Annotated in this window: 59 protein-coding genes and 2 pseudogenes (1 of these 61 cut by a window edge); 28 read left to right on the plus strand and 33 right to left on the minus strand. The window is 39.1% G+C overall.

All coding sequences use genetic code 11. The features are described from left to right. Positions 1-701 (plus strand): hypothetical protein (locus LEP1GSC199_RS06680; RefSeq protein WP_002979560.1); only part of this gene is annotated, 701 nt, incomplete at its 5' end. A gap of 17 nt (positions 702-718) precedes the next feature. On the opposite strand, the gene msrB is transcribed toward LEP1GSC199_RS06680, so the two are convergent. Beyond that, on the minus strand, positions 719-1264 hold the full coding sequence (gene msrB, locus LEP1GSC199_RS06685) for a peptide-methionine (R)-S-oxide reductase MsrB (protein ID WP_002979493.1): 546 nt from the start codon (positions 1262-1264) through the stop codon (positions 719-721). A gap of 72 nt (positions 1265-1336) precedes the next feature. Between msrB and LEP1GSC199_RS06690 the strand changes: the two are divergent. Together LEP1GSC199_RS06690 and LEP1GSC199_RS06695 are read left to right on the plus strand one after the other, a co-directional pair. After that, a pseudogene (locus tag LEP1GSC199_RS06690) lies at positions 1337-3003 on the plus strand (hybrid sensor histidine kinase/response regulator). Positions 3004-3062: 59 nt separating this feature from the next. Next, positions 3063-4640 carry a DEAD/DEAH box helicase gene (locus LEP1GSC199_RS06695; RefSeq protein WP_002979534.1) on the plus strand — a complete coding sequence of 526 codons (1578 nt, stop codon included), beginning with the start codon at positions 3063-3065 and terminating at the stop codon, positions 4638-4640. On the opposite strand, the gene LEP1GSC199_RS06700 is transcribed toward LEP1GSC199_RS06695, so the two are convergent. From LEP1GSC199_RS06700 to LEP1GSC199_RS06710, 3 genes are read right to left on the minus strand one after another with little or no spacing between them, the layout of a single operon-like run. Continuing rightward, positions 4619-5689, minus strand: coding sequence for an SAM-dependent methyltransferase (locus LEP1GSC199_RS06700; RefSeq protein ID WP_002979503.1), 1071 nt, complete (start codon positions 5687-5689; stop codon positions 4619-4621). The genes LEP1GSC199_RS06695 and LEP1GSC199_RS06700 overlap by 22 nt on opposite strands. Before the next feature lie 13 nt (positions 5690-5702). Next, positions 5703-6524, minus strand: a complete 822-nt coding sequence (locus LEP1GSC199_RS06705; RefSeq protein ID WP_002979581.1) for a DUF1295 domain-containing protein — start codon at positions 6522-6524, stop codon at positions 5703-5705. 39 nt (positions 6525-6563) lie between these two features. Next, positions 6564-7373 carry an SDR family NAD(P)-dependent oxidoreductase gene (locus tag LEP1GSC199_RS06710; protein ID WP_002979475.1) on the minus strand — a complete coding sequence of 270 codons (810 nt, stop codon included), beginning with the start codon at positions 7371-7373 and terminating at the stop codon, positions 6564-6566. A 91-nt stretch (positions 7374-7464) separates the two neighbouring features. Between LEP1GSC199_RS06710 and LEP1GSC199_RS06715 the strand changes: the two genes are divergently transcribed. From LEP1GSC199_RS06715 to LEP1GSC199_RS06730, 4 genes are all read left to right on the plus strand, one after another. Continuing rightward, positions 7465-8487, plus strand: a complete 1023-nt coding sequence (locus tag LEP1GSC199_RS06715) for a zinc-dependent alcohol dehydrogenase family protein (RefSeq protein WP_002979562.1) — start codon at positions 7465-7467, stop codon at positions 8485-8487. A 150-nt stretch (positions 8488-8637) separates the two neighbouring features. Beyond that, positions 8638-8886, plus strand: coding sequence for a hypothetical protein (locus tag LEP1GSC199_RS06720; RefSeq protein ID WP_002979515.1), 249 nt, complete (start codon positions 8638-8640; stop codon positions 8884-8886). Then, positions 8873-9214, plus strand: a complete 342-nt coding sequence (locus LEP1GSC199_RS06725; RefSeq protein ID WP_002979484.1) for a type II toxin-antitoxin system PemK/MazF family toxin — start codon at positions 8873-8875, stop codon at positions 9212-9214. The genes LEP1GSC199_RS06720 and LEP1GSC199_RS06725 overlap by 14 nt, the downstream gene beginning before the upstream one ends. A 390-nt stretch (positions 9215-9604) precedes the next feature. Beyond that, positions 9605-11356, plus strand: coding sequence for an alginate export family protein (locus LEP1GSC199_RS06730; RefSeq protein ID WP_002979455.1), 1752 nt, complete (start codon positions 9605-9607; stop codon positions 11354-11356). A gap of 83 nt (positions 11357-11439) precedes the next feature. Here the strand turns inward: LEP1GSC199_RS06730 and LEP1GSC199_RS06735 are convergent, their stop codons facing one another. Continuing rightward, positions 11440-12171: a TetR/AcrR family transcriptional regulator gene (locus LEP1GSC199_RS06735; protein WP_198288762.1), complete on the minus strand. Its 732-nt coding sequence runs from the start codon at positions 12169-12171 to the stop codon at positions 11440-11442. Between the two features lie 221 nt (positions 12172-12392). On the opposite strand from LEP1GSC199_RS06735, the gene LEP1GSC199_RS06740 reads away from it, so the two are divergent. Next, on the plus strand, positions 12393-13217 hold the full coding sequence (locus tag LEP1GSC199_RS06740; RefSeq protein WP_002979482.1) for an SDR family NAD(P)-dependent oxidoreductase: 825 nt from the start codon (positions 12393-12395) through the stop codon (positions 13215-13217). 88 nt (positions 13218-13305) lie between these two features. On the opposite strand, the gene LEP1GSC199_RS06745 is transcribed toward LEP1GSC199_RS06740, so the two are convergent. The 6 genes from LEP1GSC199_RS06745 to LEP1GSC199_RS06770 form a co-directional block, all read right to left on the minus strand. Next, entirely contained in the window at positions 13306-14295 is a 990-nt protein-coding gene (locus LEP1GSC199_RS06745; protein ID WP_002979575.1) for a BtrH N-terminal domain-containing protein, read from the minus strand. A gap of 128 nt (positions 14296-14423) precedes the next feature. After that, on the minus strand, positions 14424-14816 hold the full coding sequence (locus tag LEP1GSC199_RS06750; protein ID WP_002979591.1) for a hypothetical protein: 393 nt from the start codon (positions 14814-14816) through the stop codon (positions 14424-14426). Further along, on the minus strand, positions 14813-15202 hold the full coding sequence (locus LEP1GSC199_RS06755) for a hypothetical protein (RefSeq protein ID WP_039926284.1): 390 nt from the start codon (positions 15200-15202) through the stop codon (positions 14813-14815). The genes LEP1GSC199_RS06750 and LEP1GSC199_RS06755 overlap by 4 nt, the downstream gene beginning before the upstream one ends. 26 nt (positions 15203-15228) lie before the next feature. After that, positions 15229-15543: a hypothetical protein gene (locus LEP1GSC199_RS06760; protein ID WP_002979568.1), complete on the minus strand. Its 315-nt coding sequence runs from the start codon at positions 15541-15543 to the stop codon at positions 15229-15231. A gap of 12 nt (positions 15544-15555) precedes the next feature. Then, positions 15556-16368: a ZIP family metal transporter gene (locus LEP1GSC199_RS06765; protein WP_039926287.1), complete on the minus strand. Its 813-nt coding sequence runs from the start codon at positions 16366-16368 to the stop codon at positions 15556-15558. Beyond that, positions 16369-16989 carry a DUF6935 domain-containing protein gene (locus LEP1GSC199_RS06770; protein WP_002979547.1) on the minus strand — a complete coding sequence of 207 codons (621 nt, stop codon included), beginning with the start codon at positions 16987-16989 and terminating at the stop codon, positions 16369-16371. It abuts the gene before it with no gap. Positions 16990-17044: 55 nt separating this feature from the next. On the opposite strand from LEP1GSC199_RS06770, the gene LEP1GSC199_RS06775 reads away from it, so the two are divergent. Further along, the gene (locus tag LEP1GSC199_RS06775) at positions 17045-17434 is read left to right on the plus strand and encodes an LA_2478/LA_2722/LA_4182 family protein (protein ID WP_002979557.1); all 390 of its coding nucleotides are present in this window, start codon (positions 17045-17047) and stop codon (positions 17432-17434) included. A 7-nt stretch (positions 17435-17441) separates the two neighbouring features. Here LEP1GSC199_RS06775 and LEP1GSC199_RS06780 read toward each other — a convergent pair whose 3' ends face one another. Beyond that, complete coding sequence (locus LEP1GSC199_RS06780; RefSeq protein WP_002979527.1) at positions 17442-18413, minus strand: amino acid--tRNA ligase-related protein; 972 nt, start codon at positions 18411-18413, stop codon at positions 17442-17444. Positions 18414-18425: 12 nt separating this feature from the next. Between LEP1GSC199_RS06780 and LEP1GSC199_RS06785 the strand changes: the two genes are divergently transcribed. Continuing rightward, the gene (locus LEP1GSC199_RS06785; RefSeq protein WP_002979517.1) at positions 18426-18785 is read left to right on the plus strand and encodes a hypothetical protein; all 360 of its coding nucleotides are present in this window, start codon (positions 18426-18428) and stop codon (positions 18783-18785) included. Here LEP1GSC199_RS06785 and LEP1GSC199_RS06790 read toward each other — a convergent pair. Beyond that, on the minus strand, positions 18754-19170 hold the full coding sequence (locus LEP1GSC199_RS06790) for a DUF4279 domain-containing protein (protein WP_002979510.1): 417 nt from the start codon (positions 19168-19170) through the stop codon (positions 18754-18756). The two genes, LEP1GSC199_RS06785 and LEP1GSC199_RS06790, sit on opposite strands and share 32 nt — an antisense overlap. 58 nt (positions 19171-19228) lie before the next feature. Between LEP1GSC199_RS06790 and LEP1GSC199_RS06795 the strand changes: the two genes are divergently transcribed. From LEP1GSC199_RS06795 to LEP1GSC199_RS06845, 10 genes are all read left to right on the plus strand, one after another. Next, positions 19229-19954: a response regulator transcription factor gene (locus LEP1GSC199_RS06795; RefSeq protein WP_002975764.1), complete on the plus strand. Its 726-nt coding sequence runs from the start codon at positions 19229-19231 to the stop codon at positions 19952-19954. Between the two features lie 9 nt (positions 19955-19963). Then, the gene (locus LEP1GSC199_RS06800; protein WP_002979579.1) at positions 19964-20248 is read left to right on the plus strand and encodes a DUF883 family protein; all 285 of its coding nucleotides are present in this window, start codon (positions 19964-19966) and stop codon (positions 20246-20248) included. Further along, complete coding sequence (locus LEP1GSC199_RS06805) at positions 20249-20584, plus strand: LBF_4227 family protein (protein ID WP_002979491.1); 336 nt, start codon at positions 20249-20251, stop codon at positions 20582-20584. A gap of 4 nt (positions 20585-20588) precedes the next feature. Beyond that, positions 20589-20834, plus strand: coding sequence for a hypothetical protein (locus LEP1GSC199_RS06810; RefSeq protein ID WP_002979499.1), 246 nt, complete (start codon positions 20589-20591; stop codon positions 20832-20834). A gap of 50 nt (positions 20835-20884) precedes the next feature. Continuing rightward, positions 20885-21214: a divalent-cation tolerance protein CutA gene (gene cutA, locus LEP1GSC199_RS06815; RefSeq protein ID WP_002979549.1), complete on the plus strand. Its 330-nt coding sequence runs from the start codon at positions 20885-20887 to the stop codon at positions 21212-21214. Between the two features lie 365 nt (positions 21215-21579). Then, positions 21580-22107, plus strand: coding sequence for a Uma2 family endonuclease (locus LEP1GSC199_RS06820; protein ID WP_002979511.1), 528 nt, complete (start codon positions 21580-21582; stop codon positions 22105-22107). Positions 22108-22575: 468 nt separating this feature from the next. Continuing rightward, positions 22576-22899: an ArsR/SmtB family transcription factor gene (locus LEP1GSC199_RS06830; RefSeq protein WP_002979569.1), complete on the plus strand. Its 324-nt coding sequence runs from the start codon at positions 22576-22578 to the stop codon at positions 22897-22899. Positions 22900-22905: 6 nt separating this feature from the next. After that, positions 22906-23373: an SRPBCC family protein gene (locus LEP1GSC199_RS06835; protein WP_002979460.1), complete on the plus strand. Its 468-nt coding sequence runs from the start codon at positions 22906-22908 to the stop codon at positions 23371-23373. Between the two features lie 24 nt (positions 23374-23397). Continuing rightward, complete coding sequence (locus tag LEP1GSC199_RS06840) at positions 23398-24000, plus strand: YdeI/OmpD-associated family protein (protein WP_002979572.1); 603 nt, start codon at positions 23398-23400, stop codon at positions 23998-24000. 84 nt (positions 24001-24084) lie between these two features. Next, the gene (locus tag LEP1GSC199_RS06845; RefSeq protein ID WP_002979606.1) at positions 24085-24456 is read left to right on the plus strand and encodes a DoxX family protein; all 372 of its coding nucleotides are present in this window, start codon (positions 24085-24087) and stop codon (positions 24454-24456) included. A gap of 98 nt (positions 24457-24554) precedes the next feature. Here LEP1GSC199_RS06845 and LEP1GSC199_RS06850 read toward each other — a convergent pair whose 3' ends face one another. From LEP1GSC199_RS06850 to queA, 9 genes are all read right to left on the minus strand, one after another. Beyond that, positions 24555-25733 carry a hypothetical protein gene (locus LEP1GSC199_RS06850; RefSeq protein ID WP_157356605.1) on the minus strand — a complete coding sequence of 393 codons (1179 nt, stop codon included), beginning with the start codon at positions 25731-25733 and terminating at the stop codon, positions 24555-24557. A 65-nt stretch (positions 25734-25798) separates the two neighbouring features. Next, positions 25799-26152 (minus strand): hypothetical protein, encoded by a 354-nt coding sequence (locus LEP1GSC199_RS06855; RefSeq protein WP_039926294.1) that lies wholly within the window; start codon positions 26150-26152, stop codon positions 25799-25801. Positions 26153-26451: 299 nt separating this feature from the next. Continuing rightward, the gene (gene pnuC, locus LEP1GSC199_RS06860; protein WP_002979501.1) at positions 26452-27105 is read right to left on the minus strand and encodes a nicotinamide riboside transporter PnuC; all 654 of its coding nucleotides are present in this window, start codon (positions 27103-27105) and stop codon (positions 26452-26454) included. 70 nt (positions 27106-27175) lie between these two features. Then, positions 27176-27853, minus strand: coding sequence for a class I SAM-dependent methyltransferase (locus LEP1GSC199_RS06865; RefSeq protein WP_002979585.1), 678 nt, complete (start codon positions 27851-27853; stop codon positions 27176-27178). After that, positions 27853-29004 carry a hypothetical protein gene (locus tag LEP1GSC199_RS06870; RefSeq protein ID WP_002979489.1) on the minus strand — a complete coding sequence of 384 codons (1152 nt, stop codon included), beginning with the start codon at positions 29002-29004 and terminating at the stop codon, positions 27853-27855. The genes LEP1GSC199_RS06865 and LEP1GSC199_RS06870 overlap by 1 nt, the downstream gene beginning before the upstream one ends. Positions 29005-29072: 68 nt before the next feature. Beyond that, positions 29073-31328 (minus strand): aconitate hydratase, encoded by a 2256-nt coding sequence (locus tag LEP1GSC199_RS06875; protein ID WP_002979587.1) that lies wholly within the window; start codon positions 31326-31328, stop codon positions 29073-29075. 110 nt (positions 31329-31438) lie between these two features. Further along, positions 31439-31966 carry a FlgO family outer membrane protein gene (locus LEP1GSC199_RS06880; protein ID WP_002979543.1) on the minus strand — a complete coding sequence of 176 codons (528 nt, stop codon included), beginning with the start codon at positions 31964-31966 and terminating at the stop codon, positions 31439-31441. Beyond that, positions 31926-32642: a hypothetical protein gene (locus tag LEP1GSC199_RS06885; protein ID WP_002979564.1), complete on the minus strand. Its 717-nt coding sequence runs from the start codon at positions 32640-32642 to the stop codon at positions 31926-31928. The genes LEP1GSC199_RS06880 and LEP1GSC199_RS06885 overlap by 41 nt, the downstream gene beginning before the upstream one ends. Positions 32643-32990: 348 nt before the next feature. Then, the gene (gene queA, locus LEP1GSC199_RS06890; protein ID WP_002979583.1) at positions 32991-34037 is read right to left on the minus strand and encodes a tRNA preQ1(34) S-adenosylmethionine ribosyltransferase-isomerase QueA; all 1047 of its coding nucleotides are present in this window, start codon (positions 34035-34037) and stop codon (positions 32991-32993) included. Between the two features lie 63 nt (positions 34038-34100). On the opposite strand from queA, the gene LEP1GSC199_RS06895 reads away from it, so the two are divergent. Genes LEP1GSC199_RS06895 through LEP1GSC199_RS06925 form a run of 7 tightly spaced genes read left to right on the plus strand, consistent with a single transcriptional unit; the run spans position 34101 to position 41326 of the window. Then, on the plus strand, positions 34101-35393 hold the full coding sequence (locus LEP1GSC199_RS06895) for a glycosyltransferase family 87 protein (RefSeq protein WP_002979539.1): 1293 nt from the start codon (positions 34101-34103) through the stop codon (positions 35391-35393). Positions 35394-35415: 22 nt separating this feature from the next. Further along, a complete protein-coding gene (locus LEP1GSC199_RS06900; RefSeq protein WP_002979523.1) occupies positions 35416-36459 on the plus strand; it encodes a glycosyltransferase family 4 protein in 1044 nt (347 codons plus the stop codon). Beyond that, the gene (locus LEP1GSC199_RS06905) at positions 36456-37043 is read left to right on the plus strand and encodes an LIMLP_18675 family protein (RefSeq protein WP_002979505.1); all 588 of its coding nucleotides are present in this window, start codon (positions 36456-36458) and stop codon (positions 37041-37043) included. The genes LEP1GSC199_RS06900 and LEP1GSC199_RS06905 overlap by 4 nt, the downstream gene beginning before the upstream one ends. A 15-nt stretch (positions 37044-37058) precedes the next feature. Next, positions 37059-38345, plus strand: a complete 1287-nt coding sequence (locus LEP1GSC199_RS06910; RefSeq protein WP_002979596.1) for a hypothetical protein — start codon at positions 37059-37061, stop codon at positions 38343-38345. Between the two features lie 11 nt (positions 38346-38356). Beyond that, positions 38357-39853, plus strand: a complete 1497-nt coding sequence (locus tag LEP1GSC199_RS06915) for an MBOAT family O-acyltransferase (RefSeq protein WP_002979458.1) — start codon at positions 38357-38359, stop codon at positions 39851-39853. A 2-nt stretch (positions 39854-39855) separates the two neighbouring features. Beyond that, positions 39856-41001 (plus strand): hypothetical protein, encoded by a 1146-nt coding sequence (locus LEP1GSC199_RS06920; RefSeq protein WP_002979541.1) that lies wholly within the window; start codon positions 39856-39858, stop codon positions 40999-41001. Then, positions 40988-41326, plus strand: a complete 339-nt coding sequence (locus LEP1GSC199_RS06925; RefSeq protein ID WP_002979473.1) for a nucleotide pyrophosphohydrolase — start codon at positions 40988-40990, stop codon at positions 41324-41326. Before LEP1GSC199_RS06920 ends, LEP1GSC199_RS06925 begins: the two co-directional genes overlap by 14 nt. A 5-nt stretch (positions 41327-41331) precedes the next feature. Here LEP1GSC199_RS06925 and LEP1GSC199_RS06930 read toward each other — a convergent pair whose 3' ends face one another. From LEP1GSC199_RS06930 to LEP1GSC199_RS06955, 6 genes are read right to left on the minus strand one after another with little or no spacing between them, the layout of a single operon-like run. Beyond that, positions 41332-42039, minus strand: coding sequence for a hypothetical protein (locus LEP1GSC199_RS06930; RefSeq protein ID WP_002979545.1), 708 nt, complete (start codon positions 42037-42039; stop codon positions 41332-41334). Positions 42040-42046: 7 nt separating this feature from the next. Next, positions 42047-43807 (minus strand): Kelch repeat-containing protein, encoded by a 1761-nt coding sequence (locus LEP1GSC199_RS06935; protein ID WP_002979532.1) that lies wholly within the window; start codon positions 43805-43807, stop codon positions 42047-42049. Next, positions 43800-45650, minus strand: a complete 1851-nt coding sequence (locus tag LEP1GSC199_RS06940) for a Kelch repeat-containing protein (RefSeq protein ID WP_002979598.1) — start codon at positions 45648-45650, stop codon at positions 43800-43802. The genes LEP1GSC199_RS06935 and LEP1GSC199_RS06940 overlap by 8 nt, the downstream gene beginning before the upstream one ends. After that, the gene (locus LEP1GSC199_RS06945) at positions 45637-47151 is read right to left on the minus strand and encodes a Kelch repeat-containing protein (RefSeq protein WP_002979566.1); all 1515 of its coding nucleotides are present in this window, start codon (positions 47149-47151) and stop codon (positions 45637-45639) included. The genes LEP1GSC199_RS06940 and LEP1GSC199_RS06945 overlap by 14 nt, the downstream gene beginning before the upstream one ends. Further along, entirely contained in the window at positions 47135-48436 is a 1302-nt protein-coding gene (locus LEP1GSC199_RS06950; RefSeq protein WP_002979600.1) for a caspase family protein, read from the minus strand. The genes LEP1GSC199_RS06945 and LEP1GSC199_RS06950 overlap by 17 nt, the downstream gene beginning before the upstream one ends. Before the next feature lie 5 nt (positions 48437-48441). Next, positions 48442-50025, minus strand: a complete 1584-nt coding sequence (locus tag LEP1GSC199_RS06955; protein ID WP_002979530.1) for a methyl-accepting chemotaxis protein — start codon at positions 50023-50025, stop codon at positions 48442-48444. A gap of 108 nt (positions 50026-50133) precedes the next feature. Between LEP1GSC199_RS06955 and LEP1GSC199_RS06960 the strand changes: the two genes are divergently transcribed. Then, the gene (locus tag LEP1GSC199_RS06960) at positions 50134-50871 is read left to right on the plus strand and encodes a pirin family protein (protein ID WP_002979521.1); all 738 of its coding nucleotides are present in this window, start codon (positions 50134-50136) and stop codon (positions 50869-50871) included. A 112-nt stretch (positions 50872-50983) separates the two neighbouring features. On the opposite strand, the pseudogene omp85 reads toward LEP1GSC199_RS06960, so the two are convergent. The 5 genes and pseudogenes from omp85 to LEP1GSC199_RS06985 form a co-directional block, all read right to left on the minus strand. Next, a pseudogene (omp85, locus tag LEP1GSC199_RS06965) lies at positions 50984-52405 on the minus strand (Omp85 family outer membrane protein). A gap of 5 nt (positions 52406-52410) precedes the next feature. Continuing rightward, entirely contained in the window at positions 52411-53844 is a 1434-nt protein-coding gene (gene pyk, locus LEP1GSC199_RS06970; RefSeq protein ID WP_002979477.1) for a pyruvate kinase, read from the minus strand. A gap of 4 nt (positions 53845-53848) precedes the next feature. Beyond that, on the minus strand, positions 53849-55852 hold the full coding sequence (locus LEP1GSC199_RS06975; RefSeq protein ID WP_002979508.1) for a hypothetical protein: 2004 nt from the start codon (positions 55850-55852) through the stop codon (positions 53849-53851). 14 nt (positions 55853-55866) lie between these two features. Continuing rightward, a complete protein-coding gene (asd, locus tag LEP1GSC199_RS06980; protein WP_002979467.1) occupies positions 55867-56916 on the minus strand; it encodes an aspartate-semialdehyde dehydrogenase in 1050 nt (349 codons plus the stop codon). 36 nt (positions 56917-56952) lie between these two features. Continuing rightward, positions 56953-57496, minus strand: partial view of a hypothetical protein gene (locus tag LEP1GSC199_RS06985; RefSeq protein WP_002979464.1) — the final stretch only. Its footprint extends 977 nt past the window's final position; 544 of the gene's 1521 nt are visible here — the last part of the coding sequence; its start codon lies beyond the right edge, outside the window; its stop codon occupies positions 56953-56955.

Consider the following 57496-nt stretch of genomic DNA (forward strand, 5'->3'; position numbering starts at 1 on the left):
ACGCCACGTATGGATCTAGGGAACGTGGTGACTTTCATTCAGAATCCGATCTCAATTTTTATTTGGTGGCGCATTCCACAGACCAAATGAAATCCCAGTTCATTGATTCCATTTCTCGGGCTTTACAGAAGTTGGAAGATGTGGCTCCGGTCAATATGATTGCAGGGGATGCAGATTCTCTTCGCCATAGATTAAAAATTTCAGAACCGGGCAGCCTACAACTCATGGAAGCCTCTTCTGTTTTTTTCGGCGAAGGACTTTTTGAAGATCTTAAAACCGATTGGGACAAATGGAAACAAAAAGAAATTCCAAAATCTGACCTCATCCAATATTTAGAAAAACGAATTCGTTTTTTCAAACAACAAGTTACAAGAAATACAAAAGATGAAATCTCTCAACTAGAAAGAATCACCACTCTCACTCTACATATCTGGGCCCTACAAAACATCCATGACCTAACCCACGTGGAACTTTTAAAAATGGACACCCCCGACCAAGTGGCACCACTTTTTACCAATCTTTATAGAAAAGAAATGGAAGATTCAGTTTGGGAACTTTTAGAACTACAAACCCGAGTTCGCAAACTAAAAGTGGACATTCGTTGGAAACGCGAAGTTTCTCGTGAAGACATTCACGAAACAAAATACAAACTCATTACGTTACGTAACGATGAAGAGTTTATGATGAATCTTTGGGCATAACCAAAGGCCCAAAAGAGTTATTTGTTTTTCTCTGATTCGGAAAATTCTGAAAGGAAATTTCCATATCCTTTTTCTTTCAACTTGGATTTGGGGATAAATTCCATAGAAGCGGAATTCATACAATAGCGTTTGTTTGCCGGTTTTGGGCCATCATCAAAAACATGACCTAAATGAGAATTTGCTTTTTTGGAACGCACTTCTGTTCGAATCATACCGTACGAATTGTCCACAATTTCTACCACATTGGTTTCTACGATCGGTTTTGTAAAACTAGGCCACCCCGTTCCCGATTCAAATTTGTCCTTCGAACTAAACAAAGGTTCTTTTGAGACGATATCTACATAGATTCCATCTTCATGATTGTCCCAATATTCATTTTGGAAAGGTGGCTCAGTTTCATCTTCTTGGGTGACTCGGTATTGTAAATCAGTGAGTTTTTTTCGTAACTCAAGATTCTCGGGTTTTTTCGGAGAGGGGGAAGAGGATTCAAAACAAGAAGTAATCAGAAACAAACATAATAATGGAAGGAGGGGGAAAAAAAGCAATTTGGCAACTCTGTTCATAGATCTTAGACTCGTAGGAAAAAGCGAAATTATGCTTTCCTTTATGCAAAATTGACTTCGTCTAAACCTCGTATGATCATCGCCCCTTTACCGAAAAATGAGACCGCACGTCTTTCGGCCTTAAAAGGGCTCGAAATCCTCGACACACCTGAAGAGGAAATGTTCGATGAAATCACAAAACTTGCTTCTATGATTTGTGATACACCGATCTCTCTTGTGAGTCTTATTGATGAAACAAGACAATGGTTCAAATCCCACCATGGGCTTACTGCACGCGAAACACCTAGGTCCTTTGCCTTTTGTTCTCATGCCATTTTAGGCAATGAAGTTTTTGTGGTTCCCAATGCCAAAGAAGATGATCGTTTTAAAAACAATCCCTTAGTGGATGAAGCACCGAATGTTATTTTTTATGCCGGTATCCCCTTGGCTCTTGATGACCAAATCAAACTGGGAACTCTTTGTGTGATTGATAATAAACCAAGAGAACTAAACGAAAACCAAATTCAAATGCTGCGGTTACTTGGAAAACAAACGGTACGTTTGTTACAAATGAGAAAAGCTACAGAACGAATGGAGGTTGAAAAATTAGCGGCAGAAAAGGCCTCTGCAGCGAAAAGAGATTTTATCGCTGCGATTAGCCACGACATTCGAAATCCATTAAACTCTCTCCTCGGAATGTCTGAGATGATTCGGGAAACTGATTTAAATCCAACTGTTCTTGGTTATGTGGATCATATACGAAACGCCGGCGAAGTGATTCTACATTTAGTCAATGATACTATAGAAATATCTCGATTGGAAGAAAAAGCAAGCATACTAAAAAATGAATGGTTTGAGTTTTACCAATGTTTACATATCTTAGATTCTTTTTTTAAAACCGAAACCAAACGAAAACAAATAGAATTCAAACTGAATAATGAAGTGAATCAAAATATATTCCTACTTTCTGACAAAAGAAAGATCGAAAAGATTTTTTGGAACTTAATTGCTAATGCCGTAAAATTCACAAACAAAGGAGCTGTCACTTGTTCGGTTCAGTTGGAAACGAAAACAAAAGAGGAAGGAATTTTACAGTTTGAAGTAAAAGATACGGGCCCAGGAATTTCTCCTGAAGTGAAGGACAGACTCTTTCAGAAGTACAATCAATTTGTCCCCGAAGGTTGCGGGATTTCTGGGTCTGGCCTCGGTCTTTCGATTGTGAAACTTTCATTAGAAGAAATGGGTGGTGAAGTGGAGGTTGAATCTAAGTTAGGTGAAGGTTCCACATTTAAAGTAAAAATACCCACCCTTTGGAAATTGGAGGAACGTAAGGTGCAACCAAGCCATTTGGATGTTAAAGTCCAATCTCACTTACCAATATTTTCCAGGCCACAAAGGGTTCTTATCGCCGATGACAATGATTTAAACAGAAAGGTCCTGTCCTAAGAAGTTATTTGAAACCCTTACAATTTGAAATAAAAGAAACAAATAACGGAATCGACGCAGAAAGGGAACTCAACGAATCTTTCTACGATATTGCCTTTTTAGACATTGAAATGCCTGGAAAACACGGAACAGAAATTGCAAAAGGATTGGCTGGGAAACCTCACAGACCTGCTCTATTCGCCTGTACGGGGCTTTGTATGCCTGAGGAAAAGGACCAAATCCTCGCCTCTGGATTCGAGTATTTTATGCCCAAACCCTACCAGAAAGAAGAACTCTACCTACACCTGAAAGAAATCGCAGAAAAAGGAGATTAGGACATTCAGATATTTTTACCTTTCTTTTTTAGGCCGTTTTTTTATTGTATCCTATTTTCATGACTAAGAATGACACCGAAGTTGGAAATGACTTCCAATCTTTCGGATTACGTCCTGAAATACTACAAGGAATCACTGATGCAGGCTTCGAACTACCAAGCCCTATCCAAAAACAAGCGATTCCGCTCGTATTGGAAGGAAAAGATTTAATCGCACAAGCGCAGACCGGTACCGGAAAAACTGCCGCTTACGGACTCCCCTGTTTGAACAAAATCAATGTGAACGATGGCATGCAAGTGCTTGTCCTCACACCAACTTGCGAACTTGCACTGCAAGTATCAGATGAACTGTTTAAATTGGGAAAACATTTAGGAATCAAAACCACCACTATTTATGGCGGCAGTTCCTATTCTAAACAAATCACTCAAGTGGCAAAAGGTGCCCAAGTTGCTGTGGCAACTCCAGGAAGACTTCTCGACCTATTGAAAGGAAAGGAACTTAAAAATTTCAAACCTTCGATGGTGATATTGGATGAAGCAGATGAAATGCTCGACATGGGCTTTATGGATGATATTGAATCCATCTTTAATCTACTGCCAACCAAAAGACAAACCTTACTTTTCTCCGCAACCATGCCGGAGCCCATTAAGAAGTTGGCAAGTAAGTACCAAACGCACCCTGCACTTGTAAAAATTGCAGCAACAGAAAAATCGTCTAAAAACATCGAACAAGTGTACTACGTGATTGATGAAGCAGAACGTGAAATTTCTGTCGTACGAATTTTGGATTATGAAAACCCTTTTAAGGCAATCATCTTCACAAAAACTAAAAAAGAAGCAGATGATCTTAAATCAACACTCAGTTTCAAAGGTTATCCTGTAGAAGCTCTTCACGGAGATTTAAATCAAAAACAAAGAGAACAAGTTTTAAAGAGCCTACACGATGGGCGCGTAAAAATCCTTGTAGCAACAGATGTTGCCGCACGTGGTCTTGACGTAAAAGATTTGTCACTCGTAATCAACTACCACCTTCCTTTTGATAGCGAAAGTTATACACATAGAATTGGTCGTACGGGTCGGGCTGGAAAGTCTGGGAAAGCGGTAACACTTGTAACCACAAGAGAATCTCGTGCACTCCTAAGACTCAAAGGAACCTCCGGAACACAACTTACGATTGCTTCCCTTCCTACTAAAAAAGAAGTTTTGGCAAGAAGAGAAGAAGACTTCCTAAACAAAGTAGTAGAAACAGAAATCCATGCGGATGCAGAAGAAGTTTTAGAAAAACTTTTGAAGTTGGACGACAAACGTTCTTTATCTTTGAAACTGCTTTCGAATATGCTCGATCAAACCAAAATCAGCGGCCCGGAAAAAATCGGAAAAACTGCTGGGGAATGGAGTGAAACTCCTCCTAGTGGCGGATCCGGTGGAAGACGACGCGATGGTGGCGGATCAGGCGGCGGAAGTCGCGGTGGTTACCGTGGCGGTGCTAGCAGGTCAGGCGGAGAAAGAAGCGAACGTGGGGAACGAAGTGAACGCAGTGGAGACACTCGTCGCAGCGGTGCTCCCCCTTCTAAAAAAGAAGGCGGAGTTTACGTAAAAGCTGCTGGGAAAAAAACTCAGCGTTTTCGCAGTAAGTAGTGGCTAACAAACCACTCCTCACCGTTTCGATAGTCCCATAACTCGGCACAGGCGAGAAAGAAAACTTTCCAATAAACAAACCATTTGGTTTTTTCTTTTTCGCCGTAAGTACTCGCAAGGATAGGCATTAGTTTATCCTTGTTTAGGATCATGTTATCATACCAAGCCTCACTGGTTCTCGCATAATGAGTTCCATTCACTACCCAATGATTTTCGATTAAAAAATCTTTTTGGAAGTATAAAAACAAATCATCTGATGGCATCTGCCCACCGGTAAAAAAGTACTTGGCCATAAAGTCCGTTTCATCAATCACTTCGAAAGGATACGCAAATTCTTTGTGAGTGAAAATGTGGACAAAAAACTTTCCATCGGTCACAAGAAACTTTGATAGTTTTTCAAAGAGTTTCTCATAGTTTTTCATATGTTCTAACATCTCGACAGAAACAATCCGATCAAACTTGTCTTTGGTAGTAAAATCGTTCATGTCTTTTGTGATGATGGTGAGGTTTTTTAATCCCCTTTCTTTCGCACGTTTGTCGATAAATTCTTTTTGAGTTCTCGAATTGGAAACACCTGTCACTTTACATTTAGGAAATTTTTCGGCGATATAGAGAGAGATACTTCCCCAGCCGCATCCCAAATCCAAAACCTTCATTCCATTTTTGATCTCTGCACGTTCTACGGTGATCCGAAGCATCTCTTCTTCCGATTCCGCAAAACTCGTATCGAGTGTAGGCCAATATCCAGAGGAATACTTCATCCTTGGTCCCATCACGTAAGTAAAAAAATCGCTCGGAACTTCGTAGTGCTGTTCATTCGCCGCTTTCGTATGTACAGCGATCGGTGATTTTTTTAACTCATTCACATAGTTCATTTTGTGTTGGAGTTGGGCCGTGGCGTTTTCTTTTCTTTCTTGTTTGATCCGTACATTTAAAAGTTGGCGGATACGAAAACGAATGAGCCAATCTGGGAAAATATCTTTCTCCAAAAGCGAATTGATACTAAAAGCCGAGCCCTCTTCTTTAGGGGAGGAATCATTGAAATTCATATTTTATCCTTACTTATTTTTGTTTTGAAAACCAAGGGAAAAATGCATTAGTGGTGCGTTGGTATTCCCGAAACAGATCTCCTTTGGAAAGGAGTGAGTATTTTTCGGCAAAGGGAACCCCCGATACAAATCGTAACAACACAAACATAAAGAGTGGTGTGAAAAGTGATAAAATTGCTTCCGGCGAAGAAAGGACAGGAATGATTCCGATCCCTACCCATAGGATCCATTCAAAAAAGTAGTTGGGATGTCTTGAGAACTTCCATAAACCTACGTTACAAACTTTTCCTTTGTTGTTCGAATCGGCAACAAACTTGTGGAGGTCACGGTCAGAGATTGCCTCTCCCACCACTCCCACCAAAAACAAAACCCATCCAAGTAAGACCATCAAATACCCGTTAGGCCCCAAAGCTCCTGAGTTGGGAAATAAATCCCATTGGGCCGCAAAATAAAACGGGACAGAAAGTAGAAGTGCTAAAAACCCTTGCACGAGAAAGACATTGGTAAACATCTTTAAATGAACTTTGTCACCGTAGTCCTTTCGAAATCCAGTGTAACGTTTGTCTTCTGGATGGTTTGTACGGATCCTTGTCCAAAAAAGAAACCCGGACAATCGTAAGGCCCAAATCCAAACAGGGACAAGCACGGCCAGTTTGGCAATCCAGTTCCCTCGTCCCAAATATACGAGGATACTGGCGATACCTGCTATGACAAGCCCCCAACCTACATCAATGACTGCGTAATTGTCCCTGGACTTTCCCCAAAACCACATCAGACTCATAAACAAGAATGTGAATATAACAGCCGCTAAATAAGAAATTAATAAATTGTCCAAAGGATGGTTTCTCTCCCGATGCCTTGGTTTAGACGACTTTCAGTGTGATTTGAAGTCCGAGTAAAGTTTTTTATAGAGAATTTTTTCTAAAATCTTTGGTGAGAAAAACCGCATCCATTCCAAAAACCGACCACTCAAATTGAATGTCACAAGCCTTGCCTCTTTGTCCTTTGCGACAGACATTAAAACATGGGCCACTTCCTTAGCGGTCTTTCGTTTTCCTTTGGCGGGTGCCTCGGAAAGTGTTTCCCCTGATGCATCGAGTCCTGATGTTCGAAGAGCTGTGTCCGTATAGGGAACACAAACTAAAGATACACCAAGGCCCGCTTCTCTAGTTTCGATCCGAAGGGATTCAAGTGCCGCGTGAAGTGCCGACTTGGAAGCAGAGTAAGCAGCACGGCCCGGCACACCATACAAAGCAGAGACAGTGGAGGTGGTGACAATATTTCCTTTTGCGGCAAGCAAGTGCGGAAGGAGTCCCCGCACGAGTTGGATCGGTCCAAAGAAATTAGTCGCAAAGGTTTTACGATACACATCCATCGAAAGGGAATCAAACCGGCCATGGGCCGTAATCCCTGCGTTATTAAATAAAACATCAATTTTAGAAACTTTCTTTTGGATCCACTCGATGGCATCGAGAACCGATGTGGGGTCAGAAAGGTCACAAGCCACGCGGTGAATGATAGCCCCTTCATGTTTGTTTTTGGGGGATGTAATTTCTGCAGCCCTTCTTGCTAAGAGAACAAGTTCACAGGGGAAAAGAGCAAGTTCTTCATACAAAGCTTTTCCAATCCCACTCGAGGCACCGGTGATCACTACTACCCTATCGTTCCAAAAATCTTTTTTCATAACTGCCTTATCCTCTGATTCCCACTCGACAAAGGATAAGGAGGCCTGAGGATCTGACGAGTGAATTTTGATTTTAAAACTTAGAGGAATTATGTTAAACAAAGTATGGGAAATCCAAGGATCCTTTGGACTTGAGAACTTAAAACAAACAACAAGGGATCTTTCTGAATCACTTTCCCCCAAAGAAGTCCTTGTTCGCCTAACAGCGACTTCACTGAATTATCGTGATTATTTAATGGTGATTGGAACTTACAACCCTCGTCAAAAACTCCCTCTCATCCCTTGTTCCGATGGAGCCGGTGTTGTGGAAGCTGTCGGATCAGAAGTCACTCTTTGGAAAAAAGGAGACAGAGTCCTTCCTATTTTCGCTCAAAAATGGATGGATGGTGCCCCCAATATGGATAACCTTCGTTCCACTCTCGGCGGACCAAATGACGGATGTTTGGCGCAGTATGGGAAGTTCTCGGAAACTGGCCTTGTGGCCACACCAAGCCACCTAACAGACGCAGAAGCCGCAACCTTAGGTTGTGCCGGCCTTACTGCATACAACGCTGTAGTGAGTTTTGGTGGGATTGAACCTGGCTCGGATGTTGTCTGTCTCGGAACGGGTGGTGTGTCTTTATTTGCCCTTCAATTTGCAAAAATGATGGGAGCCCGAGTCATCATCACCTCTTCCAGCGATGAAAAATTGGCCCGTGCCAAAACCCTCGGTGCCGACGAAACCATCAACTACTCCACAAAAACCAATTGGGAACGAGACATTCGCAAACATACCAAAATGGCCGGCGCGGACCTTATCATCGAAGTCGGCGGTGCCGGTACCATGCCAAAATCCATGATGAGTGTAAAACCTTACGGAACCATTGCCCTCATTGGAGTTCTTGCTGGTGGAGAATCGAGTCTTTCTCTGTACCCAATACTCATGCAAGGAGTCAAAGTCCAAGGGGTGATTGTGGGAAGCCGCTCCGACTTCGAAAGAATGAACCGAGCCATCGAATTTAACAAAATTAAACCCGTTGTGGACAAAGTGTACGGATGGGACGAAGTTCCAGAAGCCTTGCAGTATCTACAAACAGGAAAACATTTTGGGAAAGTGGTGGTGAGTTGGGGATGAAACGTAGCAACTGTTTCTACTGGCGAGCGACATTGTTTTTTTGCCTCGCCAAAGGCCAAAGCAAGGGACAGTTTTCATGCTAAGAAAAAAAACTGGGGGAACGTAATAAAAAAGCTTGTTTTAAAGTTATACCCTAGTTATACTTTTTACATGAAAACTGCGATATCGATTCCAGACGATCTTTTTGTTTCTGCTGAAAAGACCGCTAAAAAATTGGGAATTCCCAGAAGCCAATTGTTTGCGATAGCTCTCGAAGAATTTATACAAAATCATTCAAAAGAAAAAATTACAGAGAAACTAAACGAAGTTTACGCAAAGAACATTGATGCAACCGATCATTCAATCTTAAATATTTCTGTCTCAACCCTAAGAAGAAGTCTTAAAAATGACTCGTGGTGAAATCTGGTGGGTGGATCTGGGGATTCCATTTGGAAGTGAACCAGGTTTTAAAAGACCAGTCTTAATCGTTCAAGATGATGCTTTCAATGAAAGTAATATTAATACTATCATAGTAGTCCCATTAACTACGAATATGAACTTAGCCACTGCTCCTGGAAATACTTTGTTAACTAAAAAAGACACAAATCTCTCTAAAGACTCAATTGTAAATGTTTCTCAAATTGTAACTCTAGATAGGGAAAGATTCATAAACAAAGCTTCCGAATTAAAAACTAAGAATATGAAGAAAGTGGAAGAAGGAATGAAACTGGTACTTTCTTTAGGCTAAACCAAACTGCATATAATTGAAGTTCCTATCGTTTCCCATACTTTTTCCCACATTTCAATTTTCTAAATGTGCTAACATCCAAATCCTGCGCTTTTCTTGAATTGAATTTTAAAATCATAGCCCAAGACAGACAGACCCCACCCACTACCACCATCCAAACAAACCGTACATTTTTTACGCAAAAGATACAAAATGTACGCAATCTCCCCAATCATCGAACCAATTGTCCAATATCAAACTACTTGCCTTAAACCAACCATCCTGCAAAAGATACAGTTTGTAGTGTATTTTAGACAATTCGCAATTATTTTAGATAATTTTACTCAATATGTACGATTCTTGCATTCTACAAGCTCTTAGGAGAAGATCGTATTTCGGGTCTTTTAAAAAATGCAGATGCGAAGATTAGCCACTTTACTCTTTTTATTTATGTCTGTTGGTGTTGAAATTTTTGGCCAAACGACTGTTCCGCCTACGGATACTCCAACAAATACAAACCAACTTCCAAACGCCACAACAGCACCCACACAAGAACCACAAAAACCGACCACACCTTCGACTTGGTCGGATGGATTTACGGCAGGAGCTCTTGTGCGCGTTCGACCTGAGATGAAGTACAACTTAGATTTCAATCGCAACACAAACGACAACGTGGATTTTACAGGGCAGAAGATTCAATTTTGGGTTCAAAAAGAATTTACCAAAGACGTGATTGCTAAAATCACTTTCCAAGATGCAAGGCTTTGGGGAGCAGAGAAAGGATCACTCACTGGACTTTCTACAGCTAATGATGGAACAAGGCAAAGCACCGACATTCGCGAAGCCTATATCGAAGTGAAAAACAACTTTGATCTTCCCTTCCATATCCAAGCAGGTCGGCAAATTCTGCGATACGGTGACGAACGTTTGGTGGGATCTTTAGATTGGACCAATGTAGGCCGAAGTTTTGATGGACTCAGACTGAAGTGGGAACAAAAATATCTTTCTTCGCATGTGTTTGTTACCAGCGTGAGTGAACGCCACTCTGATATCGCAGGGAACACAACCTCCTTTGGAGTAAAAAACCAATACAGCCCCTATTTGGATTGTCCTTACAACGGGACAAAAGCCTGCACTTTGAAACCAGATGCCCAAAGACAAGAGTTAGGTGATTCCTACTTCACGGGATTTTACAATACACTCAAACCCTCCGATTTTTTTCATATTGATTTGTACTATTTAGGTTTGCAAAAAGAATATTTGCGTACCAATCAATCACTCGTTCTCACCACTGGAGAAACAGGGACTCCTGCCTCCAGAGCCGGACGATGGGATATCTTACATACTTATGGAATCCGCATAACCAACAGAACCCAAGCCAACAAAAAGGCACTCCAAGCGATTGACTACTCCTTCGAATATGCCGTACAAACCGGAACCACAGGAAAATCCATCAGGCCCAGATGGGATGATAATAGAACCCTAGTGACTTTGACCGACCCATTAACTAATGGGACTTATAAACACAATCTTTATTCAGAAAAAGAAAGGTATAAAACATTCGCCTTTGGGGCTGATGTCGGATATACAATCGATAAACTCAGATTAGGTGTTGCCTACGATATAGGGAGTGGAGATCCCAACAGAACGGACGGGTCAATTGCCAGTTTTCAAAACTTATTTCATACCAACCATTTATTTTACGGAATGGCAGACCAAGTTAGTTGGGTCAATATGAAATCCAAATCAGTAAATGCTAGTTACAACTTAGGAACTTATGGTTCGGTTCGGTTAGATTATTTTGCCATCGAAAAACACAAACTCCAAGATAGTTGGTATGATGTCGCAGGAGTTGCCAAAACCGGAGCGAGTACTGAATCAATTTCCAATAACAGCTATGATGTGAGCCAAGTCTTAACAGAAAAAGGTGCTGGTGACAATAGGCCTGTATCAATGCTCGGAAAAAGTTTATTCCGTGAACTTGATTTCAAATACAATGTCCCTTACAAAAATTTAATTTTAGAATGTGGGTATAGTATGTTATTTGCCGGTGATGCCATCCAAAACCGTGTGAATGATCGCACCATTAACTCACAAGTTTATACCAATCAATTTTCCAAAAATGCCCAGTTCGCCTACCTGATGGTCACGGCCCAATTTTAATTTTTGGAAGGACACAATTATTAACAGCTCCGATAAGTGGTATTGGAAAAAAGGGATCCATTCTTTAAAAACATTGGATCAAATTACTTTTGGTTTGAAATTCTATCTAATAACTCTTTCAACAAGTGGCGCTCTCCCTCCGAAAGTGATGGAACACTCGGCAGTAATGCCTGCATAGTAATAGCAACCGACCCTATGTTGGCCACTTTCTCGGGAGGAGTATTATTTGTGATGGCAGCCACTAATACCTCACGCGCGTCAAAAGAAAGAGTGGTATCACGTATTTCTTCTGGCATTGCAAGTAAACTTAGTACGATTCCAGAGCTAAATGAATAGATCAACTCGGCTGCCCGTGTTTCAGTCACTTTCAGCTGTCCTGCGACTGCTATGCGGTGGATGAGTTCAGCAAGAAGTAGTTTTGATTTTTCGATGATGGGTAAGGATAATTCTGGTCGGGGTTCACCAAACATCAAGACGTAAAGGACTGGGTTTTCAAGTCCGAAGGTTATATGAGAATCCCAGGCTTTTCGAAGATCATCAATAGGATCAGGACTTGGTTTTTGTTCCTTCTTTTTGTTAAAAGCTGCAATAAAACCATATTCAGCTACAGCATCTAAAAGGCCACGCATGTCACCGAACAAACGGTAAAGGGTCGGAGCTTGTACCTTAGCGGCAGCGGAAACACTCCTAGTCGTTAAGGCATCTCGACCACCTTTCTTTAAAACATGAATAGCAGCCTTGATAATCCGCTCACGAATATCATTTCTAGATGTACTCATTTCAGGTGTTTGGCCTGGTGACTTTTTTTGGGGCACGTTTCTATGCTACTTTTACTTCAAAATCTTTAGGACTCAAATAACTTAGAAAAGAAAGTGATCTTTGTCGATGATTAAATCTTTCGACGAAAAAATAGGATGAAATAGGAAAAATTTGATTGCTTGCACTCGTTATCGATGATATATTATTTTTGTTATCAATGATAACAATCTGAATCTTAGGTCAAAATGGATTTATGGTTGAAAGTTAAGGGGGCAATATGTCTAACAAAATCTGGCTCATCACAGGAAGTTCTCGGGGTTTCGGTCGAATCTGGACGAAGGCAGCACTCCAACGCGGCGACAAAGTGGCGGCCACTGCGCGTTCGGTGGGAAATTTGGCAGACCTGAAGGAAAAATACGGCGATCAAGTTCTAACTCTTGAGCTCGACGTGACAAAACCCAATCAAGTCAAACATGTTGTCGAAGAAGCCCATTCACACTTTGGCAGACTAGACATTATTTTGAACAATGCAGGGTATTCGCTTGTGGGCACCATTGAAGAAGCAAGCGGAGACGAAGTTCGGGCACTTTACGAAACTAATATTTTTGGCTCACTTTCTGTGATCCAGACTGCCTTACCGTTATTACGCAAACAAGGTGGCGGTCATATCATCGGTGTTTCAAGCACCTTGGGGCATGTATCGATGCCTTTGGTTGGGTATTACTGTTCCTCAAAATGGGCTTTCGAAGCGATCCATGAAAGTTTAGCAAGTGAAGTGAAACCCTTTGGTATCAAAGTTACACTTATAGAACCTGGTGCCTATGCTACCGAATTTGGAAGCCCGGAGTCATTGAAATTTACATCAAGTCTCGAGCTCTATTCAAATCTCAAAAATCAAGTCCTAGAGGGATTGAAGACTATGCAAAGAGGCAATCCGAATGCGACACCAGAGGCATTATTCAAAATGATCGATGCAGAAAATCCACCACTTCGGTTTTTTCTTGGCAGTCAGAATTTACCTTTGGTGCGAGCTACCTATGCAGATCGTCTCAAAACCTGGGAAGCTTGGGGAGAAGTTTCGAACTCAGCACAGGGATCTTAGTAAAAAGAGTATCTTCCAGAATTCTGGTTTCTTAAAAATTCTGGAAGATCGTCATGATTTTTTAAAAAAGGAACCAATTACCAAACGATCATTTTTCCTTTAGTTTCAATAATTCGTTCATAGAACTAAACTCTAATTCAGAAACTAAATGGAGAAGGTCTTTTATTTCCCCGAGCAATCTTACTTCCACCTTTTTACCTAAGGTATCAAACAAAGTTGCGATCTCTGTCCAGTGAGTGGCGATCTTTTTGAATTGTAAGTGGGTTCTTTTAAAGATGGGATCGTTGGTTAACTCATAAGATTCTAATAAAAAATCCCTATATAAGTTTCTAAAGATCGCACCACCTGTTCCTGCCTTTTCCATCATCATCGCTGTTGTCACAAAATCTCTCTCGGGATCAGAAGAGGAATAAAACCATTTTTCTAATTGCGATGCAAGCTTTTTGATTCCTTTGTAGGAAACATTCGTAATAGGCGGATGAAGGTATTCGCGGGCATTGTTTTTCGCAGCTAGCCTCACGATCTTTGTGAGCTCCGGTAATTTTTTCCCAGGTGTTACTGTATAAAAAAGATTTTTGGAAGCCATGGGCCCCTTTTCACTTCGTGCCAATTCCAAACTTTTTAAAGAGGTATGTACTTTGGTTCCTTGTTGTTTGGTATCAACCAAATAGGCATTAGACTCATCATATCCATAGAGGGCTACATAATGACCGGCAAAATGAAATGGTTTTGAAAAATACTCTAAGTGAAAAGAGTCCAATTTTAATCCAACTGGAGTTCCCTGATCAATTATATCCCGAACAGATGACCAAGCCTTTGTTTTCGAAGCAGTTTCCTGAATTTTTAGTTTTAAGTTTAGATTATTTGCTATATTCACCGTTAGCTGGTCAGGCCTGATCCTCCCACCGATAAAAGGAAAATCCATAGTTTTCATATTCCAAAAGATAAAATTAAGGCCCTCCCCAATTCCAAATAACATAGGTTCCGACAGTTCCACGCCGATATGTTTTAAAAGAGTTCCGGTGGCTGTGGTTTCACAGTGGACTCCCACAAAAGGAGAAAGTTTAGGTAGGATCATGTTTACTGTTTTCCAAATAGATGGGATTTGTTCGGTATACTAAAATAAATCATCCCACCTAATTTCCTCTTTAATTTTAATGAGTTCTAAAAAACTTGTATGAGAACCTGAGATTCACTGCCAATCCACTATTCCACAACCAAACCTTCAATGATAATTGTCCTTTGGGAATACAAAGCTCGATTTGATACAAAAAGGAATTGTGCAGCAGTAGTTAGAGTTCTTATCAAAGAATCCATTACATTCTCTTTCGAATAAATTCTAAGATTAAAAATCTTCTTAGCATTGGGAAGATTTTGTTTTATAATATCATCTAAATTCAAACTGTCGATTGTTTGCGTATCAAAAAGATACCAAGAAAGTTTAGTTTCAATGGAGAACTGCCTAAACTTTTCATCGTTTCCAAGTTCATTAGAAAAACTAATTGGGATTTTAGTATCCACAATTTCATAACGATAAGAAGCACAGCCGAAAGCAAAAATGAGGGATGTAAATAGAGTGATCGAACAAAATTTTTTCATTTCGAATTCCCTCCACTAGTTAGAGAATAAATATTCCCTTTTAAATTTAGCGTATAAGGGCGCACGATTCCAAAGGAAATTAAGTCAAAAAGACCATCGGAAAATTCATATTCTTCTGTAATTTTTAAATCTCCAATACTCGAATTCGGATATTTCAGATATAGTTCTGCCAATAATTCGTCCAAAGACTTATCTCTTATATTAGAAAGTCCCCAAAACATATAAACCCTAGTGTAAGTGATATCGAAGGTATCGCTAACCATGTATCCTTCGTTTGCCGAAAAACCATTCAAGCGAACTTTGTTTTTACCCCAGGTTTGGTAATAAGAAGTGTTAGCACAATGGACCAGAAAAATGGCCAGAATAAATAAAAGGATTCTTTTCATACGTCTCTCATAATATTAGAATTAAATTACCAACGTTTCAACGGTTTTGCATACACAACCAAAATATTTCCATCTAATTTTTTCTCAAACTCCTGACAAATATCAAATGCCTTAGATTCTAAGATGGCATATTGGAAAGTTGTACATAATCCTTTTGGTTTTGCAAGGGTTCCTTTTTTATAAATAGCCAAATAAGCATGGAACCTATCTTCTATTGTTTTACATTCCTTCTCTAATTCTTGATCCAGGACCACTAGATCAGAAAGATCATAAGAATTAAATTCGAAATCAGGAATCCAACCATAAAGAATGCTACTAGTAAGAAAAGAATTTGGATTCATGGTTCCCCTAATTCATCCAAGACCCACATCAAGGGCCATCATAAGAACAAATCCAAACATGGCACCGAGGGTTGACATTTCTGTTTCTTTGCCTGTGTGAGATTCTGGAATCAACTCTTCTACAACAACAAAGATCATGGCTCCTGCGGCAAAAGAGAGTGCAAAGGGAAGTAGGCTTTCCACATAAAAGACAAGGGTAGCTCCGAGAAGCCCACCCATTGGTTCGACAAATCCAGAGAGTTGTCCATACCAAAAACTTTTCCGTGCAGTAAAACCTTCTCGTAACAAAGGAATGGAAACCGCAGCACCCTCAGGAATATTTTGGATTCCAATTCCAAAGGCAACGACCGCTGCCGCCATAAGCGCTTCATAGGTAAACCCATCACCTAGCGCTCCAAAGGCAACACCTACGGCCAAACCTTCGGGGATATTATGTAAAGTGATGGCAAGAACAAGTAACAAACTTCTTTGGAAGGAAGACTTCCCTCCTTCTAAATGATTTTCCTCCAGACCCACATGAAGGTGAGGAAGGAGTTTGTGCAAAACATAGAGAGTGAGTCCACCAGATAAAAACCCAAAACTCGAATGAAGCCAAGCAGGATTTCCAGCTTGTTCGGAAAGAGCAATGGAGGGCAAAAGAAGAGACCAAAAACTGGCAGCGATCATAATCCCAGAAGCAAACCCTAACATCGCATTGAAGACAGGTCTTGGCACGGTGCGAAAGAAAAAAACAAAACTGGCACCAAAGGCAGTACAAAACCAAGTAAAGCCCGTGGCAAGGAGAGCTAAAACCACCGGGTGCCATAACATAAGAGAGTCTAACATCTATTTGGCTGGCATCATTCCAACAAAAAGAGAGCTCATTTCTTTGGCACGCCAAAGACCATCAGTATCTTTTTCTACAGACACTGGTCGGAAACTAGAAGCACCCCGAGTGGCTACAAAAAGTTTCAATTTGCCAGTGGACTCATCGCCCGAATAAGGGTTTGTATAAGTTTCGACTGTTAAAGGCAAACTCGGTCTGTATCCGTTAGTTGGTTCCGCCCCTTTCCAATACCCACTCGATAACATTTTGTATTTATCCAATTGGCCAAGTAGATACTTATCACTTCCACCTAAATCCATTCCATCCACGGCAGAGGGTTTGGTGGACTTTTGTCTGTTTTTGGAGAGGACAGAAAGGATGACGGCTTTCGTTCCTAAATCTTGGTTTTTGTTATAAAGAGAAATCGCAAGCACAAGGATTGCTGCTGCTCCTTCCGGTGTAATAGCAATTGACGACTGCAATGATTTGAATTCTTCAATCGTTGTAGGTTCAGAAGGAATGATCACAGGATTTCTTCCGGTCAAGTTTTGTGCCACAAGTGAAACACTAAAACATAGTAAGAATAAAGAGGTGATTGCTTTCATGGGAGAGAATTTTAGAACTATTCCGATTCGTTTCAATCCTTTTTCTTCATTTTTTTCTTTACCAAATGTTTAGAACCAGTAGAATCTTTGTATGAAAAAAATATTACTCGTTTCTCTCTTTTTCCTTCCTTTCCTTCTCACCTCACAATCATTAAAAGACGCAAAAGAATTCCAAGCCCTCTCTAAAAAGATGTGTGCAAAGTCTTCGGAATGTATGAAGGAAAAATTAAAAGAACTTCCTGCTGACCAAAGAAAAATGGTCGAGTCACAATTTGTAAATGGCAATGTCTGTGAATCCCGTTACAAAAATTATGTAGTGGAAGGCCAAAAACCAACAAACGATAAACCCACAAAAAAACTCACGAAAGAAGATATAGAGAACATGAAAAAATGTGCCAAAGATATGGCGACCTTCTCTTGTGCTGATTTAGAAGAAGGGAAAGTTCCTGAGTCTTGCGAGAAGTTTCAAGAAGAAGATTAAACTTGGTCTAAACTTCCATCCAATACGGGCTAATTTCACCTAGCCCGTGTTTACCGGAAAGTTTTAATAATAACCGGTCCATTCCTATCGATATCCCAGCGCATTCGGGAAATCCATCTTCCAAACACCGAAGGAAGTCCTCATCCATCGCAAACACTTCCTTACCTAACTTCGCACGTAGTTCCTGTTCTTCCTGAAACCGTTTTCGTTGTTCTTTGGCATCACTCAGTTCATAAAAAGCATTGGCAAGTTCCAACCCGTCCCAATAGATTTCAAATCGTTTGGCAACCCCATCCACTACCCTTGCAAGCGCAGCACATTCTGGGGGATAGTCGTATAAAAACACGATCCCTTCCCCTAATTTAGGTTCCACACAATTCAAAAAGACCAAAAAAAATAAATCTTCGTAGGCCCAAGAAGTAAGTTCCTCTTTGGGAGTGGCAGATAATTTTTGTTTGGTGATGGTTTGGATCAAATTTTCTTTTTCATATCCATGCCCAAGATGGACGAGAAACACTTCCTTCACAGAAAGATGGCGGATCCACTCCGGGTTAGATGTTTTTTTCTGATCCTCTTCGGTTCCAAAACTATGGATCAATTCTCTCAAAAATTTTTCTATAAAATGACGTAAAATAACGTCATCCATTTCTTTCGCATAAAGTTCTAACATAAGAAACTCTTTGGAATGGAACTCACTTCCCATCTCACCCGACCGATATGTATGGGCCAATTCAAAGATCCGAGTCATCCCTTTTGCCATCATCTGTTTCAAACTATATTCCGGTGAGGTAATGAGATAACCCTTCTCACGCGAGTCAGGAGAGCGCACTTCAAAAGGATCCAAATAAGGTTCCATACCCACAATGGGTTTTAGGGTAGGCGTATCGACTTCCAAAAATTCATTTCGAGACAAAATCTCACGAACCATTTTGAAAACTAAAGATCGAAAAATGAGTGTATCTTTTGAGAGTGAGACCATACATTACCTCCAATGGCAAAAAAAACAAAATACCTGAATGTACGCGAAGTTCAGAATGCGTATGAAATTGTCATTTTGTCTAAAACTGTTCACAATGAGTTGGAAGAAGAAATGGATTCTGTAATGCATATGTTGTTTTTCCAAACAAGATCTCATATCCAAATGGACCTTTCTAATCTTCCCTACCTTCCTATCACACTTCTTACCAAACTCTTAAACATGGCCCGCGACCTACGATTGAAGAAACGGGTGCTTGTACTCCTCGGCCTCCCCGTCTCTAGTTATATGTATTTAAAACGCTTTGACCTCATCCGTCTCGTTTTTCCAAGTCCCGGTATCCTTAGGGAGTCTCATCGAGATTCCAGGGGATAATTTCCAAATTCACTCCCATCTCACCTAACAAAAGCATAGTCCTTTTGTCGAGAACCACACCTTTGGTGAACTCAGATGCAAACTCCACCGAAGCATAAATGGTAGATTCATAACTTTCCGTAAATTCTTTTAGATCTTTGCGAACAGGTGCTAATGTTTTAAGCAGATCCCAAATATGATCCAGTAACGGAAATTCCGGTCCAAGCTTGGAATTGAGCTGCCAATGACTCGGAATTGTCATATTTTCGATGTCTTTTACATCCGCACCGTGATAATAGTCCGGTTGGATGCCTAGTTTTTCCGTCACTTCCAGGGGCTTAAGCCTAGGTCCTGTGATGGCGAACATCGCCCACGATTTTGCTTCTCTTTGTGTTCCCGATTCCATTTTTTACTTTTTTTTTCTACTACAAGAACCAAATTGAGAAAGAACTCAAGGGAAAAACATGAAAAATATTTTGGTAATTGAGGACGATCCGGATATCGGCAACCTAATCCGGAAATCACTCGATTCTGCTCACTACACAACCTCCGTTTTCGAAAATGGCGAAGAAGGTTTGAAATTTTACAAGTCCAATCATCCTGATTTAGTGATTCTGGATCTCTCTCTCCCGGACATTGATGGTATGGAAATTTGCCGTAGCATTAGAAAGGCCGACGAAAGTACGCCGATTTTTATTCTTTCCGCAAGGACAGAAGAAATCGATCGCATCATGGGACTTGAGTTAGGTGCTGATGATTACATCACAAAACCATTTTCGGTGCGCGAATTAAAAACCCGAGTGGATGTTTTTTTTCGTCGATGGGATAAAAAAATTGGGATCAAACCCAATGTGGGCCAAGCCGGAGAAATCATTCGTGGTGCGCTTAAAATTGATTCCATTCGTCGTCGTGTCACTCTCAACGAAAACATCATCAATATTTCTAGAAAGGAATTTGACATCTTACAACTGCTAGCTGGTTCTCCGGGGAAAGTTTTTTCTCGCGAAATGATTTTGGAATCGGTTTGGGGTGTGGAATGGGATGGTTTTGAAAGGATGATCGACAGTCATATCAAACGCATTCGTTCCAAACTAGAAAAAAATTCCGCACAACCAGAATGGATTGAAACCATTTGGGGAATCGGATATCGTTTCACTGATAACTTTGAGAACATTGTTGTTCCCGATTAAGGAACCATTATGGAAGAAGTAAAAAAAGACAAATCCCTCATCGACGAAATTAAGTTGTATGAGAAAAAAGCCAAAGAAATTGAACAAAGAGCCAAGGAGAAGTATATGGAACAAGTAAGCGACATCAAACAAAAGTTAGGTAAGGCTAGCGAAGAAGCTTCTATCAAAGCAAAAGAAGTTATTGATACAGTGGGTACTTATGTAAAAGAACATCCACAAAAAGCCGCAGTGATTGGGTTTGGTGTGGGACTTGGTCTTGGCCTTGCACTTGGTTGGGTTTTTAAGAAAAAATAATTGGAACATAAAGAATCAAAACATCGTAAAAAAGGCGGAATCAAAGCCGCCTTCGAAGACCTAATCACCAAAGTGGTAGCCTATGGCGAAGTGATGGTGATTTACATCCAAAAGAACCTCCAAGTTTATATTAAAAATTTGGTATTGTCTTCTGTCTGGGTTTTCACTTCTTTTTTCCTAATCTTTTTAGGGCTGATCTACATATCCTATGGAGTTTTCCTAAGTTTTCAGAAATTTCTCACGACAGGGGATCCCATCCTTGCCAGTTTCGGAACAGGATTTGGATTTTTAGTTTTTGCCATTTTATTTTTATCACTGGTATTAAAGAAAAAATAATTCCATGCGTTTCAATCCCCTAACAGACCATGAACGGTATATAGAGAAAGATCCAAGAGACATGTCTTTATCAGAACTACGGATGTTACTCAAAATCAAACGAATGGATTTGCAACTCGGATGGAATGAATTCGAAGGCAAAATCAAATTTTGGCAACGAGTGGTTCGCACGGTGCGTGAGTCTGGAATGGTGGACCAAGTGAGAGAAGGATTCCAATCCTACCTGCAAAATAAATCTCCCAAAGAATAAGGGTTTCCCTACCAAAAGCCGATCCTTGTAAAAACAAAAAAGGATTTCTCATGGTATCAGACGAAATTTTAGTATTTACCACAATTGGCGACCGCGACATGGCCGAAGAACATATTTCTGAAATGTTAGAACAAGGAATCATTGTATCGGGCACCATCTTCCCCGAAGTAGAACTTGTTTATTTGTGGGAAGGAAAAATCACCGTCGATACCGAAAACAAAATCCTCCTCAAAGCCAAAGCAGACAAGTATGATGCGATCGAAGAGTACATCAAAAAACGCCATCCTTATATTGCTCCCGAAATCATTCGCCTAGATGTCAGTTTTGGCTCTCCCGCCTACAAGGCGTTTGTTGCCGACAAGATTAAAAAAAATAGTTGAGCCAATCTTTTTCAAACCTCCTACTCCTAAATCTACCAGAAGCCTTTCCGCTATTTAGTGGGCGCCTCGAACTTTTTTTAGTACCAAACTGTTAACGTTTAACGACCGGGCGTACTCCGGGGTCCGCCTTCGCTCCCGTCTTCGGAGGCAAAGCCTCCTCCGACCAAGCCCTTCGTATGCCCTGGCGTGGGGATGGATGGTTTAAGAAACACCATAACAAAACCTATATTTTAACCGATACCGACTCATTTTTGGCAGATCAAAGAAAACCAATTCACAAATTCAAAAACCTCATCAATCAAACAGATTCAGATTCAACAGATCTTCTATCTTGACAGCCTGCCAAATTTTGTTATGGTTAGGGAATGGATGTTACGATTCCGAAGTCTGAATTTGATCTCACTCAAACCCTGAATGGAGTATCTTTCGTGACACCAAGTCCACTCGGCTTCCACCAACAAATACTAGGAAAACTATTCTTTCAATTTCAACTCTGCTTACAAAAAGAAACGTTAGGTGCCATTTTCACCGCTCCCTTAGACGTGATTTTGGAGAAGGGAGTCAATGTCGTCCAACCAGATCTGATCTACATCAAAAATCAAAATTTGTCAATCTTCAACCCGAATGGCCACATCCACGGTATCCCCGACCTACTGGTTGAAATTATATCTCCAGGATCCATCTCTCGTGACACAGTGGATAAGTTTGCCATTTATGAAAAATATGGGGTTTCTGAGTACTGGATCGTCTTTCCCGAACAGAAAGTTGTCGAAGTATTTGTTTTAAAATCGGGAAAGTATTCCCTTACTTGTAGTACGGAAAATACAAATGGGAAGATTATTTCTTCTGCATTCCCAAATTGGCAACTTGGATTAGAACAATTATTTTCGTAAGTTCTAAACTCTTTACTAACTAGAATTTCTTAAAATCCTTAAAGAAATTAAATATCCCATTTTATTCTATCTGAGTAGAAATGATCATTTCCCATACACTAGCAAGACTGAGATAGATTTGATTTTCTGAATTTTCCACTATCAGCAGAACCTTTTTTGAAATATTCATTTTGCCCTGATACAATCCAATTTTACGTTTCTGCTTTTTATCAGGCGAGAATCGGACTAGTTTCACAATGGGTTTGCCGGCCTTGGAAATTATCACTCTTTGCCTTCTAAAGCTTGGAAAATCAACTTCGAAAGATTAGATTTCGCATCATGAATGTTATATTCCATACCCATAAATTAGCTAACTAGACGGGCTAAAGTAATTAAAATCCCGCCGAAGGTTCTTAAAAAAACCTCCCCATCCTCTAAATATGTGTTGCCAAATGGCTACACATATTTCATTAGTCAAATGACTACACAATGGATTTAAGAAGAGACGTATTCCAAGCAATTGCCGATCCCACAAGAAGAGCCATCCTCCTCCTCGTGGCCACCCAGTCCATGACAGCAGGAAGCATAGCTTCCCACTTTGATACCAAACGGCCGACTGTTTCCAAACATTTACAAATTCTGACAGAATGCGAGTTACTGGCAAAAGAACCCAGCGGTCGGGAGATTTATTACCACTTAAATCCAAACAAAATGAAAGAGATCGCCAATTTCATAGCCCCCTTCCAGAAACTTTGGGACGACCGGTTCAACAAACTAGAATCTGTGATGAAAAACTATAAAGCCAAAGGATAAAAATTTATGGAACTCAAAACAAAAGTTCATGCAGAAGACGGCAAACAAGAGTTAACGATCGAACGTGAGTTTGACCTACCTGCCTCGTTAGTTTTTAAAGCGCATACAGAACCTGAACTTATCGAACAATGGATGGGCAATAAAGTTTTGAAATTTGAAGCAAAAAACCATGGAGGTTGGATCTTTGAGACCAGAAGTCCAGAAGGGGTTGTTTTGTTCCGTGCCAATGGAGTTCTACTAAATATAAAAGAAAATGAAAGTTTTGTACGAACCTTCGAGATGGAAAACACAGGTTTCCCGATTCAACTTGAATTTTTTGAATTTCAGAAAATATCAGAAAACAAAAGTAAACTCATTATGCATATCATCTACAAGTCCGTAGAACAAAGAGACCAGATTCTAAAGATGCCTTTTGCCCAAGGAATCAATATGGCACATAACAAGTTAGAAAAAGTGATCAAAGACAAGACTTGATAAAACTCAAATCAATGAATTAGTATGGATACAAACAAAAAAAAATCTACGACAAAGCCCGCTGACTTCTTTTTTAAAGATACTAAATCCTGGAAAAAAGAGTTTGAAATTTTGCGTTCTATTGCCTTGGGAAGTAAGTTAGCAGAAGAAATCAAATGGGGGCAACCTTGTTATACTCTGCACGGACAAAACATATTCTTGTTACATGGATTCAAAGAATACTGTGCCATCTTATTTTTTAAAGGAGCCTTACTAAAAGATTCTAAAAAAATTCTTATCCAACAGTCAGAAAACGTCCAATCGGCAAGACAAATCCGCTTCCAAAATTCTTCTGAAATCACGAAACTTCAAACAGTCCTCAAATCCTATATCAAAGAAGCCATACAGGTGGAAAAATCAGGGGAAAAAGTTGCGATGAAAAAAACCTCTGAGTATGAGGTTCCAGAAGAGTTTTTAAGACACTTAGAATCAAATGCAAAGTTACACACTGCTTTTTTATCTTTAACCCCCGGCAGACAGAGAGGATATCTACTCCATTTTTCTGGAGCAAAACGCTCCGAAACAAGAGAAGAGAGAATTCAAAAACAAATACCAAATATTTTAAGCGGAAAAGGACTGAACGATTAAGCGTAAGTTATGGGAGAACTACATTTAGTGATGCACCGATCTTCGCCAACAAACAGAAATTATATTCTAATTTAGGAGAATTTTATGTCAGAGAAAACGAAAAAAATAGCGTATTGGTTCTTTACTCTTTGGTTGTCCTTGGGTATGGTATCAACTGCGATTGTGCAACTTATGAAACTTCCTGAAGAAGTAGAAAAGATAAACCAACTGGGTTATCCCAGTTATTTTTTAACACTTCTGGGTGTTTGGAAACTACTTGGTGTCATTGCCGTTCTAACGCCAAAATATGTTTTACTGAAAGAATGGGCTTATGCTGGATTTTTCTTTGCGATGTCGGGAGCTGCCTATTCACATATAGTCTCTGGTCATCCGATTGGAGAAATTTTTCCTTCGCTTCTTCTTTTGGCACTCACTGTGATTTCTTGGTACTTACGTCCAGCAAATCGCAGAGTCTGAAGAATGAAGAGCAAACTTCCTAATTTTTTAGTAAACTCTCCTCTAGATTCAAAAGAGGGGAGTAGAAATAATTTTCCTATCTATTGTTAGAAAACAAACTATTTTCCAATTTGGCTATTTATATTTCTTATAAAAAACACTACTCGCCTCAAAAAAACCCTGTAGCTTAATAATAAGGCATAAATACTCACAGGTAATAAAACTATATTGATTCTCGCATATGAAGTTGCTAAATGCCAAGTGATATCTTGGATACTGAATACATAAATAATGTTATAGCCGCTGATAAGAATCAAAAGGGAAAAGCCAATGCCAACTAACCTTAGCTTTTTGGAAATAAATAAAGAAATCATTGAAACCAAAAAGAGACCATACATTTGCTTAAAATGAAATTGGTAAGAATAAGTTATAATTGAGGGGATTCGGGTCGTAAGTGCATTCGATAACTCTGCAGGTTCTAAAAGTATGGCAAATTTAAAATCTACATTCCCAAAACCATTGGATAATTTTGGTGTAAATAAGATGAAAAGAAAAGGCAATGTTGTTCCTACTACCAAACTGAGAACAGATTTGATAATTTGCAGGTTTCTCGTTTTATGCAAAAGTATAAATACTGCATACAAAAAAGTTATTATAAAAAACAAAATCCCCTCAGTCTTAATTATAATTGGCAAACTAATACAAATTCCAAGTAAGAATACATCAAGCAACTTTTTTGGTTTAATGGAATGAGCACTGGAAATAGATATCAGAAGTATCAGAGATAAAGGCAGTTCAGCACATAAGTCAGTCGAAATTTGGAAAAATTTCAAATTTGAATATAGCAATGCTAACCCAATTAAGGCCAAAGTTTTTTGTTTTATTCGATCAAGAAAACTGAAAACAATAAAAAATGTACACAAGATACTAATGAAGTAAAGAATTTCTATAAGCCAATCGGATAACATTATCCCAATTAAGGTTACAAAAATAGGTAAGCCTATTGGATATTCTGGGTGAATACTTGCCATCACAGGAAGGCTTACTTTTCCATTATTTATGTATTCATAAGTAATGGATTTTGACTTTAAGCTCCAGTTTGCCCAAGAATCCCACATGCCATAAAGCTCTATATCCCATCGAATAACAAAGAGGGTTGATAAGAAAAATGTAATAATCGCACTTAGGAATAATATTTTTTTCTGTTCTTTTAGAACTTCAAATAAATGTTCCCTATTGAACCAAAGCGCAAAGAAGGTTATGACTATAGGGAAAATGGGGAAAGTTGATCTATACATAGTCGGCACATGCTGTACAAACAAAAGTGTATATAATACCAATAGATATAAAAATGAAATTAACTTCATATTGATTTGGAAAGTAGCGTATAGTGCTCGGAAAAGTTTAACAATCGAAAACTTTGAAAGTTTTCGATTTGGGTCATATTTTTATTTAAAATCAAAAAATATCCATCACCATGAAGGGATCTTTTGTTCGAAAGATCAACTAACTCAAATTTACAAGGGAGTAAAGCAAATGTAATTGCTTGGCTTGCATCAACTTTTTCTGGATTCATAGCTTCTGGATTAACGTAAATCACGGAAGAACATTTTTTTCGAATGGGGGAAGAAATCACCTCCAGTTCAGTAATGATAGAAGTTGCATCTCGTTCCGAAATCAAATCTGTGTAAAGAGTCGCTATCTCTCTATATTTCAAATATATTTTCAATATAGATTTTAATTCTTTATAATTTCTTTGCACTAAAAAGAAGCAAAATATTATAGCTAGGCAATTAATACATTTGTAAGTTGTAAGTTGTAAGTTGTAAGTTGTAAGTTGTAAGTTGTAAGTTTTTAATACTGATCATTGATTTTGCCTAATAGTCTAAAATAAAACTCTTGTTACAATTTTTTATATCTATTTTCAACAGCAACTCTTTATCAACTAACTTCAATTGTAAAGAAAATAAAATTGCCATCATTAAACTAAGCTTTTTCCAGGCATTTTAAAAAGTCTCATTTTGACCCAAATTTTTTGTATTCCCGATACCAATGGTAACAACCATAAAAGGCAATGAGTAAAAACACAACGTACTCTGCAGTAACAAAGGGAATCTCTTTTAGAGAATACAAACCAATACAAACCACGTCCACAAGAACCCATAAAAACCAAGATTCTAGTATCCGTCTCGCCAAAAGAAAATTTGCCACGATGCTTGCAGTGGTAGTGAATGCATCCCAGTATGGGTAACTTGGTGGCATCTTAAAAATATTGGGGAGTAAACTAGGTAAATAAAAAGTAAATTCCCCCAATAGATAAGTAGATACTAATATGGTAGAAAACAATATTGTATTTTTTTTCCAGCCCAATGAATGAATCTTCAAAAAATATCCTGACTTTTTACGCCATACCCACCATCCATAGATACTTGATCCAAAAAAATAAATTTGTAATAACATATCCGAATAGAGTTGGATCTGAAAGAACAAAAAGAAAAAACAGATGGAGTTAAATATCCCGATGGGCCAAGTGAGGATATGATTTCGTGAGGCCAAATATACACAAACGAGTCCAGAGCTTGTTCCAAAAAATTCGAGTACCGATAATGGATATCCAAAACAAACAAATAGTGTATAGTCTAAGGAAATAAAGTGTGAGACTGTATCCATTTAGTATTTAGAAATTGATAAGAGGTATTTTCTATTTGAAACCAAACTGTTTTTCGTATTTTTCTTTTTGTTAAATCCGAAAAAAATCTTCTTTAAACCCTTTTTCTCCAAGCCATTTACTTTGTAAAAGATTGTATCCTACGATTTCAAAATCACGAGAAATCCATTTTCTGTATTTTTTTTTGGTTCTAGAGAAGGCATACGGGTCAGTGAATGACATCTCTTCCTTCATCACCGCATAGTCTTCGTTTGTCGGAACAGTGAAATACAAGTAATTACAATATTTTGCCATTTTTTCCAAAACACCAGGGATCATTCCATCGGGGAGGTATTGGATCACAGAATTACAAATCCCAAGTTCTACTGGTTCCTTTTCTAATTTAGGAAGTTTGAAAGTTTCTAAAGATTCATGATAGAGATGGAATTTGTCAGAACGTTTCACCCAATCTTTTTTCTTTAGGTCTTCGTAGGCTTCTTTGGAAGCATCCACGGCATACACTTTCACTGGGGAAAAAGTTTTTACCATCTCTCTAAGGAGAATCGCCTTCCCAAATCCAAAATCAGCCATTTTGTAAACAGGAATTTCCATCAGTTGAAACAAAGCTCTTAAATACTCAGCATGTTGTTTGGCATTATAAGAACCATCGACATCCAACCCATTACCGTAAATATCTGACCAATACGACCCATCGAACTCTTTGCCATTTTTACCAAAACCAAAGTTTTTTTTGTTCAAAAAACTCTTCATTAGAATTGGGTCCCTAAACTTTGTAATTCACGTATCATTTCTTTGATGTATTTCGGTTCTTTTGTTAGTTGTTCTACTTCCTTTTCATACGTTTGAGTCACCATTTGGTTGTCTATTTTTACACGTTTTAAATAGGTATTTAAGGTTTCTTTTGTGATTTTTCTTTCTGGAAATTCAGCCATCAAGGGATGTGAAAAAAACCTCTGCCGAATCGAATCTTCCAAATCACGAATTTTTGTTTTGATGATACCCACAAACCGTTTGATCGAAGTATCTTGGAAAGATACATCTGTTTGTTGGTTGGGGATAAGTTCATCTACTTGCATTTTAATTTCTAAAATTTCTGCAATATTCATATTGTCTCTCGCACCGGAGAGTTTAGTCATAAGTTTTGATTTTTTTTCCCGCAAAGTTGGGTCCTGTTCTTTGTCGGGATGAATGAGTTTGGCTAAATTTTTGAAAAGTGTATTGATGTCTGTGCTTAATAGACGTTCCGATTCTAAGATCTTTTTTTCCTTCTCGGTTTGTGATTTGGTTTTCTTTCTTTCACTCGACTGGGAACCTCTACTTCTAAAGTAATCCGATCTGTATTCTTCATACTTTTCACGAAATTCTCTATATTTTTCTTCGTGAGATTCCCTTTCCTCTTCCGAATCAAACCCAGTTCGATTCATATCATCCAAATCAATTTCTACTCCAAATGTATTTTTGATTCTAGATTCCATTTGGTTTTTATATCGAAGGCGTTCTAGACGTTCAAATTTAGTTTCCAATTGGTCACGATACTTTCCATAGAATGTAGAGTCTTCCATCATTGAATCATTACACATTTCCAAAAGATAACGTCGTAAAAATTCCCTTTGCATCTTACCAAAAGAAAGTTTTTCTTCAATTAGGATGGCACACATCAGTTCAAAACGTGTTCGCTCTAATTTTTTCTGTTTTTCTAATTCGGGTAAAACATCATTTATATAAGTTTCATTGACTAGTTGAAATAAAGGTTCAATTTCTCTGGAACGTTCTAAGGTCTCTTTGTGTTTACGGAGAGCATCGTTAAACTCTTTTTGGGCTTTAGTTTGGTTGGAAGAAATTCCCGTCCAAATCAGAGTTTCCTCTGCGGTTTCTATAGGTTTGGATTTTTGTTTTGGCATTACGGGAAAAGAAAAAGTCGCCAGATAACCTGTATCTGGCGATGGTTCGAGGTTGTTTCGCTAAAATCTTATGCTTTCATTAAATTCAAAGCTGCACCAGCTTTGAACCATTCGATTTGTTGCGCATTGTAAGTATGGTTGACTGGAATTTCGTCCTTTTTGCCATCCTTATGGTTGAATACAAGTGTCAGTGGTTTTCCTTCTGCAAAACTGATTAAGCCTACAATATCAATCACATCGTCTTCTTGGATTTTATCGTAATCTTCTTTGTTTGCAAAGGTAAGTGCCAACATCCCTTGTTTTTTCAAGTTTGTTTCGTGAATCCGAGCAAACGATTTTACAAGTACGGCTCTTACACCTAAATGTCTTGGTTCCATGGCAGCGTGTTCGCGAGACGAACCTTCCCCATAGTTTTCATCCCCAACCACGATGGATCCAATCCCTTGGGCTTTGTAAGCTCTTTGAGTTTGCGGAACTGGTTCATAGTTTCCAGTGAGTTGGTTTTTCACCTCATTGGTTTTGCTATTGAAGATGTTTGTCGCTCCAATAAGTAAGTTGTTGGAGATATTGTCCAAGTGCCCACGAAATTTTAACCAAGGACCTGCCATAGAAATATGGTCAGTAGTACATTTTCCTTTGGCTTTAATGAGGAGTTTCAGACCTTTAAGATCAGTTCCTTCCCAAGCTTTGAAAGGTGCTAGGAGTTGGAGTCTAGTGGAAGCTGGATCTACAATCACCTGTACGCCTGAACCATCTGCAGCAGGAGCAATAAAACCAGCATCCTCTACCGCAAAACCTTTGCTAGGTAGTTCTTCCCCTGTAGGTGGATCAAGTTTGACTTGTTCTCCTTTTTCATTGGTAAGAGTGTCTGTGAGTGGATTGAATCCTAAGTCCCCGGCAATGGCCAGAGCCGTTGTGATCTCTGGTGAAGCCACAAAGGCATAAGTGTTTGGATTTCCATCTTGGCGGGCTTGGAAATTTCTGTTAAAGGAATGAACAATGGTGTTCTTTTCTTTTTTATCCGCACCCACACGAGACCACATTCCAATACACGGTCCACAAGCGTTAGAGAAAACTTTAGCTCCAATTTTATGGAAGGAATCAATGAATCCGTCTCTTTGGATGGTGTAACGAACCAGTTCCGATCCAGGAGTGATGGTAAACTCTGCTTTGGTTTTTAAACCTTTGGCAGCGACTTGTTTGGCAAGAGAAGCAGCTCTTGAGATATCCTCATAAGAAGAGTTGGTACAAGAACCAATGAGTCCTACTTCTACTTTGAGTGGCCAACCATTCTTTGCTGCTTCTTCTTTCATTTTGGAAATAGGAGTCGCAAGGTCCGGAGTGAAAGGGCCATTGATATAAGGCTCCAAAGTATTGAGATCAATTTCTATCACTTGGTCAAAGTATTTTGCTGGGTCTGCATAAACTTCCTTGTCCGCAGTGAGATGTGTTTTGTATTTGTTGGCAAGATCAGCCACATCACTTCTGTTAGTGGATCTTAGGTAACGTTCCATAGATTCGTCATAACCGAAAGTGGAAGTGGTTGCTCCAATTTCAGCACCCATGTTACAGATAGTTCCTTTTCCCGTACAAGAAAGGGATTCCGCACCAGGACCAAAGTATTCTACAATGGCGCCCGTTCCGCCTTTCACAGTGAGAATTCCTGCTACTTTTAAGATAACGTCTTTAGCTGTGCTCCAACCATTTAGTTTTCCTGTGAGTTTGACACCGATGGCTTTTGGCCATTTGAGTTCCCAAGCAAGTCCTGCCATAACATCACATGCATCTGCTCCACCCACACCAATCGCAACCATCCCAAGACCACCAGCGTTCACTGTATGAGAGTCAGTTCCAATCATCATCCCGCCGGGGAAAGCGTAGTTTTCTAAAACAACTTGGTGGATGATACCTGCACCTGGTTTCCAGAAACCAATTCCATATTTGTTAGAAACGGAGGATAAAAAATCATATACTTCTTTGTTTTCTTTGACAGCAATTCCGAGATCCACACCGGATTCGTCTTTTGCCGTGATCAAGTGGTCACAGTGAACGGTGGAAGGAACCGCTACTTTTTTACGACCCGCTTGCATAAATTGGAGAAGCGCCATTTGCGCTGTTGCATCTTGCATGGCCACTCGGTCGGGAGCAAAGTCCACGTAATCAACACCGCGACCAAAACTCTTCGTTGGGTTTCCGTCCCAAAGGTGGTTGTATAAAATCTTCTCTGTAAGTGTGAGGGGCCGACCCAATAACTTCCTGGCTTGTGTGATGGTCGCTTCCATTTTGGAATAACGTGCCGCAATCATTTCTATATCAAATGCCATCTGAACCTCTTATACCTATCAGACCGCAGGAAAAAAGGGAATCAATCGAAAATTAAACTACAAGTGCTAAAATCAGTAAAATTGGTACTAAGAGAGAACCAGTTTCTTTTCTATCCGTCGATACGGACGTAAACTTCGTCAGCTTTGAGGATGAGGCCCGATTTGATTTCGATGAGTCTTGTATTGACAAAAACTCCGTCTTGGTATGGAGTCACAATTCCTGTAATGATGACATCAAGTTTCAAAACATCGCCTATTTTCCGCAAGGTGGCAGTGTCTGTAGGTGAATCCAAACCAAGGCCTGCTTCTTTCAAAACTTTTTGGTTGGCCAGGCGGTCTAAAATCTGGAACCGGTCTTTTTTTACAAGTTCCGTAGTGAGTTTCTCTGCGAGGATTTCACCATAAGGGCTTTTTTTACCTTCATGGTCTAAAAATGTCAAAACGACGAGGCGTTGTGGTTGGAAATAAAAACCTTTTTCAGATAGGGAAACTGCTAATTGTTCCAGTGGGGCAACGGAAGGTTTTTTAGGTTTAGATTCTCTCTCCTCTCCCAAATAACAAGCGCTAATGCTAAATAAAATCCCAAACAAAATTATTTTAAAACGCAAGTTCCATCCCAAGTGAAGTAACATATTCATAAAACGATTTTCCATTAAAGCCATTCCCATACATAAAACCACCAGGAACCCCGAGCAGCATACCGTCTTTATAGAATTGGTTCTGGAAATTAAGAAAAAAAGTAGTTTTTAGGCGGCCCGGTGGTTTACCACGGAAGGAGGCAGAAAAGGTTTCAGGAGATCTACCATTATGATCCTTAACCTGCAATAGTGGATCATTAAAGACATTGAATATCTGATTGCCCACATACAAAGAATAACTTTTGGATGAACCCAAAAAGAAAATGAGACCGAGTGATGCATTGTCCTGTGCAGGAGAGAACCCAAGTTGACCATGTGGAATCGAACCTGGCCTTGGATTTAAATAATTGTATTTTAAGTTTAATTGGACTTTGTCGCTACCGAAAAAAAAAGAAAACTTACCACCTTCTGCGCCATAAGCAAGAACAGGGTTTTCCGTTTTTACATTATATACAGACGTTTGCACTTTCAGAAACTGCGAAGGGTTAAAACTCCCTTGGTATTCATACGATTGCCTAGGATCAAATAACGATCGTTTATTGGTCTCCAGCTGGCGAAAGATAAGGGCTGCCGATGGATGAACCGGTGCCGCAAGAGAAGGTTGTGATAAGGAAGGTTCTCCGGTCAACTTTGCATCCCAAACTAACGCTGTCTGTTGTGAGAAGTCAAAATCCAATTTAGATCCAGTATTTGAGAACGGATTTCACTGTGAAGGATTATAACCCTCTTTCCTATAAGAGGTTAAAGGATTTGAAGAAAGAAATTTTAGAGAATCCTTATATTCGGAAGTTTGACTGTCCCCATCGTTTGATTCAATTCTCATTCCAGTTTGGCGTAAGGATCCATCGCCCAACTTATGTGAGTTTGACGAATCAAATTCTCTTATACCTGAGTCTTTTAAAGGCGCAATAAAAACAACCCCCAGAAGACCTAGACCTGAGAATAAGGAAACAAATACCGAAGCTTTCGGGGAGTACATAAAGAGACTAAGAAACATATTTCCTAATTTCCTATGAATGTAAATCTATTTTTGAAATAGGAACATTGAATCCCCATAAGAATAAAAGCGAAACCTGTTCTGCAATGCATATTGATAAACATCCAACACAAGTTGGGTATTTGCAAAAGCACTCACAAGAAGCAAGAGGCTGGACTTAGGTAGGTGAAAGTTTGTAATCAGTCCTTGTACGGATTGAATCCTGTTGCCTGGCGACAAAAAGATGTCAGTTTGACTTGATCCTACCTTATATTTCTGTAATTGAGAATCAAAAACAGTTTCTAAAACGCGAAGGGTGGTCGTTCCTACGGCAATGATCCGTCTCCCCTCTTTCCGCGCATCGTTTAACTTTGATGCTGTGGATTCGGAAACAAAGTACTTCTCCTTATGTAAAGTCTTAGTTTGCCATTGTTCAGGAGTTAATGGACGAAATGTCCCATAACCAATCTGTAATTCCACGGGGAGAAACTCGGCACCAAGTTTACGAAGACTCTCTTTTAAATCTTCAGTAAAATGTAATCCTGCGGTTGGAGCCGCCACTGATCCAGATCGGTTTGCAAAAATAGTTTGGTATCTAATCTTATCCTCTTCGGTCACATTGCGTTTCAGATAGGGGGGGATTGGGATATTTCCAAAGATTGCGAAATCAGAATCAGAAATGGGGGTTTCAGAGAATAAAATGGAAAGTTCTTCTTTGGGACCCTGAAAAGAAAACCGAAAGTTTTTAAATCCGACCGGAGAGAGCATTTCACCTAATTTAAGTTTTGCTCTATTTTTTAAGATACATAACCAACCTTGGTTGGATTGATCCACTGATTCCAAAAAGATCGATTCATGGATACGACCCGATTCTACCTGCAAATACACACGGCGATAGGATACTTTTGTCTCATTGTATACAAAAACATCACCAGGACGCACAAGAGCCGTGATATCTCGAAACAAAGGTGCTTCCCAAAACTTAGATTGTCCTATGTCAACAACCAAAAGCCGAGATTCATCCCGATTTTCTAAGGGGAATTTGGCAATTTGTTCATCGGGGAGGTGGAAATCGTATTCATTTAAAAAATCCATCTTTGTATAGCCTTGGGAAAACCTTGTCAATTAACCAGAAATATTGGGAATGGTAGGAGAACTATGTGGAAATTTTTAGAAACCCTAGAGAAACGTGGAAAATGGATTCTCTGCATTTTACTCGTGATATTTCTCGTCCTTTCCGTTTCTAGATCCAAACAAAAATCGGATTTTTTGGATTATTACCATGCAGCAAAACGTTGGGCAACTGGAGAGAATTTATACCGGTTTGATGCGGCTTTCGAACTCCAGTCCAAAGTAAAAACCATGGAAGATATCTTCCGACCTGAGAATTTTCACCTGTTGACAGCTCTCCAAAACGAAACAGCGACTTATATTTATCCTCCCCTATTTTCTTTTTTACTCATTCCTTTTACTTATCTCACAGAACCAAATGCGGCATTACTTTTTGAACTATTGAGTTGGATTTCTCTATTGGCAATTTTATACCTTATTTTCCAGAACAAAGAACTTTCCAACCGAAGTGTGCCTTTTCCATATTTAATTCTACTGGCAACCTTAGTATTTAATTTTCGGTTTTTAGAAAGCCATATCCAAAACAATCAAGTAGGATTACTTCTCATATTACTTGTGTTAGTATCTCTCACTGTAAAATCACACTGGCGAAGTGGTATCCTTTTAGCACTTGCGGTCAGCATCAAAATCACTCCGCTGGTATTTATTTTTGTATATGTTTATGAAAAACAATATAAAAGAATCCTTTGGTTTTTGATTGGAATTTTTGTCTGGAATGCGGTCCCACTTCTGTATCATTGGGATTATACCATTCAAATGACAAACGAATGGCTGACAGAAATTTTAGGAAATGCTTTTAGCAACCCCCTTCTCCGTTCTTGGAAAAATAACCAATCCTTAAGTTCAACTCTCGCAAAATATTTTGTCCCAGGTGCGGATATGATGAACCAACCAACATACGGATTGCCCTTTATCATTCTTTCCCTTCCAATGTTAAAGATCATTCAACTTGTATTTATGGTTTTGTTTGGCATCCCTCTCCTATTACTTTGGAGAAAGGAAAATAAAAAATGGGAAATCATTTCTCTATTATTTTTGGTTTCAGCACTTTTCAGTGGAATTAGTTGGATTCATAGTTTTATCATTTGTTTGATTCCCATCTATTTCATTCTGAATCAAGTTATGAGTTCACCAAACGACAAAAAAGAAACATTTGTTTTAATCTTAATTTTGAGTTTACCACTACTGGCCCACAGAACCTTCGTCGGATCAAAAATTGAAGCCGCACTTTCAATGTTTTCCATTTTATTTTATACAACCAGTCTCTTATATTTCTATATTGTAAGGTTTGCATTACGTGAAACAGAAAATCGGAATTGATGTTAGGCCGCTGGCCTATGGGATGACCGGGAATTCTCGGTATTTAGCTGAAGTCCTTAAAGTCATTCTACCCAAACACAAAAAGAAAGAATTTTTTTTATACACAAATAAACCGATCCATCCGGTATTTCAAAACTTACTTGGACCTAATACAAAAGTAGTTCTTGAACCAAAAAAAATCCCTGGACCAATTTATTTAAATTTTATTTTACCAAGACGTTTAAAACAAGATGGGATTGAAGTTTTTTGGGGCACCATACAAATGTTACCTTTTTTAAAACTTCCTATTCCAAGTTATGTAAATTACCATGACCTCAACTTCATATCGGCCCCAGAAACCATGGCGAAGTGGAACTATTGGCAACACAAACTCCTCTCTCCTATAACAATGAAAAATGCAGATAAAATCTTTTGTTTGTCGAAAAATACAAAAGAAGAAATTGCAACTTTTCGTCCTGAATATGAAAAAAAATGCATCGTAGTTTATCCTGGTGTATCGAAACAAAAAATAACAAAAACTAAAACCAATTTTCCTAAAGATTTTTTTCTGACAGTGGGAACCTTAGAACCAAGAAAAAACATCAACCGTTTGGTGGATGCATTTTTGGATTTTAAAACCAAACATCCCAAAGACAAAAATTCCCTACTCGTCATGGGACGAAGAGGATGGGGAGAAGAAGGTGAGTTTTTATACCAAAAATTAAAAGACCCAAAAATCCAAAGTTTAGGAATTCAATTTCTAGAAAACCCAGATGATGCAACGTTAACAGAAGCGTTTAAACAGTGTAAGGCGTTTTTCTTCCCTTCTTTACACGAAGGGTTTGGACTTCCTTTATTAGAAGCTATGTTAGAGGACAAATGCTGTGTAGCCTCCAACATTCCCGTATTTAAAGAAATTTTATCTGACAAATGTGATATCTATGTTCCCCCAAAAGAAACAAAGGTTTGGACTCATAGTTTTGAATTGATGTCTGGACCGAAAAAATCCAGGTCTCCCAAATTCCCCGCCAAACAATGGACATGGGAAGAAACAGCAAAAAAAATAGAAGAGGTACTCTTTCAATGAAAATCATGAACAAATGGATATCCAAATGGAAAGAGTTCCAAAGTAAAAAAGAAACTGCCTACTTTGGAACTTCGTTATACGATGAGTTAACCGTAAACCCAATCCCTTCCTTATTACTCATTCTCGCCACAGTTCTTATTTTCACATACAGTTTACCGTATGCATTTTATTTAGGTAAGTTTTTCTATTGGTTTGTGGGGGTTTTAGAAATAACTAAAGTCTTAAAAATTCCTTTTTTAGATGAACTTCGCCATTACCATTATCTCTCTATCTTTGTTTATTTTTACATCGCAACATCTCTCTTAATTGATGTTAGTCGCCTCTTAAATTTATGGAATCGTCGAACTGTCATTGTTAAAAATGAGGTTTGGCAAATTCGAAGATTTGGGTTTGGGAAAAAACTCACCAAGTTTAATTTAGAGACAGAAGGTTTAGAACTCGGGTATGAACATGGTGGACTGAGTGATTATTTGGGATGGAACCGAATGATTTGGGAAAAGAATGGAAAAACAATATTCACCACTCCCTATTTCTTTCCTTATAAAAAAAATCGAACCATTGTGAATCGAATTTTAAAACGTTAGAGTGGAATTGAACTCTTGAAGAAGTTATTCATTCTCCTTTTACTACTCGTTCTTTTTTTATTCCATCTAAGATACCTTTCGCGAGCCTTTGATTGGGATTCTTGTGTTTATGCTCTGAATATCCAAAAGGACCGAGTGGAGTCAGCATTTTTTAATCCCCACCATTTAGGATTTGAATCTTCGGGACTACTCTATTGGAAAATGCTTCGTTCTATCTATCCGACAACGGATATTATGTTTTTCTTGCGATTACGAATTCTTAGTTTTTCCCTATTTTTTTTGGGACTCTTTATTTGGCTTTACTACAAACTATACAAAGATTTAATCCTTGGAATCATTCTTGCCCTTGTTATCCAAGTAAGCCAAGCTTTTTGGTTCTATAGTTTACACAATGACACCCCACTCATCCACTCCTGTTTGATGGCTCTTTTGTTTTTATTTACTATTTATTATCTAAGGTCGGGACTACATACAAGGCACCTAATGGTTTTGTGGATCATCCAACTTTTTAGTATCTATTTCCACCAATCCAATGTCATTCATTTTGGGATGGTCCCGATGGCAATCTTCATTTCACCTAACAGAAGTTTTGGCAAAAAACTTAGAATCATATTAGTTTATTTGACATGCCTGGGTGTTGCGACCATTTTATCATATCTTTTTGTCGGATTCATTATCTTAAAACGAGGACTCGGGCCTCTTGATGAAAAACATTTTTCTTTTTGGATGTTCTTGTATGCAGCCATTAACCGCTGGGGTACAAGCCTCGGGGAAGAAAAAAACTATGTATTGTACTTCTACCGAGGAATTGGAGATGCGTTTCTTGTATTCCAGAACGTCATTCCTAAATTCCGAGTGAACCTCTTTGACTTCCAGAACCCAAAATACCTTCCCTACAATTTGAATCTTTTATTCTGGATTTTTAGTTTGTGCCTAGGAATTTTGAATTTCCGTACTATGTGGGCACGATACAAACAAGAACTATTAGTGATGACGTTTTGGATCTTACCTTCGATTGGATTTTATACATGGTGGGAAGGATATTTTTTTGAATTTTGGGTGGGAACCACCATTGCTCTTTGGATACTTAACTCCTATACCTTAAAATCTCTATCAATACCAATGTTACCAAAATTTTCCGCTGCCATTTTTCACACGATTTACCTTACATTATTCCTTTTTTACTTCAGTACTAATTTTACGTTTTCTACTCTTCCACGATCCATTGGTCCAAAATTTGGCTACACCGAAGGAATCCAGGGACCCGTTGAAAAGTTAGCAAAAGAATCAATTTACCGCTAGGAACCAAACAAATGTTATTTAACTCTTTTGAATTTTTAGTTTTTTTCTTTGTGACGATCATAATTGGGAATCTTCTAAAGAATCGTTGGCAAAAACTTTTTTTCCTACTCTCCAGCTATTACTTTTATATGGCTTGGCAACCTTCTTCTATTGCCTGTACGGCGATGGCTGCTGATGGATTCAAATTTTACACAGACAGACTTTATTGTGATTTTAAAATCAACCCTTACGTTTTTGTTCTAATTTTTTCAACGGTAATTGATTACTTTGCAGCAAGGTTCATCGAAGCAAAAAAAGACGGAGATAGTACAAGAGGTTGGTTACTCGTACTTTCTCTTGTTGTTAATATTGGAACTCTTGGATTTTTTAAATATACAGACTTCCTACTCGGAGTCATTAACGATATTAATCTTTTAGGTGACTACCAATTCGCAAAACAAAACATCATCCTCCCTGTTGGGATTTCCTTTTATACATTCCAATCAATGAGTTATACCATCGATGTATACAATCGCAAAATCGAAGCAAGGAAATCGTTCCTTGATTTTGCCTTGTATGTGACCTTCTTTCCACAACTCGTTGCCGGTCCCATTGTCCGTGCAGAAACTTTTTTCCGCGACTTAGACTTTCGTCTCGGTGTATATAAAGAGAATATTGATGCTGCCTTTGCTTTGATATTGATTGGTTTCACAAGAAAAATCGTTTTCGCAGACAACCTGGCGCGAGTGGTCGACTCAACATTCTCTAATTATCAAAACCTAAACTCAATTGAAATTTGGACGGGAGCCCTTGCCTTTGGATGGCAAATTTATTTTGATTTTGCAGGATATACTGACATTGCTATCGGTGTGGCTAGATTGTTTGGATTCCAGTTCAATCCGAACTTTAACTTCCCCATGTCGTGCAGAAATATTGCCGACCATTGGTCAAGGTGGCATATTTCCTTTTCTACATGGATCAGAGATTACATATACATTCCGTTAGGTGGTTCTAGGGTCAGTGTCATTATGTACATTCGTAACATTATGCTCACCTGGTTATTTGCGGGATTATGGCATGGTGCGGCTTACCACTATGTGGGCTGGGGAATTTGGCAGGGCACTATGTTACTTTCCCACAAGTTCTACGGTGACACCAAACTGGCTAAATTCCTGAATGGAAAAGGTGGTAAAGTATATGATTTATTTGCCCGTATTTTCACCATGTTTTGTTTATCATTTGGATTTATCATGTTCCGTGCCGAAACAATGGAAAAAGCAATCCCGATGATGAAAGCCCTGGTTTTTCTAAATGATTCCGTAGCTCCAGTTGCAAGATGGTCTAACTACCGATTTGGTATTTTACTCGTAATTTGTTTTACTGCTAGTTACATTTTTTCCAAAAGACAAATCCCTACTCTTCTTACAGGTAGTTGGTTGAAGTACACAACCTTCGTCATTGTAAACATATTATTATTATTATTATTTGGAGTCACTGAAAGCCAGAACTTCCTCTACTTTCAATTTTAATTATGAACTTACTAAAAGAAACCATCTCATTTCTGACTGATAAAAAATTAGTCTCAGCAATACTCTTTTTATTAGTATTGGAATGTTTACTTCAGTTCGGTTTGTACAAACCCTACCTAAAGAAAAATTCCTATGCCTCCAATATCAACCGAGTCACAGAACATGTAGTTTCAAAAAGAGATGTATTGGACCCCGATATTTTGATCGTAGGAACATCTGTAGCTTTTGAAGGAATAAGCATTCGTATGCTTAACGATGAACTAAAAAGGGCTGGATGGAAAACTCAATCCATTGCCGTTCGAGGTTCCGAGCTCGTAGTCCAACATCGAATTTTAGAAGAATATTTAGATAAGTTTCCAAATGTAAAAATCATTCTCCATGTGATGGAACCTGGAATGCCATGGGTCGATAGAAAGTATATTGTGGATCCTACATTAGCGATGTTATCGGAACTAGGGAACTTCAAAGCAATTCCCACAGTTTTAGATTTCGAGTACAATCTGGAGTTTCCAAACTACCTCTACTTGATTTTTAAATCTGTAGCCTATCGCAAGGATTTATCTGATTTGGTTATCAATTTTAACGAAAGGTTAAAGGCAATTTCGAGAAAGAACAAAAATCCGAATTTGAATCCTTGGGATTATGAAAACGATCATCCAGAATCAATTGATGAATACCGACTTACAAGCGTAGATGATTGCCTAAATCGGTTGGCTCTCCACCTTCCTTTAGAAATCCCCAAAGCATCTAATCCTGACCATAGACGTATGTTGTTTGAAACTTGTGGCATTGCAAGTGTTGTCCCACAAGATTCAAATGCCACCGAGGATACAAAAAGATATTTTAGACGGCTGAAGAAAATGTACAACTTCATTGGGAACCGAAACATTCACATCATCAATGTATTTGCACCATATTCCGATGTAATTCGGAAGGTAAACAACGAAGGTAGAATGAAAGTCTGGCATGATGGATTATCAGAAGCACTAACATCTCACCAAAATTTAGATGAAATGGACCTACAAGATTCCCTTGGAGATTCTAACGGGAAATATTGTTTTGATTTAATTCACTTGAATGAAGCAGGAATGAAAGAATTTACTAAAATCCTTGCTAAAAATTTGGAGAAAAAACTTGGGAACCGATGACATCACACTAAGCCAATTACAATCGGAAGTAGATGATTGGATTCAAACCATTGGAGTTAGATATTTTTCTGAACTTACCAATTTGGCAATTCTAATGGAAGAAGTGGGTGAACTTTCTAGGCTTATGGCAAGAAAGTATGGGGATCAATCCTTCAAACCAGGAGAATCCGCTGACGATATCCCAAGTGAGATTGGCGATATTTTATTTGTTCTCACCTGTTTAGCCAACCAAATGGGAATTTCTTTACAAGATGTGATTCAAACAACGATCAAAAAAAATACCAAACGTGACTTGAACCGTCACAAAAATAATCCAAAACTTTAAACAAACTAACCGATGGAAATTCCTGCTTCTCTCCGAATTGCATTCCAATAGGCAGATAAGTGAGCAGGATGAGAATTCATATCGGAGATACAATAATCAAACTTAGTGCGAAAGATAGGATTTGTATCTAATATAGATTCATATTTAGAATAGTCCAAATACATTTCTCGAAAAAACTGTTTCTGCCCCTCAAAATCATAATCTTCACGAAAAAACATATAAGCATGGGCCAAGTCGTGAAGTAAATGTTCAAACGCATCTCGTTTGCCTTCGACCAAACTCCCATTCATAGCATCAATCCAGCTGATAGTAGAATATCTGTAACCATGGCTTTGTGATTCCAACATTTCCAAAGAACTAGGATTATAGTCTATGAGTCGGATATCCCACTCACCTATATGCCATTTCCAGAGTGCAAAACGTACGGTATCTGGCATCCCGTAAAATCGAACTACCTCTAAAAATTCTTTGGATTGATTCCTGTTGGGTAATGGTTTCCCCATCCGCAAAAACGGATGTCTTTTCACTCGGCGTTCTAAGTATAATAATACAATTTGAAAGGTAAGTTGGCTGTCGGATATCTGACCTGTTTCCCAATCAATTTTCAGTGAAATCAAATTTGGAAGAATGGATTCTGCTTCTTTTTTTAATTCTACTTCAGGGATACAGATTTTTTTGAAGGAGCCATAAATACGGCCATTGTCGTGAGGCATAAAGAATTTAATGAGACAGTCCGTAGTATTCCGTTTCTAAATGGAACATCCCTCCAATCTCCCCTCCAAGAAAAAACAAAGTCCCATCCGAAAATTTCACACCACTGTGTTTTGTTACACTATACTTAGCCATACCCATATCAAAGAAATTATTACTTTTTGCATAATCAAGTTTTTCCATAACGCGGCTTGGTTCGCTTGTATTGTATCGGTATCCCCCACCATAAAAAAGAACCCCACCGTCTGGAAGCTCTGATGCAATACTCCACTCCCTTCTAAATTTCGAGTTGGCAACCGTTAAAATTTGATTTCGAGTTCTATCATACAGCATAGTAGAATTGTTTAAATTAGACAGTTGTGCTCCATAAATTAAAACATTCCCATCCACCAACTTCATACACTTCAATGCACCAACAGGAACAGGCAAAGTTGGACCCCAAGAAAAAGTTTGTGTGATAGGATCATAAAACTCAGTTGTATCTTTAGGTGCGAAGATTCCGTCAGTCCCGCCGATTACAAATACTCGGCCATCATCCAGTAACACGGAACAAGAAAACGATCTTGGAGTCATCATCTTATTGGTAAGCTCAGTAAAGGTACCGGTAGCAGGATCATATATCTCGGCAGTATTTAAAGAGAAAAAAGCCAAAGGTGTCATAGGATCAAGCTCATACTCGCGAATACCACCTAACACTATCACCTTTCCATCTTGAAGTTTGACAATATTATGCAAATGTCTTGGACCATTCATACTCCCCGTAGGAGTGAATGTTGTAGTCTCTGTATCAAATATATAACTCGACGTAAGGGCATACGGACCGGGAGCTTGAATCCCACCTGTGATTAGAAGATTTTTTCCGTCCAACATCACCCCACGTTCCCCTCGCGAGATTGTAGGCAAACTAGGGTTAGTCAGAATAAAACTAGATGAACCTTTCCGAAGAATCTCAGCACTAGAAGCAAAACCATAAATTGCGATTATATCACCATTGGCATTTTGGAAGGCATCAAATTCAGACCTACCGTGATGTAAGTTAGGACCTGGCACTAAACCTATGAATTGTACGGTCAGAGAATTCGACACTTCATTCGAAGCATTGTCCTTTGAATTAGAAAACTGCAAGGTAAGTGATCCAGGACTATTCGATGAAAAATTAACTTCGAAATACACTCGGTATGTTGTTTCATTAATCTTTTGAACGGATCGTAGAATGACCGATGGCGCGAGAGAACCACTTAAAATTGGCTGCCCAAAATTTGCTAAAGGTTCAGAAGTCGTAAAGTCCCAATAATGTGCAGAAAAAAAAGTATAATCGGTAATTGGAATATATCCAACCAAAGATACCGTAGGAATTTTAGTATCAACGATGATTGGAAGTTTATCATCTGTAAGAGTCTCCCCTGCATTGGAAACAACTCCAGACAGGATTAGTTCATATTGTCCGTCATCCGTGAGTGGGTCAAATTTCACGAGAAGACGATCACTATCTATCTTAGCAAAACTGATATTTGAAAAAATATCTTGATTGGACTTAGCAAGATACTCTGCATCAATATTTGCAAGATCTCGATTGCATTGCAATAGAACTTGGTCCACGCTCCCAAGCGATTTATTATTTGAATGATTTGCACAACTAAAGGGACTCGAATTAAAAAAAGCGCCGAGAAACAACCCACCAGTTGATTTTTGGTCAAAAGGATTTCCATACTTTGCGGGGAAAATACATCCGATAGTACACAATAAAATAGGAAAAATCAATTTATTCAAAACTGTATTCCTCCGTATTACCAAGGATATCACCAATCCTACCGCCAAGGATCATCCCACCACCAGTAGAAGAGTAACGGATTTCACAACCATCCCAACGAGCATTTAAGGAACGGCTTGTCATATAAAATCGGTTGATTGACTCAGACCAAGACTCTGTATCATGAATTGAATCAAATGTGGCACCGTTTACAGTTCGATACTCTAAACCACCTGCGACAATGAGTTGGTCTTTCCCATAAGGGAAAATAAAAGACGAACCCCACTCCCTTCCAAAAAGTAGATTTTTATGATCTCGAATGGTATCTGTGGTTGGGTTATAAATTTGAGCACGTAACACAGGTTGGGCGAAATCATACCGAGAGTTCACCCCTCCCAAAATCAATATCTCTCCATTCGTAAGTCCGTGAACAAAGTGATTGAATCTTTTGTATAACTTCGCAGTAGATTTAGAGAGAGTCTTTGTATTGATATCATAAACCTCAATGGAATCCAACGCATGTGCGTTAAAATTATTTGCCATAGGACCAAACACATCAGTATGTTCCCCTCCAATGATAATCACTTTACCAGAAATATGCGAGAGAATCTGTGCGTGTTTACCTCTGGAATCAGAAAGATTTCCAATGGTTTCCACTGTCATAGTCGCTGGATCATTTGTGATATGAACCAACTCAACCATCCCAACGGATTGGATCGGCTTAAATGGACTCATCCCTCCAACAACAAGCACATCTCCATTCGGAAGCACGGTCATTTTATGAAATAATCGGGGGGTTGTTAACTGCGGGCCCTCTGTCCAAGTATTCGTAGTTGGGTCATAAACTTCGGTAGAAGTTAACTCATCGTTTGAAGGCCCAACTTTTCCACCTAATCCAGCTGCGGCAAAAATTCTTCCATCAAGGAGTTTGACGGCTTCGAATTCTTGCCTACGATAGACCATCTCAGGTGCAGGAATGAATTGTTTCGAAACAGAATCGTAAAACTCAGCATGGCTCAGTGTTCCATTCCCATTAATCAAAACATCTTTTTTAGCCTTTCCTCCAAAAATTAAACGTCGACCATCATCTAATTCAACACCAACACAAGACCTCCTTGCTACATTTAAGTTAGGTCCACTTCTGAAGGCATAAACGTTTACAGGGACCATCACAGTTCCTTGAGAATTAGAAGCTTTGTCTTTAATGTTCAGAAAGGAAATCGTTAATATACCGCCGCTGGAATTTGGATTTCCAGCAAATAACAAACGTATGTTGCGATCGGAAGTTATTATATCAGAAACCACAAGACTATTTTTAGCAGTCCCAGACAAACTAACTTGAGACAGGTCCCCATCCCATACAATGTCTTCATTGGAAACGATGTCCAAAAACCCCGATTCTAATTCAGAGATATCTATTCCGTTACCTGTTCGAAGTTCAAGAATAGGTGGTTGGGAATCAATTTCAAATTCAAATTTTTCTGGATTTACTAAAAGGGATTCGTTTAGATAATAATCCTTTAAATTGATACTAAACCTTCCACTCGTGATGGATGGGTTCATTCGAATTTCATATAGAAACTTACTACGTGGAATGATTTGTAAAATGGGACTATCGCCGACCCCAGAAATAGGTAATTTTAGCCCTTCAACTTTGGTCGTAAAATCATGGTTAGTTGATACATACATAACCCCACCAGGTTGCACACGATTGGTAGAAAATTCCATGGTAACAACTGGTTCTGAGCCTAAAAGGAGAAGCGCTAAACTTGTTGGGGAGTTTGGATCAAATAAATTATTACCTGTTCCTATCTTACAAGATACAAATAAACCAATGAGGAAGATGGTTCTAATCTTTTCCATACAACTCTACTCTTGTATCAACTAGTGCAGAATCACCAAACACAACAATTCCCTTACTGGTTTGTATTGCTGTATGTTCGGAACGTGCATTCATCATTGTATCGACTATAAAATTTTGTTTCTCAACATGATCATAAAGTTCTAAAATTCCTGATTTATAATAAGTATCCACTCCACCTGTATAAAGAATTTGGGAATTTGAAAAAGTTACGATAGAACTTCCGTTTTTTATTCTACTGGTAAAACCATGGGTTTTCGTAACAGAACTCACTTCATTCCATGACTCAATACTTCGGGAACCCACTCCACTCCCCGTGACACCACCTAAAACCAATCGATCTCCACCGGGCATCGGGATACTTGTCACATTCGACCTGAATGTTGGCATCAGTACAGGTAATGAACTTAAAGTTTGGGTATTAATATCTAAACTATTGATAAGATTTGAATAAACCGCATAAACTAAGAGTCGGTCTTTACCCCCAAAAAACAATATCCTCTGTTTGTTTGCATCATACTCTGCAAATTGGAACAAAGTGTTCATTGGAAAATTAGCTGTGGATGCCAGGAATGTCGAAGTTGCATCCTGAATAGAAATATATTCATGATCATTTGAAATGGCTGTGTGGTCGGTTCCTACTTGGAATTGTCCACCAGAAATCAGTAAGTCACCATTGGATAAACAAACCATCGTATGGCCAGACCTTCGTCTTTGCATTGTTACCGAAAGTTCCGCAACAGTTTGGTTTGTCACATTGATTCGATAAATTCTATCATTGATTTGAGAATCTACGGTTGGATCACCTCGAATGGTTTTTCCACCCGATACATAAACATTTCCAATCTGATCAGTGCAGATTGCCATACCCATCAAACTTTGATTGAGTGGGGGAAGTAAAGTAGACACCCCAACTTCAGGATTAAAAATTTCTACAGTAGGGACTGTGTTTCCCGATATGGAAACCCCTCCTACCAATAGTATTCGTCCATCTAACAAGGCGGTAGTTGTTATTTGACCTTTCGCTTCTGATATTGAACCAATATAACGCGGGTACGGAAATTTGAAATCTAATACTTTACCCGAAAATGAATAATTACCTAATGACTCTGGCCTTTGAATGAATATAGAAATTGGTTCTCTCCATTCTGACCGAGAGGACACAGAAAAAAGTAGGCGAATTTTAGATTCTGATAACGGGAATACATCTCGCATTACCAAATCATCCTTATAGTTTTCTGAAACACGGAAGTGATTTTTCGCAAAATGCGATGCTATAGGTTGGCTTAGATCCAAATCAAGTATTTCTGTTTTTACAAAGGATGGATAATCGTTCGGTTGGTAACGGGATGAAATTTCAACCTGGTCCTGAAAAACTAATGTGGATAAAACCGCAACGGAACTACCAGCAAAAGTAGTCGGATCAAAGATGTTTTGAGAAGAATTCTTTATCTTACAGTGAAAGAGTAATAAAGTTAAGAGTAGACTAAAACTGCATCGCATATCCTAACTTCCCAACCCTGTCGATTCCCATAAGTCCATGGTTTTCCCAATCAAACTCGAGCAAAACACCCGACTTTTCCTTAGGATTGGGTCCCAATAGATAAAAATCAAACACATTTGCTGACCAAAGTATAAGAAGTACGGTAAGAGCTTGGGACAAGTGGGTCCTAGATGACTCCATCCTTTGTCTATATGGCTCAATTAAGTAGTAGTTTAATGCGACAGTCTCTGCTACACGAGCGTTCGGTGGAACGCCAATTGCTGATTCATAGTTTGCTTTATCGCGTCGATAGGTGTTATATTGAAACCCAGCATAAAGAACTCCCAAAGAAAAAATGGACATATAGATTTTCCCTTTCTCTTCTTGCCCTCTCGCATACTGTCCCCAACCCGGGAAAAGGAAGGAGCGGAAGGCATAAGTCGGATTGTAGGGATTGAATAAAGGTGCATCTGCCAGTGATGTCTCTGGATTGACTGCATAGGTTAAAATTGTATCCTCGGATTTCTCCGCATATTCTTTCGTATACGGTTTTTGTAATTTCTGATTGGCCTTTCCCCATTCTCGCAAAGAAGTAATGACATAATTGGATAGTTCGGAATAAGAAACCTCTCCATTGTAGTTGGAATCCGCCCTACCTTCCAATCCATAGATGAGAAACTTAGTAAAGACACCATAACCTGACTTTGGGTCTTCGAAACTGGAATAACCTACCTTAGTCGAATAGAATACAGAAAGAATTTCCGAATCACGAAACGAAGTCTCCACTAAGAACTTTTTGCCCTCTTCTCCTTTGCCATCATCTGGATTTCGGCAAGCATCAATAAAAAAAACAACTCGTTTCAGTTTGTACTTTCGTGTCATCTCGAGGAGTTGTTCTACTGCAATTCCAGACTCAAAGGGAGTTAAGGGATTAGCATCTTCTGGAAGTAAGTAAACCTTATCATTGTAATCAACCACGCCATGACCAGAAAAATAAAACACAAACAAATCGTCTGGATTTGTTTCTTCTAACAATGCTTCAAAATTAGATAAGATATTATACTTGGTCGGAGTTGAATTAGCCGAACCTTCTTGTACTAAAGTTTGGATTCGATTGTAAGAGCCATAACTAAATAAAATCTTGGTCATCCCCAAAGCATCGTTTTTTGCGGTTTTCAAATTACCAAGAGATAAATTCCTATATTCACTAACACCAACAATAAACCCAAACCGCTTGGACCCAGGATCAGCTGCAATTATTACCGGTGTAGTGAAAAATAAGAATATTAGAATTTTTGACTTCATCAATATTATCGTTCGACTGCCAGATCTGCGGCTTGTTTCTCCAAACTTAAAGTATTTTCGCCTACTTTTCTAGCATTAATAACAACTTCTCGGTTGATTTCATCCATTTTTTGAACGACAGCTACCATCTGGTCTTTGTCTCTATTGAGAATTTTAGATTCCTGATCTAGTTCTCGTGAAATTGTTTCAATCAAATCTAGGGACTCCAACACTTCATTATTAATATTCTTTTGAGAATTAATTTTATTCGTCGCCGTTTTAATGACTTCACTCAAAAGCTCATACTTTGATTGCAGTGCTTCGGTTTGTTTGAGAGAAACGGAAGCCAATTCCGTTCCTTCTTGAATGAACCGGTTGGAAGTTGTAATGATTTTTTTAATCTTAGTGGCATTTTCATTCGAGTTCTCTGCTAACTTTGCCACTTCTTGCGCCACAACGGCAAACCCTCGTCCGTGTTCCCCCGCCCTTGCTGCTTCTATCGATGCATTGAGAGCAAGTAAATTGGTTCTGTCTGCAATCTCTGCCATAATATCATTTACTTCACTCACTTCCTTTTGAGATTCATTCACCGAGCGAAGTCTTTCTTCTAGATTCTTAACTGTTCCAGATAATACGTTACTTCTATCTTGAAAGTCACTCATATTAGAATTCAGCTCTTCCACAACGGTTCCAATTTCAGAAATACTAAGTTTAAGTGTATCTGATTTGTGATTTAACAAAGTAATTTGGTTGTGTTGTTTCCCAATATTGTCCACTGAGGTTTGAATACTTTCGGAAAAAGAGGAAACGAACTCCGTCAATTCATGAATCGATCTATCTTGTGATTCAATTTGAAAATTAAAATCTATCGTAATTTCACGAATCGACTTAAGAGTTTTAAATAGTTCAGAACCAACCTGAACCAAGTCACGATTCAAATTGTCTGAGGTAATTCTTTCTTTTTCTGCAATTTTTTGACGGTCTTCCGACTCGTTTTTGATTTCGTTTAATAAATTGAGAACCGCAGATGTTAAATACCCAAAACAAATTAAAAACAGTATTTTGAATACTTCATTAGAAATACCAACCGTACTCTTTTGGCTTTGGAATCCCTCCACCTCTTTAAACTCAACTCCTTGCCCATAACCAATGACAGAAATCAGCACCAAACAAAAAGCGGAATAGTAGGTACTCATCATTAGAGTTCGTTTGGAAAATAAAAATGCAGAATAAACTACATAAAAATAATACAACACATAAAGAGTGGGTGATTTAATTAAGTCCGCAGCAACCCCACTACCACCCATTAGGCCGGAAGCAGTGACTGCAAAAAGAACTGTAATGTCTAAAATGATAAGTGCCTTAGGAAAAAATGGATGTAATTTTTCCTTCTTGAATAGATAGGCCTGAAGACTTCCATACAAAAACATACAAGTAATCCCCACGAGATAACTCGTAGTTTGTAAAGTGGTTGAGGTTTTATAGGAACCGAGGGTTGCGATGATATAGAATCCCGCCAAAAGGAACCTGACCCGATTTACATACACAGGGCCAAGCTCTACCCAAGTTTTTTTGGTTTTTATTGATTCTAAACTAGTTCTCGTCGACATAGGATGATGATCGGGAAAGGAAAGTGAATGGGAAGTGATTTTCTTTTTTTACCCTCTGAAAGCAGAAACTCTCTTGACAAATTATAGTTTGATATTAAACTATTCGATATGGAAACATTTAACCCCAACAGCAATTCCGTGGAAAAAAAACTTCACCCCGCCTCAGAACGTGGGCATGTCAATTTCGGATGGTTGGATAGCCATCATTCCTTTAGTTTTGGTCACTGGTACCATCCCGAAAAAACAAACTTCGGAGCTCTTCGGGTTCTGAACGATGACATAGTCGAACCAAGTATGGGGTTTGGAACACACCCTCACCAAAATATGGAAATAATTTCTATCCCACTCTTTGGGGAGTTGGCTCATAAAGATAGTACAGGTACGAATGGTATCATTCGCACGGGAGACGTACAGATTATGTCTGCCGGTTCAGGAATTATGCACTCGGAGTTCAACCACAGCAGTGAAAAGAAAGTGAACTTTTTGCAAGTTTGGATCCTTCCGAAAGTAGCAGGCATCGAACCAAGGTATGCGCAAAAAACTTTTTCGGAAGTTGGACGTGTGAACCGGTTCCAAACCGTAGTTTCGCCCATTGATGAAGAGGCCGTTTGGATCAACCAAGACGCCTACTTTTCTTTGGCAACTTTAGATCCAGGAAAAGGACTTTCTTATCCAGTTCATGCGCCGGGACAAGGAATCTTTACTTTTCTCATCAGCGGAAAACTGAAAGTAGAAGATACAATCTTAGAACGTAGAGATGCCGTGGGACTTTGGGGGAAAGAGGAATATCAATTTCAGGCAGAAGTGAAATCGGAAATTCTTGTGATTGAAGTTCCCATGAAGTAGAATCAGAAAAGAAGGGGAACACAGTTTGGTTCCCCTTTTCGATTTTACATCTAACGATAGTTATCCTTTGAATCTACAAAGGGAAGATTCAACTAAATTCTGTAAAAATCCCTTAAAACGTATGCCCCATATCCAAATAAAACAATTGGTCTTCTTTGGAATAGGCATAGTCCAGTAAGATCACAGTTGCTTGGTCCCAAACCAACCGTAATCCCACCCCACGTGCGTGTTTATAACCGAGAGCATTCACATCACGTAGTTTGTCCCAAACTCGACCCACATCGTAAAAGGGAACAATACTCAATTGAAGGAACTGGTCCCATAACGAAAAACTCCCCACACGGTAACGTAACTCAATATTATAAAACCCAATGACAGGGCCAAAAAAACGCTCTTACCTAAACCCTCGAAGTGTGTTTTGTCCCCCAAGAGCACCAAACGGACCATCGATGGAAAAAAGATATCGGTATTCAAAAAAAGGAACATTCCCTTCAATTTTTGTGAGTGCCACACGTTGTGCGATCACAAACTCTTCAAAGAGTTTCGGGAATGGTTGGTAAAAGTTCTTCGCTTGGGCAAAATGTCTGATGTAATTAAAATCAGAACCTATCGTTCGTTCCGCTTTATTGATATTGTATTCAATGAGCCATCCTCGATCGGGATCCGGTTCATAATCTCTCGTATCATAGGCAATGCCACCGCGTAAGTAATTTAAATGTCCCCCATTGATACCAATGATTTTCCCTGAATTCGCATCTTCTGTAATTTTGGAACTATCTTCGATTGCCGGAACTTTGATACCCGTTATAGGTTCTCTAGCTTCTGTTGGAGTTCCGTCATACCGCCGAACGATATTTTTTGAAAACTCCACCCCACTCCAAACTCGAAACACCTGGAAAATGGTTTTATCGAGAGAAAATTGCCCATATGTCGTTTCAAATTGGTAGTCATGATAGTGTTGGTTCGATGTGAATTCTTTTCCCGGCCCACGATTTCGTGCATAGGAATTTGCATTTTCAAACTCAGAATAAGTGGCATTGCGATTGATCCGACTTCCATCCAAATTTCTTTCTTTGAAATAGAGTGGCTGTAAACTTTCGGTTCCAACCCCAAAGTACTGATTATAAAAACTAGCATCATGGCCGATATAGGCTTTCAGCCTGTAGGCGGTATCCGCAAAGTAAGGTGCATCCCATACTATATAATTATTTTGTGTTCCCCGATTGGTTCTGTAAATTCCCACATTGAACATATGTTCATAGGGAGTGTATTTGAAGGATGAATCGGATTTAGTTCCGTTATAGAAAATATTGGCGAGGACTCCAAGGCCAGAGCCGTTCACTGCATCATTTCCAAAAAGCGGAAGGCCTGTGGCATACCAACCTTCTTTTTTGTTGGCCAGTTCCTTCTCGTCTAACTTCTTAAACTCACCTATCCATTCCGGTACATCAGATTTTCTTTCTTCTGCATGCAAAGGAATGAAAATCCATGTTGATACAACTACCAACATAGAAATCAGATTCCGAAAGAACATTTGGATTATTTTACTTCGCGGACTTGGATGGTTTCGACTCGATCTTCCCCAGCAATAATGTCAGAAAGGATCACCACTTTTTCTCCCATCTGGAGGTATCCATTATTCACAAGAGTTTGGATGGCAAGTTTGATTGTTTTTTCAGGATCAGAAGAAAAATCGACTCGGTAAGGAATCACTCCCCGAGTAAGCCAGAGTTTCCGTCTAACAGACGTCATGTTTGTAAACGCATGGACGATGGGATATTTAGGATGAAAGGATGCTAAATTATTAGCAGTGATCCCACGACGAGTGATGGCAATGATCGCATGTGCCTGCATCGAATCGGCTAAATTCGCAGCAGAACGGGCCATTTCTTCTTTTTGGTCTTTTGGTTTTCTCTGTGCAGCAAGACCGAGGTTAATTGACATCTCCATACGACGCGCAATTTTATCCAATAGTTCCACACAACGCACAGGGAATTTTCCCATCGCTGTTTCCCCAGATAACATAATGGCATCGGCTTCTTCATAGACAGCATTGGCAACATCCGTTACCTCAGCTCTTGTAGGAGAAGGATTCTGAATCATAGATTCTAACAAGTGCGTTGCGACAATGACACGTTTTCCTTCTTCTTGGCAACGTTTGATGATCCGTCTTTGGACAATGGGAAGTTCTTCGATTTCAATCTCCACTCCCAAATCCCCACGTGCGACCATGATGCCGTCGGACTCTCGAATGATGGCATCTAAGTTTTTTAGACCTTCTTGGTCTTCAATCTTTGCAATGATTTGCGCATGGTGGTTCTTTTCATCAATGATACCACGCAGTTGGATTACATCTTCTTGCGAACGAACAAACGATAAGGCAACAAAATCTATGTCCTCTTCCAGCCCAAAAAGAATATCTTTGAGGTCTTTCGGAGTGATTGAGGGTAAGTTCACACGAATCCCAGGAAGGTTGATATGTTTTCTAGAACCGAGCTTACCACCATCTAACACAGTACAAACGAGTTCGTTTTCACGAATTTCTTGCACTGCTAGATTGATGAGTCCGTTATCGACAGTAACTTTATCGCCAACTTTTAGATCTTTAACAATATCTCTATAGTTTACAAAAACACTTTGTGCTTCTGCTTCCATTCCAGGGATAATATGAAAAGTAAAAGTCTCACTGACTTTTAGATGAAGGTCGTTTTGTACATCTCCCGTTCGAATCTCTGGCCCTTGGGTATCAAGAAGGATAGAAATGGGATGTTTGTGTAATTCATCTTTGTTTAAAGATTTGATAATACGAATGACCTTTCTATGAAACTCATGGTCTCCATGACTCATATTGATCCTTGCGATGTTCATTCCGGCCAAAGCTAAACTTCGGATCATTTCTTTGGAGGCGGTCGCAGGACCAATGGTACAAACGATTTTTGTTTTTCGAGCTCTTAGTTGTTCAATAGCAGGCATAATTTTAAGGTTTCAATCTAGGTAAGATTCTATTCAGAAACTCTAATTGCGATTCCGCAATGTCAAATTTCTCTTGGTTCGGAAATTTTTCGCTTCGTTGGCGGTCACTTTCTGCACTCACTTTATCTAAAAGTTTTTTGCCATACCGCTTTAGGTATCCGGTAGAGATCAGAATCGGCCAGGGGAACTTTTCTCGTTGGTTTCGGACGGGAAAACTATAGATTTCCTTTCCACCAAATTTCTTCAAAAAAAATATCAAATTCTCTTCCGTAAACTTTCCGTTTAATTTAGAAAGTACATACTCTCGGTCCGGAAACACTCCAAACTCCCAAGCTTCATCTAAAATACGAATGATTGCTTCAATGGATTCTTTCCATTTTTTCTCTTCTTCTGGACTTCCTTGTTTGACGGGCTCCGGAGAATCTTCTTCCCCACCATTAAAACCGGCCGTAGAGGCAGCAGTCTGTTGCGACTGTTTGGATTTTTTTTCTGCATCTTTCTCGGCTTCTTCTCGTTCTTTCAAACGAGCCTTTACCAGACGTTCTTTCTCTTGAGATATTTTTTTAACTTTTTGGTTCGCCAAATCTCTATTTAGCTGCTGTTGCAACCTTGCTTTGATCGGAGGGATTTCAAATTTATGAACAACCATACTCCCCATGATCATTCTCCATATTCTAGTAAAAAAAGGTAGGAATTGAAAAAGGCTTTGAGCCTCTATCTCTTCTAACAGTCGTTTGGGACTTTCATCATTCAAATGAAGAGTGACATTCATCTGGTTCAAAACTCTGATCTCTAAATCTGAATGTTTGATTTGAAAAGTTCTTTTCGCCGATTCTATGGCCTGGGGGATACAAGACTTATGGAGGATGAACTCGTTATATATTTTGCTGTCTGCGTATTCTGTATATAAAAGTTCTGGTTGTGAAAGAAGTGTCGCCCGAAACTCATCTGTCAATGGCTCCCCACTCACACGAAGTAAATTGACCTCAACAATACGACCGGCCTCTGCAAGAAAAACCATCAAATCATCGACCTGCTGTTTGCGTTTTTGTTTTTCTTCTCTTTCTTTATCTTTTTCTATAATTTCATTTAAAACCAAACACTCTTCAATAAGAGTTTTTTGGTCTCCGTAAGAATCATTCATATACCCTTTAATCTCTGTTAAAAGATTGCGAGGATTACTCCATGAATCTTCGGTGATTTCACCCATGACCCCTAGATTTTTCAAAGCCGGGTAAATTGTGTTTTTTGTATAATCAATGTATCCATCATACCGATCGGCAATTTCCGATGGCCTGTTATACAAAAATACACTTTTATTGGCAGGCCTTGATGCAGAATCATTGCGAAAGAAAAATAAGATCTTATCATCTACCAATTGTTTCAAGATTGGTTTCAAATGAATGATGATGGTGGCATCCTTTTGTACCTTTGTTTTGTCGTAAGGACATTGGAACAAATTTCCAATTTCGGTGGATGCATACGTATCAAATAACCTGTTGGAATCAACCGCAGCTTTGATGACCTTCCGCATCTTTTCTTTTCCAACATACTTTCTTTTTTCGTTAAACCAACCCTTAATGGCTGCAGTAGAAAGTTCATTGAGTCCAAGTGCATAACGAAATGCAGTTCCCCCATCAGAGGTTGTGGGTCTTGCAAATACGGTATTGTGTTTGATAAAGGTCTTTGGATTTTCAGGATCCCCAGGTTCATTCGGATGGAACTCAAGGACATTCATTTTTCTAATGATGGCAGGATTTTGTTTATAACTAAGATCAATCACATAGTTTTCTGTACGATCACGATCTATCGAACTATCGCGTTCAATTTGTTCTACATTGGGAAGAACTTTGTTTTGTAAAAACTTATCCGTCCATTCAAAGATCACAAGTAAAACTTTGTAGATCCCTTTGTAGGAAAAATCCCCCCGTGAATCCATAGCCTGCACCTTTTGGAGGCAGGCCGTGTAATCCATTACTTTTAATTCCGGGAGGTTTGGATCCAACATGGTTTGGGAGTTCCTTAGTTAAAAAATCCTTTTTGATACAATAACTCAGCATTCAAAATCGCAGCACCTGCTGCACCTCGAATCGTGTTATGCGAAAGTACTACCCATTTCCAATCTAAGATTGGATCTTCCCGAAGCCTTCCGACAACAGTGGTCATTCCCCTACCTGTCTCTAAATCAAGACGTGGTTGGGGCCTATCATTTTCTTCGCGGTAGAGAATAGCCGGATTTGGTGCAAACGGCAATCCCAATTTCTGCGGTTCCCCTTGAAAATCGGCCCAAACCTTAAGAATCTCTTCTTTTTTTGGTTTTTTGTCAAAGGAAACAGAGACACAAACGGTATGTCCGTCAAAAACGGGAACACGATTACAATGAGCTGAAATTTTAAAATCTGCTGATTTGATGATTCCACCTTCTACAGTTCCCAAACATTTCTGCGGTTCGACTTCTGCTTTGTCCTCTTCGCCACCAATATATGGCACTACGTTTCCAAGGATGTCCATAGTAGGAACACCCGGATAACCCGCACCGGAAATGGCCTGCATAGAAAATAACATCACAGACTTAAGTCCAAAGGCATCCATAACAGGTTTCAGTGAAATCGTAACACCCATAATTGTACAATTGGAATTGGTAATGATTTTTCCTTTGGTCTTTTGGAATTGTAAAACATCCAAATGGTGTGCATTCACTTCTGCAGAAAGAATCGGAACATTCGGATCCATTCTATGATTTTTTGAATTAGAAAGAACCATCACTCCCGCTTCAGCGTAAGCAGTTTCTACTTCTCCAGCAATGGATGCATCCAGACCGCTAAACACGAGTTGCACGCCCTTAGTTACTTCAGGATTTGGTAACGAGATGATAATGTCTTTTGCATAAGCCGGGATATCAGATGAAATCTTCCAACGAGATTTCATTACATCACCATACGTTTGGCCGGCACTTTTTTCTGAAGCTGCCAAATGAGTCACCGTGAAATAAGGGTGATTCTCCAAAAGTTGAATGAATCTTTGACCGACGGAACCTGTTGCTCCCAGGACTCCAACTTTGATTTTTTCCATAAAATTCCTTATCTAATGTAAGGATTGAAAAACATCCTATTTCGGAAAGAGATTTCCAATTCTTTTAGCATAAATCGGATTCATTTGCTCCATTCCAATATAGGTAAAGTGATGGAAGTCGGAGAATCCCAACATCGGCAAACTTCGGTGGATGTCCCAATAATAGACAGACCCACCCGCCAAAGACTGTAAATAGGTTAAGTGATCCCGATACCACTGGGAATCTTCATACCAATCAAGAGAGATGGGATTTTCAGGATTGTTGATGAGTAAAAAAGATATATTCCGTTCTCGAAAATGGTCCGCAATTTTTTTGAGATACCGAAAGTGGAAATAAGGCCGAAAGGATTCCCCGCGAATTCTTTCTTTTGCGAGTTTTAAGGCAACTAAGTACCCAATGCCGGGTCGTTTTTCCAACCCTTCTAACAATCGATAGTGAAAGTACTTACGATAGTCTTCCTCTTTCATATTCGTATACCGAAAGTCTTCCGTTCTTGGCTCACGTTCGTACTGGATACCCGATTTTGCCTCTTCCAATCCAAAGGTTTGTTCCAACCGAACTCCCATTGGGTCGAAATGA

It is taken from the genome of Leptospira vanthielii serovar Holland str. Waz Holland = ATCC 700522 (assembly GCF_000332455.1).
Taxonomy (GTDB): domain Bacteria; phylum Spirochaetota; class Leptospiria; order Leptospirales; family Leptospiraceae; genus Leptospira_A; species Leptospira_A vanthielii.

Excerpts from the sequence above, each read along its gene's own strand:
- LEP1GSC199_RS06865 (WP_002979585.1), bottom strand. The coding sequence starts at position 27,853 with ATGAAGAGTTTTTTGAACAAAAAAAACTTTGGTTTTGGTAAAAATGGC.
- LEP1GSC199_RS06920 (WP_002979541.1), top strand. The coding sequence starts at position 39,856 with ATGAACTTACTAAAAGAAACCATCTCATTTCTGACTGATAAAAAATTA.
- LEP1GSC199_RS06765 (WP_039926287.1), bottom strand. The coding sequence starts at position 16,368 with ATGTTAGACTCTCTTATGTTATGGCACCCGGTGGTTTTAGCTCTCCTT.
- pyk (WP_002979477.1), bottom strand. The coding sequence starts at position 53,844 with ATGCCTGCTATTGAACAACTAAGAGCTCGAAAAACAAAAATCGTTTGT.
- LEP1GSC199_RS06810 (WP_002979499.1), top strand. The coding sequence starts at position 20,589 with ATGCGTTTCAATCCCCTAACAGACCATGAACGGTATATAGAGAAAGAT.
- LEP1GSC199_RS06955 (WP_002979530.1), bottom strand. The coding sequence starts at position 50,025 with ATGTCGACGAGAACTAGTTTAGAATCAATAAAAACCAAAAAAACTTGG.
- LEP1GSC199_RS06820 (WP_002979511.1), top strand. The coding sequence starts at position 21,580 with ATGGATGTTACGATTCCGAAGTCTGAATTTGATCTCACTCAAACCCTG.
- LEP1GSC199_RS06960 (WP_002979521.1), top strand. The coding sequence starts at position 50,134 with ATGGAAACATTTAACCCCAACAGCAATTCCGTGGAAAAAAAACTTCAC.
- LEP1GSC199_RS06795 (WP_002975764.1), top strand. The coding sequence starts at position 19,229 with ATGAAAAATATTTTGGTAATTGAGGACGATCCGGATATCGGCAACCTA.
- LEP1GSC199_RS06725 (WP_002979484.1), top strand. The coding sequence starts at position 8,873 with ATGACTCGTGGTGAAATCTGGTGGGTGGATCTGGGGATTCCATTTGGA.
- LEP1GSC199_RS06730 (WP_002979455.1), top strand. The coding sequence starts at position 9,605 with ATGCAGATGCGAAGATTAGCCACTTTACTCTTTTTATTTATGTCTGTT.
- LEP1GSC199_RS06950 (WP_002979600.1), bottom strand. The coding sequence starts at position 48,436 with ATGAAGTCAAAAATTCTAATATTCTTATTTTTCACTACACCGGTAATA.
- LEP1GSC199_RS06930 (WP_002979545.1), bottom strand. The coding sequence starts at position 42,039 with ATGCCTCACGACAATGGCCGTATTTATGGCTCCTTCAAAAAAATCTGT.
- LEP1GSC199_RS06750 (WP_002979591.1), bottom strand. The coding sequence starts at position 14,816 with ATGAAAAAATTTTGTTCGATCACTCTATTTACATCCCTCATTTTTGCT.
- LEP1GSC199_RS06780 (WP_002979527.1), bottom strand. The coding sequence starts at position 18,413 with ATGGTCTCACTCTCAAAAGATACACTCATTTTTCGATCTTTAGTTTTC.
- LEP1GSC199_RS06785 (WP_002979517.1), top strand. The coding sequence starts at position 18,426 with ATGGCAAAAAAAACAAAATACCTGAATGTACGCGAAGTTCAGAATGCG.
- LEP1GSC199_RS06745 (WP_002979575.1), bottom strand. The coding sequence starts at position 14,295 with ATGATCCTACCTAAACTTTCTCCTTTTGTGGGAGTCCACTGTGAAACC.
- LEP1GSC199_RS06945 (WP_002979566.1), bottom strand. The coding sequence starts at position 47,151 with ATGCGATGCAGTTTTAGTCTACTCTTAACTTTATTACTCTTTCACTGT.
- LEP1GSC199_RS06710 (WP_002979475.1), bottom strand. The coding sequence starts at position 7,373 with ATGAAAAAAGATTTTTGGAACGATAGGGTAGTAGTGATCACCGGTGCC.
- LEP1GSC199_RS06975 (WP_002979508.1), bottom strand. The coding sequence starts at position 55,852 with ATGTTGGATCCAAACCTCCCGGAATTAAAAGTAATGGATTACACGGCC.
- queA (WP_002979583.1), bottom strand. The coding sequence starts at position 34,037 with ATGGATTTTTTAAATGAATACGATTTCCACCTCCCCGATGAACAAATT.
- LEP1GSC199_RS06715 (WP_002979562.1), top strand. The coding sequence starts at position 7,465 with ATGTTAAACAAAGTATGGGAAATCCAAGGATCCTTTGGACTTGAGAAC.
- LEP1GSC199_RS06895 (WP_002979539.1), top strand. The coding sequence starts at position 34,101 with ATGTGGAAATTTTTAGAAACCCTAGAGAAACGTGGAAAATGGATTCTC.
- LEP1GSC199_RS06870 (WP_002979489.1), bottom strand. The coding sequence starts at position 29,004 with ATGCCAAAACAAAAATCCAAACCTATAGAAACCGCAGAGGAAACTCTG.
- LEP1GSC199_RS06775 (WP_002979557.1), top strand. The coding sequence starts at position 17,045 with ATGAAAAAAATATTACTCGTTTCTCTCTTTTTCCTTCCTTTCCTTCTC.
- cutA (WP_002979549.1), top strand. The coding sequence starts at position 20,885 with ATGGTATCAGACGAAATTTTAGTATTTACCACAATTGGCGACCGCGAC.
- LEP1GSC199_RS06905 (WP_002979505.1), top strand. The coding sequence starts at position 36,456 with ATGAAAATCATGAACAAATGGATATCCAAATGGAAAGAGTTCCAAAGT.
- LEP1GSC199_RS06800 (WP_002979579.1), top strand. The coding sequence starts at position 19,964 with ATGGAAGAAGTAAAAAAAGACAAATCCCTCATCGACGAAATTAAGTTG.
- LEP1GSC199_RS06760 (WP_002979568.1), bottom strand. The coding sequence starts at position 15,543 with ATGAATCCAAATTCTTTTCTTACTAGTAGCATTCTTTATGGTTGGATT.
- LEP1GSC199_RS06740 (WP_002979482.1), top strand. The coding sequence starts at position 12,393 with ATGTCTAACAAAATCTGGCTCATCACAGGAAGTTCTCGGGGTTTCGGT.
- LEP1GSC199_RS06850 (WP_157356605.1), bottom strand. The coding sequence starts at position 25,733 with ATGTATAGATCAACTTTCCCCATTTTCCCTATAGTCATAACCTTCTTT.
- LEP1GSC199_RS06720 (WP_002979515.1), top strand. The coding sequence starts at position 8,638 with ATGAAAACTGCGATATCGATTCCAGACGATCTTTTTGTTTCTGCTGAA.
- LEP1GSC199_RS06840 (WP_002979572.1), top strand. The coding sequence starts at position 23,398 with ATGGATACAAACAAAAAAAAATCTACGACAAAGCCCGCTGACTTCTTT.
- pnuC (WP_002979501.1), bottom strand. The coding sequence starts at position 27,105 with ATGGATACAGTCTCACACTTTATTTCCTTAGACTATACACTATTTGTT.
- LEP1GSC199_RS06900 (WP_002979523.1), top strand. The coding sequence starts at position 35,416 with ATGACCGGGAATTCTCGGTATTTAGCTGAAGTCCTTAAAGTCATTCTA.
- msrB (WP_002979493.1), bottom strand. The coding sequence starts at position 1,264 with ATGAACAGAGTTGCCAAATTGCTTTTTTTCCCCCTCCTTCCATTATTA.
- LEP1GSC199_RS06755 (WP_039926284.1), bottom strand. The coding sequence starts at position 15,202 with ATGAAAAGAATCCTTTTATTTATTCTGGCCATTTTTCTGGTCCATTGT.
- LEP1GSC199_RS06875 (WP_002979587.1), bottom strand. The coding sequence starts at position 31,328 with ATGGCATTTGATATAGAAATGATTGCGGCACGTTATTCCAAAATGGAA.
- LEP1GSC199_RS06880 (WP_002979543.1), bottom strand. The coding sequence starts at position 31,966 with ATGAATATGTTACTTCACTTGGGATGGAACTTGCGTTTTAAAATAATT.
- asd (WP_002979467.1), bottom strand. The coding sequence starts at position 56,916 with ATGGAAAAAATCAAAGTTGGAGTCCTGGGAGCAACAGGTTCCGTCGGT.
- LEP1GSC199_RS06700 (WP_002979503.1), bottom strand. The coding sequence starts at position 5,689 with ATGAATTTCAATGATTCCTCCCCTAAAGAAGAGGGCTCGGCTTTTAGT.
- LEP1GSC199_RS06830 (WP_002979569.1), top strand. The coding sequence starts at position 22,576 with ATGGATTTAAGAAGAGACGTATTCCAAGCAATTGCCGATCCCACAAGA.
- LEP1GSC199_RS06790 (WP_002979510.1), bottom strand. The coding sequence starts at position 19,170 with ATGGAATCGGGAACACAAAGAGAAGCAAAATCGTGGGCGATGTTCGCC.
- LEP1GSC199_RS06845 (WP_002979606.1), top strand. The coding sequence starts at position 24,085 with ATGTCAGAGAAAACGAAAAAAATAGCGTATTGGTTCTTTACTCTTTGG.
- LEP1GSC199_RS06915 (WP_002979458.1), top strand. The coding sequence starts at position 38,357 with ATGTTATTTAACTCTTTTGAATTTTTAGTTTTTTTCTTTGTGACGATC.
- LEP1GSC199_RS06695 (WP_002979534.1), top strand. The coding sequence starts at position 3,063 with ATGACTAAGAATGACACCGAAGTTGGAAATGACTTCCAATCTTTCGGA.
- LEP1GSC199_RS06835 (WP_002979460.1), top strand. The coding sequence starts at position 22,906 with ATGGAACTCAAAACAAAAGTTCATGCAGAAGACGGCAAACAAGAGTTA.
- LEP1GSC199_RS06940 (WP_002979598.1), bottom strand. The coding sequence starts at position 45,650 with ATGGAAAAGATTAGAACCATCTTCCTCATTGGTTTATTTGTATCTTGT.